We start from the raw sequence: 56,171 nt of genomic DNA on the forward strand, positions 1-56,171 counted from the left end.
CCTGGGCGGGCGAGGCGCACGATCCCCGCCGCCGGGCCCGGGTCGCGGCGCGGCAGGCGTTCGTGTTCGCGAGCGCCGCGGCCGAGGGGCCCATCGGGCCCTGGGGCCTGGTGGCACGGGACGGCTGGGCTTGGTTCGGGGCCCGCGGTCGCCGCGACGACGGCCTCTATGCGGCGAGCCTCACGACGGCCGGCGAGGTCGCCGATCCCCAGCCCTACCTCTACGAGCACGCCTTCATTCTTCTGGCGCTGGCGGCCCTGGGCGATGCGGAAGAGGCGCGGTCGATCCTGGCCGCGCTCCAGGCGCTGAGGCATCCGGCGGGCGGGTTCCGGGAAGCGGGCGACCGGCCGTTCCAGGCCAATGCGCACATGCACCTGTTCGAGGCGGCGCTCGCCTGGGAGGCCGCCGGCGGCGGCGCGGCCTGGACGGCGTTGGCGGACGAGATCGCGGCCCTGGCGCTGGACCGGTTCATCGACCCGGCCAGCGGGGCGCTCCGGGAGTTCTTCGACGCCGGGTGGATGGCGCTCGGCGGCGACGACGCGGTGGTCGAGCCGGGGCATCAGTTCGAGTGGGCGTGGCTGCTGGAACAGTGGGGCGTGGCGCGGCGGCGGCCCGATGCGCGGGCGGCGGCGCGTCGGCTGTTCGACGTGGGGCGCGGTGCGTTCGATGCCGGGCGGGGCGTGGTCTGCAACGCACTTCGGCGCGACCTCAGCGTCCGCGACGCCGGCGCGCGGCTCTGGCCTCAGACCGAGCACCTGAAGGCGGCGCTGATCCTGGGCGAGACCGCGGCGGCGCTGGAGGCCGCCAACGGCCTCGTCGCCTACCTCGAGACGCCGCAGGCGGGCGCCTGGCGCGAGCGGATGGGAGCGGACGGGCGCTTCCTCGAGGAGCCGTCGCCGGCGACCTCGCTCTACCACCTCTACCTGGCGATCCGCGAACTGGCCCAGGTCTCCCGTTCCGACTTCGCGGGCAAACCGTGATAGAGCGCCGCCGATGGTGCTGAATCCCTTCACCGAGACGCCGGCGAAGATCGCCGTGATCGGCCTGGGCTATGTGGGCCTGCCGCTGGCCGTGGCGTTCGCGGCGGAGCACGATGTCGTGGGCTTCGACCTGTCGGCCGCGCGCGTGAGCGAGCTCGCGGCGGGTTCGGACCGCACGCTGGAAGTCGCGCCCGAGGTGCTGAAGGCGGCGAGCCGGCTGACCTTCACGGCGGATCCCGCGGGCCTCGCCGGGTGCAACGTCTTCATCGTCACCGTGCCCACGCCGATCGACGACCACAAGCGGCCCGACCTCACGGCCCTGATGGCGGCCAGCCGCACGGTCGGCGGGGCGATCGGGAAGGGCGGGGTGGTGATCTACGAGTCCACCGTCTATCCCGGCGCGACGGAGGAGGACTGCGTGCCGGTGGTGGCGCAGGTCTCGGGGCTCGCGTTCAACCGCGACTTCCACGCCGGCTACAGCCCCGAGCGGGCCAATCCGGGCGACGCCAACCACCGCCTGGCCGACATCGTGAAGGTGACGTCGGGCTCGACGCCCGAGGCGGCGGACTTCGTGGACGCGCTCTACGCTTCGGTGGTGACGGCCGGCACGCACCGCGCCAGCTCGATCAAGGTGGCCGAGGCGGCGAAGGTGATCGAGAACACCCAGCGCGACCTGAACATCGCGCTCGTCAACGAGTTCGCCCTGATCTTCCACCGGCTGGGGATCGACACCCAGGAGGTGCTGGCGGCGGCGGCCACCAAGTGGAACTTCCTGAACTTCCGGCCCGGCCTGGTCGGCGGCCACTGCATCGGGGTCGACCCCTACTACCTGACCCACAAGGCCGAGGCGCTGGGCTATCGCCCCGAGGTGATCCTGGCCGGCCGGCGCATCAACGACGGCATGGGCGGCTATGTGGCGCGCGAGCTGGTGAAGGCGATGATCCGGCGCGGCGTGCTGGTGAAGGGCGCCCGCGTGCTGGTGATGGGGCTGGCGTTCAAGGAGAACACGCCCGACCTGCGCAACACCCGCGTCATCGACATCGTGCGCGAGCTGGAAGACTACGGCGCCGCCGTCGACGTCTGGGACCCGTGGATCGCGCCCGAGGCGGCCCGCGAGGAGTACGGCCTGGAGCTCATCGCCGCGCCGGCGGCCGGGGCCTACGACGGGGTCGTGCTGGCCGTGGCGCACCGGGAGTTCGCGGCGCTCGGGCCGGACAGGATCCGCGCGCTCGGAACGTCGGGCGCGGTGATGTTCGACGTGAAGGCGCTGCTGCCGAAGACGGCCGCCGACCTGCGGCTCTAAGCCGTCACCTTCCGGAAGAGGCTGCGGAGCGCCTCGCGGTAGACCTCAAGGTAGTCGTCCACCTTCTGCATGGCGCCTTGCGCGTCGGCCGCGAGCTCGGCGCGGCGGTCGAAGGCGTCGAGGATGTAGGCGAGCGCGGCCTCGGTGGTCCGGCCCTGCACCTCGATCCGCCACGGGTAGCCGATGAGGTCGAAGAGGCCGCGGAACTTGCGGCTGTAGGCGATCGGCGCCACCGGCGTGCCGCTGGAGAGCGAGCCGATACAGGCGTGCATGCGCGCCGAGACCACGAAATCCAGGCTGGACAGGAACGACTTGGCCTCCATCGGTCCCGGGAAGTCCGGCACGCGCTCGGCCCAGGGGTGACGTTCGGCGAACTGGTCGGCGGCGCGGCCGTCGTCGTCGTCGGCCGAGAAGCCACGGGCGTGGGTGAACAGGCAGACCTGCGCGCCCTTGGCGCGGAGGCCTTCCATGACGCCGTGGCTGAGGGCGGCGTAGTCGACCTCCAGACCGAACCGATTCGTGCCGGCGGTGGCTTCATGCAGCAGCAGGCCCGAGACGTTGACCCCGACGCGAGGGGTCCGGCCGCCACGCTCGGCGCTGCGGTCCTGAAACGGCACCGCGAAGGCCACGTCGGTGGCCATGGCGCAACGCGCCCTGGGCGCCAGCTTGGCCGTGGCTTCGACCGACGGCAGGTCGCGGGTGATGACCGCCTCGGCGCGGTTCATCGCCCAGCCGGCCATCATGGACTGCGGCTGGCGGCTGAACGGCCCGATGGTCTGCGGCGAGAGCAGGAGCGGTGTCCCGCCCAGGATGGTCAGCATCTTCGTCGACCACAGGAAGGCGAAGCGTTTGGGGCCGTATATGTCGGTGAAGCTGTCGCCGCTGCCGATGTCGAGCACGCAGTCCTGCGCGTTCAGCGTGCGGAAGGCGCGGCGCGGGTCGACCACCGCGCGGGTGTCGACGACGAACTGCGGCGCTTCCTCCGCCGGCACATAGCGGTCCATGCCGTCGCGCATGCCGATGATCGTGAAACGGGGCGTCAGGCCCAGTTCGGCGCAGACGCCGCGCACGATGGCCATGTTGCCGAGGGTGAGCGCGCCGACGCCCAGGTTGCCGGCGCTGGCGGAGTGCCAGAGCAGGCCGATCTTGATATCCTTGCCCGTCATCAGCGCCTCTGCGCGCCGAGTCGAACGCCGACGCGGCTCAGCGGATATCCCGCCGCCGAGCCCCGGTAAAGCGTGGCCTCAGGCCGTGTAGCCGAGCTTGCCATGGTCGTCGCCGCTGATCCCGAAGGCGGCGCGTTCGGCGCAGAGGACCCTAGGCCGGATCGCGTCGCGCGTGTCACAGTCCATGGCGGAAGGCCGCGCCGCGCGGCCCGCCGCCTGAAGCCAGCCTGGGGGAACCGTCCATGCGTCACCTGCTCCTGTCCGCCGCCGTCCTGGCGGGCGTCGCCTTCGCGGGCGCGGCCAGCGCCGAGAACGTCCACGTCAATCCGCAGAACAGCTTCATCTCCAGCGCCGTGAAGGTCCCGGCGGGATCCGAGACGCTCTACGTCAGCGGCATCACGCCCGACGTGGTGGCGGGCGCGCCGGCCGATCGCGCGTTCGGCGACACCAAGACCCAGACGGCGAGCGTGCTCGGCAGGATCGGCGCGATCCTGCAGGGCCAGGGCTACGGCTGGGAGGACGTGGTGATGATGCGCGTGCTGCTGGTCGGCGATCCCGCCAAGGGCGGCGGCATGGACTTCGCCGGCATGATGGAGAGCTACAACGCCGTCTACGGCCCGCTGAAGAAGAAGCCGGCCCGGATCACCTCGCAGGTCGCGGGCCTGGTGCGGCCGGGCATGATGGTCGAGATCGAGGTGCAGGCGGCGAAGAAGCCCTGACTTGAGCGCGGGCCGGAGTCGCGCGAGCGTGCCGGCCATGGATCGACGCCAGTTCTTCGCCCTGGGCGCGGCGGCCGCCGCCGCGCCGGCCATCGGATGGGGCGCGGCGATCCCCGGCCTCCGGGAACTGGGGCCGGCACCGCCGCCCATCGGCCGGCCCGAGCGCGAGGCGCGGATCGCCAGGGCGCAGCGGCTGATGCGCGAGCTGGGCGTCTCGGCCCTGCTGGTCGAACCGGGCTCCAGCCTCACCTACTTCACCGGCGTGCGCTGGGGCCGCAGCGAGCGGCTCACCTGCGCGCTGATCCCGGCGGACGGCGAGGTGACGATCGTCACGCCCTTCTTCGAGGAGCCGTCGGTCCGCGAGAGCCTGGGCGTCGCCGCCAGCGTGCGCACCTGGCAGGAGCACGAGGATCCTCTGGCCCTGGTCGCCGGGTGGCTGAAGGACCGCAAGCTGGCGTCCGGCGTCGTCGGCGTCGAGGAGACCAGCCGCTACTTCATCGTCGACGGCCTGAAGCGGAACCTGCCGACGGTCCAGCTCAGGAACGGCGCGCCGGTGGTCCGCGGCTGCCGGATGATCAAGACCGCGCCCGAGATCGCGCTGATGCAGCGCGCGTCGGACATCACCATGGCGGCCTACCGCTACACGATCCCGCGCATCGGGGCCGGCATGCGGCCCTCCGACATCGGGGCGATCATGGACCGCGCCACGGCGCAGCTCGGCGGCGAGCCCGAGTTCTCGCTGATCCTGCTGGGCGAGGCCTCGGCCTATCCGCACGGGTCGGGCAAGCCCCAGGCGGTGAAGCCCGGCGAGGTGGTGCTGATGGACTGCGGCTGCGTCTTCGAGGGCTACCAGTCCGACATCTCGCGCACGCTGGTGTTCGGCGAGGCCACGGCCAGGCAACGCAAGGTGTGGAACGAGGTGAAGCGCGGGCAGGACCTCGCCTTCGCCGCGGCGAGGCTGGGCGCGACCTGCGGCAGCGTCGACGACGCGGCGCGCGGCTACTACGCCAGCCTGGGCTACGGCCCCGACTACAGGCTGCCGGGCCTGTCGCACCGCACCGGCCACGGCATCGGCATGGACGGCCACGAGCCGGTGAACCTGGTCCGCGGGGAGGCGACGACGCTGGCGCCCGGCATGTGCTTCTCGGACGAGCCCGGCCTCTACATCCCCGGCGAGTTCGGCATCCGCCTGGAGGACTGCTTCCACATGACGGAGCAGGGCCCGAAGTGGTTCTCGCAGCCCTCGAAGTCGCTGGACGAGCCGGTCTAGGTCCAGGAGAGCTGGTTCCTGGGTAGCCGGCCCGAGGGGTCGTGCGCCTGCACCCGATGCGGCAGGTCGGGTCCCCATCGCCAGAGGATCAGGTTCGTGTCGCCGGAGGCTGCGCCGTGCGCATAGCTGGGCGCCAGCATGCCCGCGGCGTTCCGGTCGAGGAGGCGCTTCACGACCTCATGCGAAGCCGGGCGCCGCCCGGCCGCGCGGTCTTCGGCCCACGCGCAGGCAAGGTCGTCGGGCTGTACCGCCTGCACCGCGCAAGCCGCCGGCGTCCGAAGGTCGACCACGTCGTCGCAGTCGATCGTGTACGCGCAGAGGAGCAGAGGTTCGAGCCGATGAAGGAAGCCGCCCGCAGCCTCCCGCACCGCCGTCATCGGTGAGAGCGAGAGGTAGAGCGCTTCGAGGCCCGGCCAGTTGAACCGGCCGCCTCGCAACGCCGCACCGCGCCCCGAGAGCGGTGTCCAGGACCAGCGGGGATCGTGGGCTCGGAACGCCTCGCCCACGAACCTCAAGCGTAGCCGCCGGTGGCGACGTGATCGAGGTAGTCACGGACGGCGGCGGCGTCGCCGGACTTCACGAGGGACTCGGCCGTCCGCTGGCCGAAGGCGGGAATGGGCTCGGCGCGGTACCAGGCCATGGCCTGGGCGGGGCCGCCGGCCCAGTCTTCGATCCGGCGCAGGATTTCCAGCATCTCGCGCAGGCGGCTCTGGGTCTTCGGCGCGTTGCGCCGTTCGACCTTCTGCAACGTCTCGCGGGCCAGACCGGCTGTATCGGCCAATTGCGCGTTGGTCATGCCGAACAGCGTGGCCGCGCCGAGCAGGTCGACGCCGCTGGGGCCGAGCACGTCGGCCGCAGAGCGAAGGGGGGGCTGGCGAAGGGCTGCGCTGCGAGCGGTCATGGCCATGCCTGTCAATCTGTCCCAGTATCAGGACATAACATAGGGCATTGGTTCCTTGAGTTCAAATTCCGCGCCGCCTCACACCCCGTAGTACTCGCGGTACCAGTCGACGAAGCGGCCGACGCCGACGTCGATGGAGGTCGAGGGGGCGTAGTCGAGGACGGCCTGGGTCTCGGCGGTGTCGGCCTCGGTGGCGGAGACGTCGCCGGGCTGCATGGGCAGGAAGTTGATCTCGGCCTTCCTGCCGAGCTTCTCCTCCAGCACCTCGATGTAGCGCATCAGCTCGACGCGGCGGCTGGCGCCGAGGTTCAGGATGCGCCAGGGCGCGGCGCTGGTGGCGGGGTCGGGCCTAGTGGCGTCCCAGGCGGGGTTCGGCGCGGGCGGGCGCTCGATGGCGGCGACCAGGCCATCCACGATGTCGTCGACGTAGGTGAAGTCGCGCTGCATCCGGCCCTCGCCGTACACGTCGATGGGCTGGCCCTTCAGGATCGCGTCGGTGAACTTGAAGAGCGCCATGTCGGGCCGGCCCCAGGGGCCGTAGACGGTGAAGAACCGGAAGCCGGTGGCGGGGATGCCGAAGAGGTGGGCGTAGGCGTGGGCCATCGCCTCGTTGGCCGCCTTGCTGGCCGAGTAGAGCGTGATCGGATGGGTGGCGGCGTCGTGGACGCTGAACGGCAGGTTCGCGTGGTTGCCGTAGATCGAGCTGGTCGAGGCGTAGACCAGGTGGCGCGGCGGGTGCGCGCGGCAACCCTCCAGGATGTTCAGGAAGCCCACGACGTTGGAGTCCACGTAGGTCTCGGGGCTCTCCAGGCTGTAGCGGACGCCGGCCTGGGCGGCGAGGTTGACCACCGCGGCGGGCTTCGTCTCGGCGAACACCTGCGGCATGCGTTCACGGTCGGCGAGATCGACGGCCGCGTGGCGGTAGCCCGCGTAGCCTTCGAGGATCGCGAGGCGGGCCGCCTTCAGCCTGGGATCGTAGTAGGCGTTGAGGATGTCGAGGCCGACCACCGCCCGGCCCGCCTCGAGCAGGCGGCGCGAGAGGTGGAAGCCGATGAAGCCGGCCGAGCCGGTGACCAGGATCGTCAAGCGAGCGCCTCAGGACACGCGCGGGATCGCGCTCCGCCTGAGGTAAAGGGCGTCGGCCGCGAAGGCTAGCGTCCGAGGCCGACCACGTTGCGCGGAGGCACGGCGCGGGTCTCCTCGGCGGCGACGGCGGCCTTGCGGGCCTCGATCACCTCGACGGCGCGCATCTGGCTGAGCACCGGGAACATCGCCGAGAGGCCGGCGACCAGGAAGCCCAGGCGGCCTTCGCGGAAGCCGCCGCGGACCACGTAGCCGGTCAGGAAGGTCGCCGCGGCCGCCAGCAGGCTGGAGGTCAGCCCCCTGGCGCGGCCGTCGTCGGCCAGATCCTCGGCGGCGAGGCCGGTCAGCCGGTTGAGGCGTTCCATCAGGCCGCCGACGTCCCGGCCCACCACGCGGCGGATCGCGCCCTTGAGCGCGCCACCGGGCGCGCCGGCGAGCACGTAGGGGGCGTTGAGGCGACGCGGCTCCCAGGCCTTCAGGCCACGCTTGAAGAGCCGGGCCCCCCGGCGGGCGCCGAGCGCGCCGGCCCAGCCGTTGCGCACGAGGGTCTCGCCCACGTAGTTGTCGATCGGCAGGTCGTACCAGTCGCCGACGGGGCGCATCTGGATGGCGGCGCGGATCTCCCAGGCGACGGCGGCGTCGACCAGCTCGTCGGGCTCGACCTCCAGGATCCACTGCGAGGAGGCGGCTTCGACGCCGGCCAGCTTGCGCTGGCTCTCCAGCGGGAAGATGCCGTCGATCACGACCGCGCCGTGCCGGCGCGCGATCTCCTGGCTGCGATCGGTGCAGCGGTCGGCGACCACCACGACCTCGTCGCAGAAGCTGAGCTTCCTCAGGCATGCGTCCAGGAGCGCCTCCTGGTTCTGCACGCAAACGATCGCCGTGAGCTTCGCCACGTTTCCCCGCTCCCGTCCCACCATGGGATTAGACGCCGCGGGCGAAGACGGCCCCCCAGCGGCCGTCCGGCTTTATGTTCAGAATGCGGCGGCGAGTCGCAGGCCGAAGGTGCGGGGGCGCTGCGGGGTAGCCTGGCGGACGGCTTCGATCACGTCGGTCGTGGTCGGATCGTCGGCGAAACTGAAGGGATTGCCGTACGAGAAGGTGTCGCCGTCGTCGTTCAGCGGATTGGTGACGAAGGCGGTCAGGCGCCAGTGGTTGCCGGACACTTCCGCGGAGAGCTCGGTGCGCAGGTATTGGTCGGTCCGGGGCGGCTGGTCGAACGAAAGTCCGGAGCGGCCCACGTAGCTGGCCTCGCCCACGAGCCTCAGGGTCAGCGCGTCGTTCAGGGGCCGCCGGTAGACCGCGAGCAGCCCCGCCGAGAGGTCGGGCACGCCGGGCAGCTTGTCGGCGATGCGTGTGGTCGGCGTGGTCGGGAAGTCGGGATTGATGTTGCGGACCTTGGAGTCCGAGACGAGGCCGTTGGCCTGCAGCGACAGGCCGAAGGGGAAGTCGTAGCTCACCTCGGCTTCGACGCCGAGGATGCGTGCATCGCCCACGTTGGCCGTGTAGGCGAGGCCTGACTGCCGGTACTGGTCCGTCTGGATGTTGGCCCAGTCGTCATAGTAGGCGGCCGTGCGGACGATGAGCCGGTTGTCGAGCCGTCGGAATTTCGCGCCGAGCTCGAAGTTGCGTAGCCGATCGGGGCGGAACGTCGTGCGCGCCGCGCGGATCGGCAGGAAGCCCGAGGAGTTGAAACCGCCGGGCCTGTAGCCTTCCGTGACGAGGGCGTAGACGAGGTCGCCGTTCGTGAACTCGCGCTGCAGCGAGATCTTGGGCGAGAAGCCGTCGAAGCCGCGCTTCTGATCGAAGAAGCGCGACGCGAAGGGGGCCCTGATCCGCAGGTCGGCGGTGGTGCGCACCCGGCTCTCGAACGTGCGGCCGCCCAGCGACGCGGTCCAGCCGTCGCCCAGGTCGTAGGTCGCCTCGCCATAGAGCGCGTACTCGGAGAGCCGATCCTTCCGGTTCTCCATATAGGCCGTCTGGACCACGCCGGGGGCCAGGAACGCCAGCGACGACGGCGTGCGCGCCACGGTGCGGGCGGCATAGACGCCGATCAGCCAGTCCAGCCTGCCGGAGTTCTCCGATCGGGCCACGAGATCCTGCACGAACATGTTGGAACGGGTCGTCTCGCCATAGACGCCGAGCTCCGCGAGGTCCGCCGCGAAGAGCCCGCGGGTGGCGGTCGCGTCGTACTGGCTCGAGAAGACGTGGTGGATGAAGTTCGTCGACGAGGTGACGCTGCCCCAGCCGTACTCGCCGTTCAGCGTGGCGCCGGCGGAGGAGAAGTCGTTGTTGTGCGTCTCGCGGATGCGGTTGCCGCGCCCGTCGGGCGCGCCGACGGCTCCATCGCCGGCCTCCTGCGGCATGCCGGGCATGCGGCGCGTCACCGCGGTCATCGGCGAGATGACGTACTGGGTGTCGTTCGAGCGCAGGTGCTGGGTGGCGGCGAGCGCATCCAGGCGCCAGTGGTCGTCGAACTGGACGCGCACGCTGAGGCGGCCCCCGTCGCGGCGCGTCTGATCCACATTGGTGCTGCGCAGCACGAGGTCGTCGAGGTAGCCGCCCTGGACCTCGCGATAGGCGGCGAGCCGGACCCCGATCCTGTCGTGTACGATCGGGACGCTCAGGTAGCCGTCGATGTCGTGGCTGGTTCCGCCGCCCTTGGTGGTGGCGATCGAAGCCGAGGCGCCGGCCTCCATGTGCGCGAGGTCGGGCTTGGCCGTGACGATCTTGTAGATGCCGGCGATCGAGCCCGAGCCGTAGAGCGCCCCTTGTGGCCCCCGCACCACCTCGATCCGCTCGACGTCGACCAGCCGAAGGTCGGGATCGGGGGCGTTGAAGTTGATCGGGGCGTCGTCGAGATAGGTCGAGACCGTGGTCCGCGTGCGCCCCGTGAAGGCGCCGTCCGAAAGGCCGCGGATGAGAAGCTTGTCGCGGCCGGGGCCGAGGTTGGTCGAAAGCACCCCGGCGAGCTGTCCGATGGTCTGGCCGACGTCGTTGGCGCGGGTGCTGGCGATCTGGTCGCGGGAGATGGCGCTGACGCCGGCGGGCAGGCGATTCGGCGCGGCCGGGCGTTTGGTGGCGGTGACCATCACCTCCGCCACGACGGTCTGCGTGTGCGGCGGGTCGCGGGTCGGCGGCAGCTCGATGAGCGGCGGCGCGGCCGTGATCCGTACGGTCCGCGCGTCGACGATCCGATAGCGGCAGGGCGCGCCGGCCAGGATGCGGCCGAGCGCTTCTTCCAGCGTGTAGCGGCCCGAAACCTCGACGCGGCCGCCGGAACCGCAGCTGGCGGTGCCCAGGATGGAGACGTTGGCCTGCAGGCCGAGGTCGATCAGGGCGTCGGCGTAGGTGCGCGGCGGGATCTGGACGCGCAGGCGCGATTCGGCGGCGTCGGCCGTTCGCCCCGCCGCGCAGGCGAGGGCGACACCGCCCAACAGGACACCCTGCAGAGACAGGCTCCGCCGTCGAATGGCTCCACGCGCCCCGGTTGACAGGCCCTACGCAGGATCGCGCTTGAGGACCAGACCTGGGCCGGAACGTACCGCGCTGACGGGAACGAGCAAGGCGAGGCGACGGATTACCGCATCCTGGCTGTCCAGGACGAGGACGCCGGAGATGGGCGTCGCCGCAAGAGCCGCGTCCTCGATGTGGATCTGGGTTGAAAACTGCTGGTTGAGGTCGGCGACAACCTCGCTCAGAGGCTGTCCGCGATAGACGAGACGGCCGGTGCGCCAGCCGAGCACTTCCGCGGGTTCGGCGGTGGCGACCTGGGCGGTCGGCGCGCCTTCCTGATGGTCGAGGCGCTGGCCCGGGTGCAGCCGGTAGGCCTTGCCGGCGGCCCCCGCGGCGGGCCGGACCTCCACGGCGCCGCGGGCGACCGTGACCGAGACCTTGCCGGCCAGGCGGCGGACGTCGAACTGGGTGCCGACCACGCGCACCGTGCGGTCGCCGGCGGCCACGTAGAAGGGACGGCGTGCGGCATGGGCCACGTCGAAGACGGCCTGGCCTTCGCTCAGCGTCACATAGCGCCCGTCGCGCGCCAGGGTCACCGACAGCCGCGTCCCGCCGTTGAGGTCGATGGTCGAGCCGTCGGCGAGCTCGACCGTGCGGCGCTCGCCCTTGGCGGTGGCGTAGGTCTCGGTGGCGGGGCCGGTGAGTCCCGGCGCGATCACGACCGCAAGGGCGGCCGCCGCCGCGGCGGCGCCGAAACCCACGATCGCGCGGCGGCGCAGCTCGTGCCGAAGCGGAACGGCGCGGCGCTGCGACAGCCGCCGCGCCACCGCCGGACCGGCGTCGTCGTAGGCCTGGGAGACCGAAAGCGCGGCGTCGAACGCCGAGGTGTTCTCGGGCGACGCCGAGAGCCAGGCGTCGAAGGCCACAGCCTCGGGTTCACCGAGGTCTCCGGCTTCGAGCCGGACGACCCAGGCCGCCGCGTCGTCGCGCCGGGCCTCGTCGCCGTATCGCCAACTGAGGTTCATCCGCCCTTTCCGGCCCGCCACCCGCGACGGCCCGTCGCACCCTTAGACGTCACCGACAGCCCCGACCCCCCGGTCGAAAAATGCAATTCCTGGTAGAAAATCATCGGCCCAGTCTCGCGGTCAGCGCCTTCAGTGCGGCCGAGACATGCTTTTCGACTGATTTGACCGAGATGCCCATGGCCTGGGCGGTCTCGGCATGGCTCCTTCCTTCCAGTTTGTGCATTCGGAAGGCGCGTTGCTGTTGTGGGGGCAGATCGCCGGCGGCCTCGACCAGTTGGCGCAGGCGCTGTCGCGACGCGACGGCCTCGTCGGCCGGGACGAGTTCGGCCACGTCCTCGTCGCCGACCGTGGCGTGCGCGATGCGACGCCAGGCGGCGTCGCGGGCGGTCGCTCGGGCCTCGCCGCGGGCGCGGTCCAGCATGACGTTGTTGGCGATGCGGTAGATGAGCGCCACCGGATTCTCGGCGGTCACGCCCAGGTCGCGGGTGGCGATCTTGACGTAGAGTTCCTGCGCGAGGTCCTCGGCGACGCTCGCCGAGCCGGAGCGGGCGGCGAAGTAGCGGACGAGGTTGCCCCGCCGCTCGAGGTAGATCTCGAGCAAGGGGTCGGTGGGCCGCTGGGCCCCGGTGTCCGCCAACAGGCTCATGCCGCCCCCAGCAATGCCCGAATCCATCTGCGCCGCCAACGTCGCACGCGTCACAGGAGCGGTCGGCGGTGTCGCAGGCTGGGGGGGCGGGCGCGTTCGGCGGCGTCTCAAGCTTCGACGCCTCTATGGTTCGCGGCGCCCGGATGGGCCGCCGTCCTTGGGGAATGGCGTCGTGGCGTGCGGGTCGCGGGGGAGCGGCCCGCACGTCCAGCCCCTCTGTCGACCCCGCGCAAAATGATTCGACCTTCCGTAGGGGGAGTTGCGCGAGAACGCATCCGGCGGCGCCGTCCGGCCGAACATTTCCTCGATCCGTCCACACGATAGCGCGATGTTGAGGGGGTTCGGACTGGCCCGCGGTATGCAGAGCGGCGCGGAGCCACTATGACGATTGTCCACGGTGAGACAGCGCACGGCCACGCCCGATGCGCTCAAATGGGGTTCGAGGAGTAGCTGACCTATGAGCTTTAGGACCGTGCCGGGTCTCGAACCCGCGCCGACCAGACACGCCAAGCTCGTACAGTGGGTGCGTGACATCGCCGCGATGACCGAACCGGACCGCGTGGTCTGGTGCGACGGATCGGACGAGGAGTGGGACCGCCTGACCGCCGAGCTGGTCGCCGCGGGCACGCTGAAGCCGCTGAACCCGCAGAAGCGCCCGAACTCGTTCTACGCGGCGTCGGACCCGCGGGACGTGGCGCGCGTCGAGAGCCGCACGTTCATCTGCTCGGAAAGGCCCGAGGACGCCGGCCCGACCAACAACTGGCTCGACCCCGCCGAGATGCGGTCGGACCTGAAGGACCTGTTCAAGGGCGTGATGCGCGGGCGGACCATGTATGTGGTGCCGTTCTGCATGGGCCCGCTGGGCTCGAAGATCAGCCAGCTCGGCGTCGAGATCACCGACAGCGCCTATGTGGCCGTGTCGATGCGGATCATGACCCGGATGGGCAAGGGCGCGCTGGACATGCTGGGCGACGACGGCTTCTTCGTGCCGGCCGTCCACTCGGTGGGCCTGCCGCTCGTGGACGGGGCCAAGGACGTCCCGTGGCCCTGCAACGAGATCAAGTACATCGTCCATTTCCCCGAGAGCCGGGAGATCTGGTCCTACGGCTCGGGCTACGGCGGCAACGCCCTGCTGGGCAAGAAGTGCTTCGCGCTGCGCATCGCCTCGGTCATGGCCCGCGACGAGGGCTGGTTCGCCGAGCACATGCTGATCCTGAAGCTGACGTCGCCGGAAGGGCAGGCGAAGTACGTCGCGGCCGCCTTCCCGAGCGCCTGCGGCAAGACCAACATGGCCATGCTGCAGCCGACGCTGAAGGGCTGGAAGGCCGAGACGATCGGCGACGACATCTGCTGGATGCGCTTCGGCGACGACGGCCGCCTCTATGCGATCAACCCGGAAGCGGGCTTCTTCGGCGTCGCGCCCGGCACCGGCGAGGTGACCAACAAGAACGCGATCGACTCCCTGTGGGGCAATTCGATCTTCACCAACGTGGCGCTGACCGACGACGGCGACGTCTGGTGGGAAGGCCTGACGGAAGAGGCGCCGGCGCACCTGATCGACTGGAAGGGCCGCGACTGGACGCCCGACAGCGACGAGCCGGCCGCGCACCCGAACGCGCGCTTCACCGTGCCCGCCTCGCAGTGCCCGGTGGCCGCGGCCGAGTGGGAGGACCCCGCCGGCGTGCCGATCTCGGCCATCCTGTTCGGCGGGCGCCGCGCCTCGGCGGTGCCGCTGGTGACGGAAGCCCGCGACTGGACGCACGGCGTCTTCATGGCCTCGAACGTCGCCTCGGAAGGCACCGCGGCGGCCGAGAACGCCATCGGCGAGCTGCGCCGCGACCCGTTCGCGATGCTGCCCTTCTGCGGCTACAACATGGGCGACTACTTCGGCCACTGGCTGAAGATGGGCGAGACGGCGCCGGACGCCTCGAAGCTGCCCCGCATCTTCTTCGTGAACTGGTTCCGCAAGGACGAGCGCGGGAAGTTCGTGTGGCCCGGCTACGGCGAGAACAGCCGCGTGCTGAAGTGGATCGCCGAACGCCTGGACGGCAAGGCCGACGCCGTCGACACGCCGATCGGCCGCCTGCCCACGAAGGCCAGCCTGGACACCTCGGGGCTCACGCTCACCGACGCGCAACTGGACCTGCTGCTGAGCGTCGACCCGGCGATCTGGCGCAAGGAGGCCGCCCTGATCCCGGCCTTCTACGACCGCTTCGGCGAGGCCACGCCCAAGGCCCTGTGGGGCGAGTACGAGGCCCTGGTGGCCCGTCTCGAAGCCGCGGAGACGCCCGAGCGGGTGGTCGCGGCCGAGTAGGCTTGTTAGGGGGCGCAGAGATTCCATATAGTCAGCTGACTAGATGGAGGGCCGCATGAACGCATGGAAGTTGGAGTCGGCGAAGGCGCGTCTCAGCGAAGTCGTGCGGCAGGCTAGGGACGAGGGGCCGCAAACGATCACGGTGCGTGGCCGCGAGGCTGCGGTGGTAGTGTCGACGGAAGAGTATCGGCGGCTCAAGGGCGGCGATGGCAAGCATTGGGTCGATCGTCTGAGGGCGATCGGTCCCATCGACTTCGAGTTCGAGCGCGACCCTGACACCGGCCGAGATATCGACCTTTGAGAGGGTGGTTGCTCGACACGAACGTCGTGTCCGAACCCCTACGCGCCAAGCCTGATCCCCGCGTGGTTCGCTGGCTGTACGAGCAACCCGTCGAGCGCACATTTGTGAGCGTGCTGACGCTGGCCGAAATAGACCAGGGTATCGAGCACCTGCCTCTCGCGGATCCGCGACAACGGAAATACGAGAGTTTTCGCGATAGCCTCGAGGCTGATTTCGCGGGTCGCGTCCTGCCGCTTGAGAGCGATGTCGTGCGCCTCTGGGGCACTCTGGCCGGACGCTATCAGCGGACGTTCGGCGGCCGGCCTCCCGTTGTCGATGCCCTCCTGACAGCGACCGCGCAGCATCGCCGGCTGTATGTGGCGACGCGAAACTTAAAGGATGTGCGGAACCTGGGTTGGAGCGCCTTCAATCCCTGGACGGACGATCCTGCCGACTTTCCGATCGTCGCCTGAGGGCTCAGCCGCCGGTAACGACGCGCAGGCTGGGCGGCGCGGCGGGCTTCTCGCCGCGGACCTGGGCGACCAGGTCGAAGAGGGCGCGCCGGACGGCCTCGACGTCGCCGTCGCGGGCGACCTGGGCCAGTTCCTCCAGATGGCCGGGCGTCATCCGCAGGGCCGAGTTGGTGATGACCTCCAGGACCTTGTGCGCGGCCGGCAGCGAGGTCTCGGTCTCGTCCAGCAGCGCCTCGGTCAGCTTCTCGCCCGGCCGCAGGCCGGTGATCTCGATCTCGATGTCCTTGCGCCCCGAGAGCGCGATCATCTGCTGCGCCAGCTCCAGGATCGAGACCGCGTCGCCCATCTCCAGCAGGAAGAGGCGGGAGTCGCGCCGGTCGTCCTCGTGGCAGGCGGCCGTGGCGTGCAGGACGAGCTGCGACGCCTCGGGGATGGTCATGAAGAAGCGCGTCATCTCCGGGTGCGTCACCGTCACCGGCCCGCCGCGCTCGATCTGCGACTTGAAGATCGGCACCACCGAGCCGGACGAGCCCAGGACGTTGCCGAAGCGGACGGCCGAGAAGCGCGTGACGCTGTCGTTGGTGGTCTGCTGGGCCTGGATCACCGCCTCGGCCAGGCGCTTGGTGGCGCCCATGGCGTTGGTGGGGTCGACGGCCTTGTCGGTGGAGATCAGCACCATCTGGCCGGCGCCGGCGGCCTTGGCGGCCTCGCAGACGTTCCAGGTGCCGATGACGTTGGTGAGCAGCCCCTCGGCCGGATGCCGCTCGACCATCGAGACATGCTTCAGCGCCGCGGCGTGGAAGACGAGGTCGGGGCGCTCGGCCACGAACACGCTGGCCAGCCGCCTGGCGTGGCGCACGTCGCAGAGCACGGCCTTGGTCGAGATGTGCGGGAAGGTCTCGCGCATCTCGCGCTCGATCTCGAAGAGCGCGGTCTCGGAGAAGTCGACGACGGTGAGGTGGCCGCAGCCGAAGCTGGCGACCTGGCGGCAGAGCTCCGCGCCGATGGAGCCGCCGGCGCCGGTGACCAGGATGCGGCGGCCCTGGATCAGGCGCCCGATGGCGCCGCGGTCGAGCTCGATCGGGTCGCGGGCCAGCAACTCCTCGATGTGGATGTCGCGCACCGGGACGAGCGTCAGCCCGTCGTGGTGGCTCAGCTCGACGATCGAGGGCAGGCGCAGCAGGCGGACGCCATCGGTCTTGAGGCGGCCCAGCAGGTCGGCGGTGAGGCCCTTCAGCTTGCCAGGCTCCTCCAGGAAGAGGATGGCGCGCGGATAGCGGTTCCAGCGGCGCAGGTCCGCCAGCGCCTCGTCGAGGCGGTCGATGGCGTCGAGGATGCAGACCCCGCGGACCTGGGCGCCCACGTCGCGGCGATCCGTGCCGATGATGCCGACGGGCGTATAGCTGTGGTCATGGCTGCGGGCCATGTCGCGCAGGTAGGTGTCGGCCAGCGACGGCGGGCCGATCAGCAGCAGCGACGGGGCCTGGGCCATGCGGTCGCTGATGGCCTTCAGCGGCGAGAAGGTCTCGAGGGCATGCTCGTGCAGGGCGCGGCGCAGGATGCGCACGCCCATGGCGCTGACCATCTGGAACAGCGGGGCCATCACCAGTGTCGAGCGCGGCAGGCCCTCGGCGCGGTCGAGGACGAAGCAGGCGAGCAGGAAGACCCCGACCGTCAGCAGCGCGCTGCGCGCCAGCACGAGGGCGTCGGGGATCGAGACATAGCGCCAGGGCGACATCTCGCCCCGGAAGAGGATGCTGAAGCCGCCCGCGATGGCGGCGTACAGGGCGGCGAGCTGGAAGAACGACATCGCGCCGGCCTGGCCGAAGCCGAGTTCGGGCTGGGTCGGGGTGACGAAGAAGGCGACCGCGAAGGCCAGCGCCGCGAGCAGCACGTCGAACACGACGGTCTGGGCCCGGACGGCCATCCGCTCCATGCGCCGAACTCCGCTCACGTCGTGTCGATTCCCAACCATAGGCGCGTCGAGTGGGACCGCCAGCGAAAACAGGACTTTGCGGAGGTTCTTCCGCGAAGGGGCGCGCCTGCGGAGCAGGCGGGCCGGCGAGCGCCGGGAACTTAGGTAGCGGGGCGCCGCGAGGCAACGAAAAAGCCGCCGCCCCGGGGGCGACGGCTCTCGTAGGCTTCAGCATCCCGACCTGGGGCTACCAGGCGAGCTTGATGCCCCCCACGACGCGGGCGTCGCCGTAGCCCGACGGGTCGGCCGCCTTGGAGACGTTGGTGTCCCAGTAGCGGACGTCGAAGCTGACGTGGTCGTTGAGCGCGAAGCCGACGCCGACGTTCCAGGTGGTGTAGTCGCCCGGGCCGTCCAGTTGCTGGCGCCCGATCGCGCCGCTGATCGAGAACTTGCTGTCCGGGATATCCACCGAGGCGTTCGCTTCGTAGTAGAGGGCGTCGTCGACGGCGCCGAAGAAGTTCGGCGAGTAGTAGGCGGCGACGCCGAGGGTGGCCGGGCCGGCGGGCACGGAGGCGGTCGCCTTGAACTCCCAGTAGTCGTAGTTGGACGCGCCCTTGTCGATGTAGCCGTAGTAGATCACGCCCAGGTCGAGGCTGACGGCCCCGATCGTCGGCGTCACGCCCGCGTAGATGTCGAACTCGGCGTCGGTCGAATCCAGGAAGTCGACGTTCGACACCCAGATGCCCGCGTAGCCGATGCCCACGGTGGCGTCGACGCCGCCGTACACCTGCGGATCCTTGTCGGTCTGGCTGAAGCCGCGGAACAGGTAGTCCGAGGATGCGCCGAGGTTGAAGGAGAAGGACGGACCGGAGTCGTCCTCGGCGGCGGCGGCGCCGGCGAAGCAGAGCGAGGCGGCCGCAGCCACCAGCGCGAGTTTGAGCGTTCTCATGATTATCCCCTCTCATGTGTCCACCCGGCCGTAGCCGGCGGGCGGGGCCATGGTCGTCGGCGGGGGGCTCAGATCAACGCGACGGGGCGGTGACAGCTACGCCGCGGGGCCGCTGACGCAGGAATGATCACGCGACGAAGCCGGCGCCTCGAATTTGGGCGCCGGCGATGGCCGGGGGGCGGACCGAGGGCCGTGAACGCGGCAGGGTCAGCGCGCGACGAGGGGCGCGAATCCCAGGTGCGAGCCCGCGTCCACCAACAGGGTCTCGCCGGTGACGTGTCGCGAGTGCGGCGAGGCCAGGAAGACCGCCGAGACGGCGATGTCCTCGGCGGTGGAGGCGGCCTTCAGCGGCGTGCCGGCCGCGGCGTTCTCGCGGACCCGCGCGGCGGCGGCCTCGCCCACGCCCTTGCCGAACCAGGGCGTGTCGATGAAGCCCGGGCACACCGCATTGACCCGGATCTTCGGCGCGAGCGCGCGGGCCAGCGACAGCGTCATGGTGTTCAGCGCGCCCTTCGAGGCGGCATAGGGGATCGACGAGCCGATGCCGGTGACGCCCGCGATGGAGGCGGTCATCACCACGGCGCCCGGCTGCGGCGCGGCCTCCAGCAGGGCCCGGCAGGCGCGGACCATCTGGTACGACCCGATCACGTTCACCGCGTAGAGCTTCAGGAAGTCGTCGGCCGAGACGCCGTCGAGGTTGGCGTGGGCGTTGAACGTGGTCGTGCCGGCGTTGTTGAACAGCGCGTCCACGCGGCCGTAGGGCTCGGCGGCGGCGGCGATCGCGCGGCAGTCCTCGTCCCTGGCCACGTCGCCCTGGACCAGCACGGCCTCGGCGCCGTGGGCGCGGACCTGGGCGGCGGTCTCCTCGGCGTCGTCCTTGTTGCGGGCGTAGTTGACCACGACGGCCCTGGCCCCGCGGGAGGCCACTTCGACGGCGATGGCGCGGCCGAGGCCGGTCGAAGCGCCGGTCACCACGACCACGAAGTCCTGAAAGTCGCCCTGGGCCACGGCGCGGTCCCTCCTGTTGTTGTTCGACGCCCTGCTAGCCGCTAAAGCCGCCGCATGGAAGAGACCCGTCTCACCCAGCTCGGCCGCGAGGCGAGGGGCTTCGACAGCCCGGAGGCCGCGGTGCTGGAGCGCGTGCCCAACCCGCACGCGGGCGAGGCCTACCTCGTGCGGTTCACGGCCCCGGAGTTCACCTCGCTCTGCCCGGTGACCGGCCAGCCGGATTTCGCGCACCTGGTGATCGACTATGCGCCCGGCGACTGGCTGGTGGAGTCGAAGTCGCTGAAGCTCTACCTGGCCTCGTTCCGCAACCACGGCGCATTCCACGAGGACTGCACGGTGGCGATCGGCCGGCGGCTGGCGGGCGAGCTCTCACCGCAGTGGCTCAGGATCGGCGGATACTGGTACCCCCGCGGCGGCATCCCCATCGACGTGTTCTGGCAGACCGGCCCGGCGCCGCAGGGCCTGTGGCTGCCCGACCAGGGCGTCGCGCCCTATCGCGGCCGCGGCTGAGCAACCGACGCCCGCCAGGTCCTGCGAATACTGTAGGGCTTCAAGAAACGGGTTCCCGGAACGTCTGACGCCACACGAAGCTTGGCAATAGAGGAGGGGCGTCGCGACTCTGCGACCGGGGCGCGCCACCTTTGCGGATGCCTGGGAAGGCTTCCCAAAAGCTGATCGGAGGCCTATAGGTTGCGAGCCCAACTCTCCTCGGGCGTGTCACCTCAGGCCGGGCGACGCGACGCGTCGTCCGGCCGTCGTGCGACAGGCGCCGTCGTGCGACAGGTATCGTGTCCCCCGAAACTCCCCGCCTAAAATTCCGCTCATCCCCGCGCATGCGGGGACCCAGGCTTCCTTCCTCTCCACAGCACCTCCCGCGATATGCGGCACCGGACAACGGCCGACCACCCGGCGCGCCGCAGGCGTCCTGCTTTTCGAACCACGAACCACACGGACCACACGAACGCCTACGGGATGAACTCGCCGCCGGACGCACCCCCGGCCCGTTCGTGTGGTTCGTGTGGTTCGTGGTTGAATCCGTGCGGCGCCAACGCGCCCCGGCGCGCCCGCAGGTTCGCATCGCAGCCAGCCCCGAGCTTCAGGCTCCTGGGAAGTTCAGGGGATAGGCATCGTGTCCCCGGAACTCTCCGCGGTTCATGAAGCGGGCGGACGGGCCGCCCGCGAGCCATATGCGATTGTCCTGCGGAGCCTTTTCGGTTTGTGCTCCCGGAGGGCGACCAATGTGTCGGCCGAAGTCTGGGATCGGCCATGGACGACTTGAAACGCAGCATCGAGAAGAAGAAGGCGGAGCTCGACCGGCTCCGGCCGCTGCGTCCCGACGCCCTCAAGAACCTCGTCCGCTATTACGACGTCGAGCTGACCTACACGTCGAACGCGATCGAGGGGAATACGCTGACCCATCGCGAGACGGCGGAACTCATCGAGCACGGCATTACGGTCGGCGGCAAGCCGCTGCGCGATCATCTCGAAGCCGAGGACCATTATCAGGCCGTGCTCTGGATGCGCGAGCTCGCCGGCCGCGACACGCTGCTCGGCGAGGCCGTGGTGACGGAACTGCACCGGCGCATCGTTGCGCGCAGCAAGCCGGAGATCGCCGGCGTCTACAGCGACCACCCCCGCCGGATCTCGGGCTCGCCCGTGGTGTTCCCGAACCCGCTGAAAATCCCCGAGTTGATGGGCGGGTTCGGCCGCGACCTCGAAGCCGCGCCGCTTTCCCCCGAGTCGGCGTTCGATGCGCATTTCCGGCTGACCGCCATCCATCCGTTCAGCGACGGCAACGGCCGCACGGCGCGCCTGCTCATGAACCTCATGCTTCTGCGCGGCGGCTACGCGCCCGTGGCCGTCCGGCCCGAAGACCGCTCGCGCTATCTCGACGCCCTGGAGCGGGGGTCTCTCGCCGACGACCTGATCCCGTTCCAGACCCTCATGCACGAGCGCCTGGACGCGACCCTCGCGGAGTACCTGAACGCCTTCCACGAGGCGCTGCCGAGCCCTCGCCCCGACCGGATCTAGTTTCGGGACACGACCGCAGGTCGCGTCGCAGCCAGCCCCCAAGCTTCAGGCTCCTGGGAAGTTCAGGGGAGTAGGCATCGTGTCCCCGGAACCGCCGGGCGGTGACCCGGCGCGCCCCGGGGATAGGTATCATGTGTTCGGTCAGGTCGCCTGCGCGATCCTGCGACGGCGCAGCATGGCGCCAGCGGCGCCGAAGCCGCCGATCATCAGCGCCCAGGTTGCAGGCTCCGGAACGCCCGGGCCCGGATCGACAACGGTGTTCGGCGCGTAATCGATCTGGAAGGCCCAATCGACTTGGTTGCCTGCAAAATTGAAGCTGCCCAGCGGCAGGTTCATGGGGTTCACAATACCCCCGATGCCGTCTGCATAGTTGTTGAGGCCGTCAACAACCAAGGCAACACGCGTTGAGGCGGAGAAGGCGGACAAGGTATACACGCCTGCTTCAAGATTTGTACTGAAACCCGCATACAGTAGTTCAGCCATATCCAGCGTACCGCCGCCAAGGTCTTCGCTTGGCATCATGTAGGATGTTTCAAGCAGTTCGCCGTCGACACCTGTTCCTTTATACAAGGAAAGGCCGATAGCTTCATTCGCGCTTGTCGGGTTGGCAACGAGGCCATAGAAACCGCCGCCCGTGAAGGTGGAGTCCTGATCAAGGGTGAAGGATTGCCACATGGTGAAGAAATTAAGCGTGTAACTACCATTGCCGAATGGATTCGCGATGGTGTCGGCCTGGCTGGGCGCGGCCCCAGCCATGGCGATGGCGGCCCCGATGACCAGGGCCAGGCCGGTTCTCTTGTGCATTGGATTACCCCCATTTGAACGGCATGCGGGGAGGCCGTGCCTGCCCCTGCGAAGCGAGTGCGGAAGGCCGATGCCGGATCATCCGATATCGGCTTCCCGTTGGATGTCTTCAGGCGATCGTCCGGGCTGCGTTGCGGCGTCGGCGCAGAGCAGCGCCAGCCAGACCGAAGCCGCCGATCATCAGCGCCCAGGTCGCGGGTTCGGGAACAGCGTTCCCAGTGATCCGCATGCCGATATTCATATCCGCTTGATGGAGAACAATGCCGGCAGTGTTTGCGAAAGCATAGTCAGCGAGCGGCGAGACCGCCGTATCCGGCATGCCAACAGGGAGGGAGTTTGCGCTGAACTCGACCCAATAGTTTGCACCTTTGTCGACGCTGATGCTCAAACCAAATGCCCCGGCCCATCCAGTGAACAAGCTCGCCACATCAAAGGTCGCGCTACCAAGCACATCCCCGAGATCGACTTGTCCCGCATCGTCTCCATAGACGGTCGCGGTCACCGGGCGCTGCGTGTAGTTGTTTCTGAAGAAGCCCTCGATGCTCGTGATCGTGTCCACGTTGGCGGTAAACATACCGAATAGCGATTGGCTGAACGGTCCCGGGTTTCCCACAGTATAATCGACAGTTTCCGGGGTCGGCGCGGCTGCGCCTGTATCGACTACGGTGATGGCGTGCGCCGCCGTTGCTGACAGAGTCATTGTCGATACAATCATCGCGGCAACAATGACGCCGCTCAACCGCCTTCCAAGGGCCGCCCGCCCCGTGAACTCTCTCGTCATCGTTGAACCCCCGTATGTGTTGTCAGGCAGCAGCAGGGCTACCCTCGCATTGCGCGCCGCGCTGACACGGACCGCATCGACGGCATCAAAAGCATAGATGCATACCGGAGCAACAAGATTCCCGCGCTACGGGAAGTCACTCCATGTAACAATATTGCTCATATTGTTGCATGATCCGCGTTTATCTGGAATCTGACATGATCATATGGTTAGTATTACTTAAATCATCGCCAATGAATGTCGCAAATGACTGAATTTTCTCCTCAAACGGGAGCGCAACAATATGAGCAATAACGATGCACGTGAGGGCGCGCAGCGCGCGGCGTTCTACGGTCAAGCTTGTGGCCTCTACAGCCGCGACGGGCGGCGCAAGTACCTCAATCTCGGCGAACGGCGCCGTCTGCTTGCGGCCGGCGCCGCGCACGGTCCTTCGAAGGCGCTGTTCGCCGAAACGATGGCATGGACCGGCGCCCGTGTGAGCGAGGTGCTGGCGCTCACGCCCGCAGCGTTCCAGATCGAGCAGGGCGTCGTCGCCATCGTCACCCTGAAGCGCCGCGGGTTCGTCGTGCGGGAGATCCCGTTGCCGCCCGAACTGATGCGGCGGCTCGACGCGCATTTCGGGCTCTCCATGCGCCAGCGTGACGCCGAACTCGCGACGCAGCGGCTCTGGCCCTGGCACCGCGTCACCGCCTGGCGCTTCCTCAAGACACTCGCGCAGGATGCCGCCGTCACCGGTGCCCCGGCCTGTCCGCGCGGGCTGCGCCATGGCTTCGGCGTCGGCGCCCTCCAGGCCGGCGTGCCGCTCAATCTCGTGCAGCGCTGGCTGGGCCACGCCCGCATGAGCACCACCGCCATCTATGGGGACGCCTGCGGCAGGGAGGAACGCGTCATCGCCAGCCGCTTCTGGGGAATGTGACGCTGTGGTCTCGGGGATGCGATACCTATCCCCGCCGCTTCAGGCTCCTGGGAGGCGACGGGGCAGTCCGGCATCATGTCCCCGAAGAACACCGACCGCGCGATGCGGGCCTTCGGGCGCGGCGGGGGCGCGTCGGCGCCGCATGGATTCAACCACGAACCACACGAACGACACGAACGGGCCGGGGGTGCGTCCGGCGGCGGGTTCATCCCGGAGGCGTTCGTGTTTTTCGTGTTGGTTCGTGGTTCGAAAATGAGGACGCCTGCGGCGTGCCGGGCGGTCGGCCGTCAATACCGCTCGCCCCGGAGATTCCGGGGACACGACGTGTCGCCGAAATCCCCGCGATTCACCGGAATCCCCAGATCGACACCACCACCTAGAGTTCGCCGGCGTCGACCAGTTGCTTCACCTTGGCGGCCAGGCGCGACTGCCAGCCGCGGCCGCCGGCGCGCAGGCGCTCCAGGACGGCGGTGTCCAGGCGCAGCGAGATCGCCGACTTGGGCGCCTCGCCCTCGGCCGGACGGCCGGGCTTGCGGGTCACCTTCTCCATGAAGGCGGCGCCTTTCTCGCGGGCCGGGCGGGCCTTCGCCCAGAACGCCTCGGTCAGCGGCGGGTTGTCGTCGAACCCCTCAGGCGGGGAGGGCTTCTTGGGCATGGCGGTGTCGCTCATGGGGTTCTGCCTTCCTGAGGCTGATGGCGCGGAGCCGGTGTCGGTCTCGACGTAGACCAGCACGAACAGGCGCTCCGCGATGAAGCCGATGGCGATCTCGCGGACTTCGCCGTAGTCGAAGCGCTCGTCGATCGAGAACACCGCCGTCCGGAGTCGAAGTCGGCCGCGGCGGCGAGGCCCACGCCGTGCTTGGCGATGTTGGCGTGGTCCTTGTCCGGGTCGAATTCGACGTCCACGAATTGTGTATATACAGAATGGCGCGGCCCTGCAAGCGTTTTGTATATACGAAACTTGAGCGGCGTGCAGATCGCGTGCAGGGGCGGTCCGCATGCGTCGCACGGCCGCCGCATTACCGGGAATTATGTTGGCCCGGGCCGCGGCGCGGGACAGATATCCCGCGGGACGGCCGGACCCGTGGGGAGCTGAGCGCAGACCTTGATCGCACTTGCCGCCGCCATGCAGCTCTCGATCTCGGGACTGGAGCTTCCGCGCCTGCCGCCGGTCCAGCGCGAGCCGCAGGTCACCTACCTGGACCGTTCCGGCGACGTGATCGGCGTCCGCGGCGGCCGGTACGCCCCGCCGCTCGACGTCGCCAAGCTGCCGAGGCATGTGCCGGGCGCGGTGGTGGCCATCGAGGACCGGCGCTTCTACGAACACACCGGCTTCGATCCGCGCGGGATGGCGAGCGCCGTGGTGGGCGCGCTGGACGGCGGCCGCATGCGCGGCGCCTCGACGATCACCCAGCAGACCGCGCGCCTGCTGTTCCTGAACCAGGACCGCACCATCGAGCGCAAGGCGGTCGAGATCGCCTACGCCGTGCAACTGGAGCGCACCTACACCAAGGCCCAGATCCTCGGCCTGTACATGAGCCGCGCCTACTACGGCGCCGGCGCCTACGGCTATGAGGCCGCCGCCCAGCGCTACTTCGACAAGACGGCCGCGAAGCTGTCGCTGAAGGAAGCGGCCATGCTGGCGGGCGTCCTGAAGTCGCCCACCAACTACAGCCCGATCGACCACCCGGAGGCGTGCCTGCAACGCGCCAACCTGGTGCTGGACGTCATGGTCGAGACGGGCGCGATCACGGCGGCGCAGGCCGCCAAGGCCAAGGCGCAGACGCCGAAGGTCTGGAAGACCCCGCCGGACGGCGCGTCGCAGTATTTCGTCGACTGGGTCGATGGCCAGGTCCGCCAGATGGTCCCGAAGCTGACCCGCGACCTCACCGTCGAGACCACGCTGGACCCGGCGATGGAGCGCGCCGCGGGCGATGCGGCCAAGGCGACGGTGGCGGCCCACAAGGCCCAGGCGACGGACCAGGCGGCGCTGGTCGCCATGGACGGGCAGGGGCGGGTGCGGGCCCTGGTCGGCGGGACCGACCATGCGAGCGCCCCCTACAACCGCGCCGTCAACGCGCGGCGGCAGGCCGGCTCGGCCTGGAAGCCCTTCGTCTACCTGACGGCGCTGGAGCAAGGACGCACGCCGGACACGCCGGTGGTGGACGAGCCGGTGACCATCGCCGGCTGGTCGCCCAGCAACTACGAGAGCGGGACCTTCATGGGCCCGATCACGCTGGAGGTCGCGCTCGCCAAGTCGGTGAACACGGTGGCCGCGCGGCTCGCCGACGAGGTGGGGCGGCCCGCCGTGGCGACCACCGCGCACCGCGTGGGCATCGTCTCGCAGGTGAACACCGACCCGGCCATGGCGCTCGGCACCACGCTGGTGTCGCCGCTGGAGATGACCCAGGCCTACGCGACGTTCGCGAACGGCGGCGACCGCGTGCAGGCCTACGGCATCGAGCGCATCCGCCAGGGCGGCCAGGTGATCTACCAGAAGCGGGCGGCCGCGCCGGTCCCGGCGGTGGCGAACCCGGCGCTGAGCGAGCTCAACCGGATGCTGCGGACCGTGATGACGGCGGGCACCGGCGGCCGTGCGGCCGTGCCGGGCTACGACCTCGCCGGCAAGACGGGCACGACGTCCGACTACAAGGACGCCTGGTTCTGCGGCTACACGGCCAACTTCGCGAGCTGCGCCTGGATGGGCCGCGACGACGCCAAACCCATGGCCCGCATCAGCGGCGCGACGGCGCCGTCGGAACTGTGGCGCAGCTTCATGACCGTGGCGCTGAAGCGCACGCCCAGGGCCCCGATCCCGTTCGGGCCGCCGCCGCCGCCGGCTCCTGCGCCCGAGGTGGAGGTCGCGGTTCAGGCGCCGCCCGCGCCTGTCCCCTCCGAGCCGCACCGCCTCGTTCCGGAACCGCCTACGTGAGCAGAGGCGCCGGCGCTAACGCACGACCTCGAAGTCCATCACCAGCGGCAGGTGGTCGGAGGCCACGCGGCAGGGGGGATCGAAGGGGGCGAACACGTCCTCCACCTCGATCCCGGGGCTCACGAAATGGTGGTCGATGCGCAGCACCGGCAGCGGCGAGGGGAAGGTCGACGAGGGCTGCTTGCGCCGCGCCAGGTTGCGGGCCGGGCGGAGCTGCCGGGTCAGCGTGCGGTAGACCACCGAACTCGCCGTCGCGTTGAAGTCGCCCAGCAGGATCGCCGGCCACCGGCAGTCGGGATGCTCCAGCCACGCCGGCCCCGCCAGGTGCGCCGCCTGGATCTGCTGCTCGCGCGGCACCAGGCCCAGGTGGGTGTTGATGATCTGCAGCGGCCGCCCGTCGACCTCGACCTCGATCCACAGCGCCCCGCGCGGCTCCAGGGCGCGCATGCGCTCGTAGCCCGGAAGGGTCGCCGCCTTCACCAGCCGCTCGGGCAGGCGGGTCAGGATCGCGTCGCCGTAGCGCTCCTCCTCGACCTGCATGGCGGGGTGGAAGTGGTGCGCCATGTCCAGCCGCTGCGCGATCTCGTGCGCCTGGTCGACGCCGCCCGTGCGCCGGCGGCCCACGTCCAGCTCCTGCAACGCCACGATGTCGGGGTCGAGCGACGCCAGCACGTCGGCGATGCGGCCCACGTCGAGGCGACGGTCGTTTCCGACGCAGCGGTGGACGTTGTAGGTCACGATGCGGGGCATGGAGGCGGGGGTTGTGGCGGCTCGGCGCCGCGGAGGCAAGGTTGCCAACTCCCATCCTCAGGGTTCAGTTTCCCGACCGCTGTTTTCTCACGTGGGGGAGAAAGATGAGCGCAGCCCTTCTCGCCGCCCTGTTCCTGCAAGGCGCGGCCGCGGCGGATCGCCCGGCGCCGTCCACCGCGGACCTGCCGCCCTGGAGCCGGACGCCCACCGCCGAGGACATGGCCAGGGCCTATCCGCCCGAGGCGCTGGCCGCCAACTTCGCCGGATCGGCCACCGTCGAGTGTACGGTGGGCGCCACGGGCGCGCTCGGCGACTGCGTGACGATCGGCGAGACGGCCCCGGGGTTCGGCGCGGCGGGGCTTGCGGTGGCCGACAAGTTCCAGCTCCCGCTCAGGAGCCCGTCGGGCGCCAGCACGGTGGGCCGCAACGTGCGTTTCCCCATCCGCTGGCTGAACCCGACCAGGGCCAAGCTGGAGACGGCGGTGATGTACGACGACGAAGGCCGCGTCGGGAACGTCGCCTTCAACTGCCGCGTCCGCGACGACCACGGCCTCGACAACTGCGTGGTGGTCGACGCGCGCCCCGCCGGCACGAACCTGTTCGCGGCGGCCGGCCCGGTCGCGCTCCGCGCCAAGGCCCCCGCCAACATCAAGGCCGGCACGCGCGTGCTGATGGTCGTGGAGCTGCGCGCCAACCGGTAGCGACGTTCACGCGGCGAAATGCTGCACCTGATCGCCCTGGCCGCCGCGGCCCTGGAGTTGGCGCCGCTGTTCAGGATGGCCGCGCGGGCTCCCGACGGCAGCGCCGTCGCCGGCCGATGCATCCGCACCCCGATCCTGTTCCAGCTCGTGACGAACGAGGATTGAGCCCGCGGCGCCTTCCACCCTAAGGTTCTGCTCGGGGAGGCGCGACGATGACTGTAATGATCGTGGCGGTGATGCTGCAGGCCAGTGCGCCTGCGCCGCTGCCCGCCCCGCCGGTGACCGACCCGAATTGGACTCGTAGACCCAACGGCTTGGACATGGCCAAGGCCTATCCGAGAGCGGCGATGGACGCCTTGCTGTTCGCGCGCGCCGTCCTTTATTGCCGCGTCACGGAGAAGGGGACGCTCACTGATTGCACGACCCCGGCGGAAGAGCCCGCCGGTGCCGGCGCCGCGGCGATCGAGCTCAGCCGGCTTTTCAGGATGCAGCCTCGGGCGCGGGATGGCAGTGCGGTCGCGGGCCGTTCGATCCGCATCCCCGTCCGGTTCACGCTGCCCGTCGATATGGCCGCAGCCCCGTCGACGGTCCGTAACGAGGCGTTTGTGGGTGTGACCGTCGAACTGAACTGCCGTTACCGCGACGTGCGTCTCGACGACTGCCATGACGCGCAGGCCCGGACCTACAGCGAGGCCGCGTTCCAGGCTGCCGTCGAGTTCGCGCAGGGGACCACGCTCCCGTCCACACCGCGCCCGGCCGGGCGCATCCTGCTGCCGGTCAAGTTCATCGGCGACGGACCTCCCATTGTCACCCCGACGACGGTGACGCCGCCGATGTGGCTTCGCAGGCCGACCAGCTCGGATGTCGCGCAGGTCATCCCCGAAAAGACGGCGCGTGAGGGCGTCAGCGGCGAGGCGATCATATCCTGCGTCGTCGCGAAGGACGGGCGCCTGGCCGACTGCGTCGTCGTGAGCGAGACGCCGGTCGACGCGGGCTTCGGGGCGGCGGCCCTCAAGCTGGCGGGACGCTTCCAGATGCAGCCGACGACCGCGCAGAGCCAGTCCGTCGAAGGCGGCACAGTGCGCATCCCGATCCGCTTCGTTGCGCCGAACTGAGCGCTGAACCGACGTTACGCTTACCTTGACGCAAGCGTCATCTTTTCCGTCGGCGCGTCCCCGCGTATAGGCTCGCAGCGATACGGCGTAAGCTCGCGCGCCTGGCACGGAGGACGGCCATGAACCTCGATTTCACCCCGGAGGAGAACGCCTTCCGCGAAGAGGTCCGGACCTTCATCGCGGAGAACTACCCGGCCGCGCTGCGCAAGGCGCAGGACGAGGGGCGTCCGCTGACCAAGGACGAGTACCTGATGTGGCACAAGGTGCTGGCCAGGAAGGGCTGGGTCGCGCCGGGCTGGCCGAAGGAGCTGGGCGGCACGGGCTGGACGCCCACGCAGAAGTACATCTGGTCGGAGGAGACCGCGCGCGCCGACTGCCTGCCGATCCTGCCGTTCGGCATGTCGATGCTGGCGCCGGTGGTCTACACCTTCGGCACCGACGAGCAGAAGCAGCGCTTCCTGCCGGGCATCTACAACGGCGACGTCTGGTGGTGCCAGGGCTACTCCGAGCCGGGCGCCGGGTCGGACCTGGCCAGCCTCAAGACCAAGGCCGAGCGCATCACCGGCGACGACGGCAAGGAATACTACCTCGTCAACGGCCAGAAGACGTGGACGACGCTGGGCCAGTACGCCGACTGGGGCTTCTTCCTGGTCCGCACCGACCCCGACGCCAAGCCGCAGTCGGGCATCTCGTTCCTGCTGGTCGACATGAAGACGCCCGGCATCACCGTGCGCCCGATCATCACCCTGGAGGGCGGGCACGAGGTCAACGACGTCTTCCTCGACAACGTGAAGGTGCCGGTCGAGAACCGCATCTTCCACGAGAACCAGGGGTGGACCTGCGCCAAGGCGCTGCTGGCGCACGAGCGCAGCGGGATCGCCGGCGTGGCGCGCTCCAAGCGCAACCTGGAGAAGCTGAGGACGATCGCGAACACCGAGCGCAGCGACACGGGCTCCGCCCTGCTGGCCGACGGCTTCTTCCGCCGCAAGGTGGCGGAGCTGGAGATCGACCTGACGGCGCTGGAGTTCACCGAACTGCGCACCCTGGCCGGCGAGTCGAGCGGCAAGGGCCCGGGGCCGGAAAGCTCGATCCTCAAGATCAAGGGCACCGAGATCCAGCAGCGCCTGCAGGAACTGGCCCTGGAGGCCGTGGGCCACTACGGCGCGCCGTTCCTGCGCGACCTGTCGGGCTCGAACGCCACCGTGGGCCCCGACTACGCCGACGGCCTGGCGGGCGAGATGTTCAACGGCCGCAAGACCTCGATCTACGGCGGTTCCAACGAGATCCAGCGCAACATCATCGCCAAGGCGGTGCTGGGGCTATAACTCCCTCTCCCCCTTGCGGGGAGAGGGTCGGGGAGTGGGGGTGTATACGGTGAGGTGGGATCAGCACCCCCATCCCCGGCCCCTCCCCGCAAGGGGGATGGGAGCATTGGACCGAGCGCCAGGCGCGATCTTGAAATCCGACCGCGCGGCCGGCGCCGCCCGGCGGATGCGGCGCGCGCCGACCTACGCCGAGCGCGACCTGTGGAAGGTTCTGCGCAAGACCGATCTGCACTTCCGCCGCCAAGTCCCGTTCGGCCCGTACGTGGTGGACTTCGCCTGCCATCGGCATCGGCTCGTCGTCGAGGTCGAGGGCGGCATTCACGACCTTCCATCCGTCGCCGCGCGTGACCTTGACCGTGAGGCATGGCTGACAGCCCGCGGTTACCGGGTTATGCGGTTCCGGAACAACGACCATCCCGAAGACATCGTCCGCGTCATCCTCGAGCGGGTCAGCGCGGACACCCCCACCCCCGGCCCCTCCCCGCAAGGGGGAGGGGAGCAGAAGGAGTAGACCGCCGTGGATTTCAGCTTCACCGAAGAACAGTCGATGCTGCGCGACACGGTGGCGGCGTACCTCGCCGACCACTACGATTTCGACAAGCGCCGCGCCGTGGTGACCAAGGAGCCCGGCTGGCGGCCCGAGGTGTGGAAGGCCTTCGCCGAGGAGCTGGGCATCCTGGGCGCGCCGTTCCCGGAGGAGCTGGGCGGCCTGGGCGGCGGCCCGATCGAGAACATGGTCGTGATGGAGGAGTTCGGTAAGGCGCTGGTCGTCGAGCCCTACCTCGGCACGGTGGTGATCGGCGGCGGCTTCCTGAAGCATTCGGGCCACGCCGGCGCGGCCGACCTGATCGGCGGGATCATCGAGGGCAGGAACATCTTCGCCTTCGCCTACGCCGAGCCCAAGGGCCGCTACAACCTGGCCGCCCTGGAAACGACGGCGAAGAAGGACGGCGCGGGCTGGGTCCTGAACGGTCACAAGGCCGTGGTGCTCGGCGCCCCGTTCGCGACCCACCTGATCGTGACCGCCCGCACTGCCGGCGGGCCGCGCGATGCGCAGGGGATCTCGGTGTTCATCGTCGAGAAGGGCGCGAAGGGCGTCACCACCCGCGACTACCCGACCGTCGACGGCAATCGCGCCTCGGAGGTCTACTTCGAGAACGTGAGCCTGGGCGCCGATGCGCTGATCGGCCCGGCCGACAACGGCCTGCCGCTGGTCGAGAAGGTGGTGGACGAGGCGATCGCCGCCACCTGCGCCGAGGCCTGCGGCGTGCTGCGCAAGCTGCACGAGGGCACGCTGGAGTACACCAAGCAGCGCAAGCAGTTCGGCGTGCCGATCAGCTCGTTCCAGGTGCTGCAGCACCGCATGGTCGACATGTTCATCAACGTCGAGCAGGCCGTGTCGATGACCTACATGGCCAACATCAAGGTCACCGACGACGCCGAGCGCGCGAAGGCCGTCTCGGCCGCCAAGGTGCAGATCGGCAAGGCCTGCCGCTTCGTGGGCCAGAACGCGATCCAGCTCCATGGCGGCATGGGCATGACCGACGAGATGGCCATCGGCCACTACTTCAAGCGCGCCACCATGATCGAGACGGCCTTCGGCTCCGTGGATCACCACCTGGCGCGGTACGAGTTCCTGAGCCTGGGGCAGGCGGCGTAGGCTTCCAACGCGTTGTCATCCCGGTTTTGGCGAAGCCAAAGACCGGGACCCAACCGTCCGGTGCTCTGAGCTGGCCAGCATGGCCCGACCGCTGGGGCCGCCCCTAACATCGACGCACCGGACGGTTGGGTCCCGGTCTTCGCCTGCGGCGAAACCGGGATGACAGGGGTTTGTGGACGCGGCACACCTTCGCCATGGGCAAGGACGCACAGGTCGTGGCGCGGTTCGCCGACGGGGCCGACGAGGGCCGGTTGCAGTACGAGGCTCCGAAGCTGGTGTTCCGGGGCGCGCGGCGGCGCGTCTGGGACGGCGAGGGGCTGAAGGGCGTCCGCGCGGAAGGCGGCGAACTGGTGCTGGCCGACGGCTCGCGGTTCACGCTCGGCGAGAAGCCGGCCGCGAGTTGGGCCGATGCGATCGCCAACCCCAAAGGCCGGCTCGACAAGATCGGCGTGAAGGCCGGCATGCGCGTCGCCGTCCTGGGCGTCGCGGACGACGCCTTCGCGGGCGAGCTGGCCGCGCGTGAGGCGCTGCTGGTCGACGATCCCAAAGGCCTCGACCTCCTGTTCTACGCCGCCGACAGCGCCGAGGAACTCGCGCGCATCGGCGGCCTCGTCCCGGCCCTGGCCGAGAAGGGCGCGCTCTGGGTCGTCTCTCGCAAGGGCAAGGCCGCCACGGTGAAGGACGTCGAGGTCATGGCCGCCGCCAGGGCCTGCGGCCTGGTCGACAACAAGGTCGTCGGGTTCTCGGACACGCTGACGGCGCTGCGCTTCACGCGCCGGCGCTGACCGTCGCGCGGGGCGGCGGCGGCCACACCGTGGTTGCCGCCCGGCGCGGCGCGCCCTAACCGGGGCGGCGATGGCCTTCCGCGACTTCGCCCTGCTCATGGCCATGTGCCTGGTCTGGGCGGTGAACAACATCGTCTCGAAGTATGTGGTGAGCACGCTCGACGTGCCGCCGCTGTTCTATGCGGCGTGCCGGTTCCTGATCGTGGCGGCCTGCCTGGTCCCGTTCCTGCGGCCGGCGCCGAAGCCCACGTGGCGGCTGATCCTCACCGCCTTCCTGATGGGCGGCGGCAACTTCGGCCTGATGTTCGTGGGCCTGAAGTATGCGACGCCGTCGGCCGCGGCCGTCGTGCTGCAGCTCGGCATGCCGATGACGCTGATCCTGTCGATGATGTTCCTGGGCGAACGCGTGCGCTGGCGCCGCGCGCTGGGGATCGCACTCACCTTCGCCGGCGTGCTGACGGTGATGTACGACCCGCACGGCCTTGCGCTCTCGACCGGGCTGATGCTGATCGCCGGCGCCACGCTGATGTCGTCGGTGGGGGTGATCCTGACGAAGCAGATGGAGGGCATGCGGCCGATCACCTTCCAGGCTTGGGTGGGGCTCGTGTCCCTCGTGCCGTTGGCGGCGCTCTCGGCGATCTTCGAGCCGGGGCAGGTGCGGATCGCGCTGGATGCGGGCTGGCCGTTCCTGGCGGCGGTGCTGTTCTCGGCCTTCATCGTCTCGGTGGGCGCCCACACGCTCTACGTGACCCTGCTGCAGAAGTACGAGGCCAACCTGATCGCGGCGCTGATCCTGGTGACCCCGCTGGAGACGATCGCGCTCGGCGTGCTGCTGCTGCACGACCCGTTCGGCCCGCGCCACATCGTCGGCAGCGCGCTGGCGCTGGCCGGCGTCTTGATCATCTCGCTCAGGGGCAGTCAGGTCATGGCCCGGCTGCTCGCGCTCAGGAACCGGAACTGATGGACGTGATCGCGGCCCCTTCGCCGAACTTCGACGCCCGCACCGCGCCGCCGTCCATTCTCGTGCTGCACTACACCGGCATGAAGTCGGGCGAAGAGGCCATCGCCCGCCTGCGCGACCCCGACGCGCGGGTCAGTGCGCACTATGTCGTCGAGGAGGATGGCCGCACCTTCAGCCTGGTGGCCGAGGAACGGCGAGCCTGGCACGCCGGCGTCTCGTTCTGGCGGGGCCGGCGCAACGTGAACGGCGACTCCATCGGCATCGAGATCGTGAATCCGGGCCACGAGTGGGGCTACCGCGCCTTTCCCGAGGCCCAGGTCGCCGCCGTGACCGAGCTGGTCGCCGACATCCGCACCCGCTGGGCCATCGAGGACCGCGACATCGTCGGCCACGCCGACGTCGCGCCCGCCCGCAAGGAGGACCCCGGCGAGCTCTTCCCGTGGAAGCGCCTCGCCGAAGCGGGCCATGGCCTCTGGGCCGAAGCGCCATCCGCCCCTGGCGCGCCGATCGGCGAGGGCGAGGCGGGCGCCGCCGTCTTCGCCCTGCAGGCCGGATTCACCCGCCTGGGCTACGACCTGCCGCCCTCGGGCGAGTTCGACGCCGACACCGCCGCGGTGGTGAGGGCGTTCCAGCGGCATTGGCGCCCGGAGCGGGTGGACGGGATGGCCGACGGCGAGACCCGCGCGCGCCTGATCGCGCTGCTGCGGCTCGCGGGGTGAAAAAGAGGGACACACACCATTTTTCGCATCCATCGCGCGCGGAAAAGCCCAGTTGTCGCCGCGAAAAATGGTGTGTGTCCCTCTTTTTCACTACATATGCCCCCGGATCAGACGGCCGGGCGGTCGCGGCGCTCTCGGGCGTCGAGGAAAGTCCGGGCTCCACGACGACATGGCGGTGGGTAACGCCCACCGGGGGTGACCCCAGGGATAGCGCCACAGAGAGCAGACCGCCTTCGCTCCGGCGAAGGGAAGGGTGAAAGGGTGGGGTAAGAGCCCACCGGGCCGCTGGTGACAGGGGCCGCATGGCAAGCCCCGCCAGGAGCAAGACCGAATAGGGATCCCGCGCCCTCCTTAGCCTCGGCGAAGGAGGGTAGGAGCGTCGCCGCTCCGAGGGGTCCGGGTAGGTCGCGAGAACCGGCCGGCAACGGCCGGTCCAGAGGAATGACCGTCACGCCCGCTCTTCGCGGAGGGGGCGGACAGAACCCGGCTTACAGGCCGTCTGATCCACGCTCCCCGACCGCACCTCCCCCGCTGCGCAGGGGAGGTAGGTTCCAAGTATGTTCTGTGGATAACCCTTGCGGATTAACCATGCGACCGTTGGACACCTCTGTTTTGGCTCAAATAGTCAGTTAGTGTCATTGAAACCCACTCAGTCCCATGTTAACCCAATTGCAATTCGTCGGTCGGAACGCGGGGTCGGGCGCGGGTTCCAGATAGCCGGGGAATGGCAGGGGGCTGGTTCAGAGAGATGTTTCTCTCGACGTTCGAGAAGCAGCTGGACGCGAAGCGGCGCATCGTCGTGCCGCAGGAGTACCGCGCCGCGCTCTCGTCGGACGGCGTCTTCGTCTTCCCGTCCATCCGTTCGGACTGCATCGAAGGCGGCGGCCAGGCCCTGTTCGACCGTTACGGCGCGGTCGCCGACGAGCTGGAGTTCGGCGACGAGCTGCGGGACTCCATCGAGCGCAACGTCTTCGGCGAGATGCAGAAGCTCTCCTTCGACACCGCCGGCCGCATCACCCTGCCCGAGGGGCTCTGCGAGCCGTACGGCATCACCGACTGGGTCGCCGTCGTCGGCCTGCGCGACCGCTTCGAGATCTGGGAGCGCGACGCCTACCGCGCCCAGCGCGCCGCCGACCGCGAGCGCGCCCGCACCGGCCTCGCCGACATGCGCGTGCGTCAGCGCGCCGCGCGGCTCGGGGGCGGCGCATGAGCGCCCCCGGCAAACCTCACATTTCCGTCCTCCTCGACGAAACCGTCGAGAACCTCGCCGCCAAGACCGGCGACGTGATCGTGGACGGCACCTTCGGCGCGGGCGGCTACGCTCGCGCGATCCTGGCGACAGGCGCGAAGGTCGTGGCCTTTGACCGCGACCCTACGGTCCGTCGCTTCGCCGCGGGATTTCCGGAAGACCGCTTCAGACTGGTGGAAGCGAGATTCTCGGAGATGGACGCGGTCCTCGGCGAGGGCCATGCCGATGGCGTGGCCCTCGACCTCGGGGTCTCTTCGATGCAGATCGACGAGGCGGCGCGCGGCTTCTCGTTCATGGCCGACGGGCCGCTCGACATGCGGATGGGCGGCGACGGCCCGACCGCGGCCGACCTCGTCAACACGGCCGAACAGGACGAACTGGCCCGCATCATCTTCGTCTACGGCGAGGAGCGGGAGAGCCGCCGCATCGCCCGCGCGATCGTGAAGCGCCGCGCCGAGCAGCCCTTCAGCCGCACGCTGGAGCTGGCCGCGTTCGTCGAGCAGGCGCTGGGCGGCCGCCGCGGCGCCAGGATCCATCCCGCCACCCGCACCTTCCAGGGCCTGCGCATCGCGGTGAACGACGAACTGGGCGAGCTGGAGGCCGGCCTTTCCGCCGCCGAACGCGTCCTGAAGGCGGGCGGGCGGCTCTGCGTCGTCACGTTCCATTCGCTCGAGGACAGAATCGTGAAGACGTTCCTGGGCGAGCGGGCGGGGCGGACGCCTTCGGGTTCGCGTCATGCGCCGCCGGCGGCGCAGGGACCCGCGCCCAGCTTCCGCCTGCTCTTCAACGGCGCCCGCGGCCCGTCCGAAGCGGAGGTGGCGGCCAACCCCCGCGCCCGCTCGGCGAAGCTGAGGGCGGCGGTGCGCACCGACGCCCCGGCCTGGACCCTGCTTCGCCAGGGCCACGCGGGGCAGGGGGCGGCGCCTGGCCTTCGTGGCTCCGGAAGGGGCGTAGGAGGATGAGCGTGTTCACGAAGAAGGTGCGGGGCTTCCGGCTGCTCGACCTGATCGGCATCGGCTTCCTGATCGCCCTGATCCTGGGCGTCTACCTGGCCAAGACCATGGCGGGCCGCGAGCGCGCCGAGATCGCCAGCGTCGAGCGCGAGATCAAGGCCGAGACGTCGCGCATCCGCCTGCTGCAGGCCGAGGTCGCCCACCTGGAGCAGCCCGGCCGCATCGAGCGGCTGGCGGTGACCTACCTGAAGATGGAGGCGGTGCCGGCCAACCGCGAGGCGAGCCCCGCCCAATTGCCGCGGATGGCCGTGGGCGGCCTGCCGCCGAAGGCGAAGGCGCCGTCGCCCGTCGCCGCACTGTTCAACGCCTCGAACCAGACGCCCGGCGTGCCGCCGCCCGGGCCGCATGAAGCCGCCCCGGTGCGCGTGGCCGAGGCCCAGCCGGCGGCGGCGCCGGCCCCGACGGGAGCGCCGCAATGAGCCTGGGCCAGCACGCCTTCGGCCGCGCCGGCCTGCCGCGCTGGCTCGCGGAGCGGATCTGGGGCCTGGAGCACGCCTTCGAACGCGCCCGCGCCTCGGGCCGCGCCGAGGACGACACCCGCCTGCGCATCTTCTTCGTGCTGGTGCTGTTCAGCCTGGGCTTCCTCGCCCTGGCCTACGGCGCCACGCGCGCCGCCCTGTTCTCGGACGCGGCGAAGGCGAGCGGCATCGTCTCGCCCCTGGGCGCCTCGCGCGCCGACCTCGTCGACCGCAACGGCCGGCTCCTGGCCCGCGACCTGACGCACTACGGCCTCTACATCGACCCGCGCGAGATCTGGGACCAGAACGAGACCCGCCGCGCCCTGCTGTCGATCCTGCCCAACCTCGAAGCCGACCGGCTGGAGCGGGCGCTGCGCGGCAAGCGGCGCATCTTCGTCCTGGGCGCGCTGACCCCCGCCGAACGCAACCGGGTGCATGAGCTGGGCCTGCCCGGCGTGACGTTCGAGCCCGAGCAGCGGCGCGTCTATCCGCTGGGGCCCAGCGCGGCGCACATCATCGGCTTCTCCGACGCCGGCGGCGAGGGCCTGTCGGGCGCGGAGGCGGCGTTCAACGACGAGATCCGCGAGGCGGCCACGGGCAGCGGCACGGTCCCGCTCTCCATCGACCTGCGCGTGCAGGGCGCGCTGGAGGACGAGCTCTGGAAGTCGGTCGCCGAGTTCCAGCCGAAGGGCGCGGTCGGGCTCGTCACCGACGTCCACACGGGCGAGATCCTGGGCCTGGCGAGCTGGCCCGTGTTCGACCCGAACAAGCCGGGCCGGGCGGGCGTCTACGCCCAGACCAACCGCGCCGCGGCGACGATCTTCGAGATGGGCTCGACCTTCAAGGCGTTCACGGTGGCGATCGGCCTGGACACCGGCGTGGCCACGCCTTCGACCCGGTTCGACGCCACCCACCCGTTCCAGATCGGCTACCGCACGATCAAGGACTACCACGCGACCCACGCCGTCCTGAACCTGGTCGAGGTGTTCCAGCACTCGTCCAACATCGGCACGGCGCGCCTGGCCATGGGCGTCGGCCCGGCGCGGATGGAGCAGTACTACAAGGCCCTCGGCCTCACGACGCCGGCGAAGGTGGAGCTGATCGAGAGCGCGCGGCCGCTGACGCCGAAGACGTGGGACCAGGACGCGATCGCCTCGACCTCGTTCGGCTTCGGCCTGAACGTGAGCCCGCTGGCCCTGGCCCGCGCCTACGAGCCGCTGCTGAACGGCGGCCGGCTGGTGCCGCTGACCATCCGCAGGCTGGAACCCGGCGCCAAGGTCGATGGTCCCCGGGTCATGTCGGAGAAGACCTCGCTCGAGATGCTGTCGATCATGCGCGCCAACGTCACGGGCGGCAGCGGCAAGTCGGCGAACATCGAAGGCCTCTACGTCGGCGGCAAGACCGGCACCGGCAACAAGTACGACCCCGCCACGCGCCGCTACAGCAACGTCAAGCAAGTCTCCTCGTTCGCCGCGGTCTTCCCGACCACGGGCGGCGTGAAGGACAAGCGCTACTTCGTGCTGATCCTGATGGACGAGCCGGGCCGCGGCCGCCTGGGCATCGACCCCACCGGCGGCATCGCCGCCGCCCCGGTCGCCGGCCGGGTGATCGAGCGCATCGCCCCGTTCCTCGGCGTGAAGCGCCAGGGTGCGAACGTTCCCCAGGCCGTCCCGGTCGAGCAACCCGTCTCCGCGGAGGCGAGCGACGGCCAATGACCCGCCTTCGCCAAGGCTTCGGAGGGCTTCGGCCCAAATCCCTCGAAGCTCCTGCAAGGAGCGAAGCCGGATGACCGCGCGGCTCTCCAAGATCGTGAAGCGCGACCTGGGCGTCGATCCGGAGATCACCGGCGTCACCGCCGACAGCCGCAAGGTCAAGCCGGGCTTCCTGTTCGCGGCCCTGCCGGGCTCGAAGGCCGACGGCGCGACCTTCGCCGCCAAGGCGGTCGAGGCGGGCGCCGCGGCGGTCATCGCCGACCAGGATCTGAACCTGTCGGTTCCCACGGTCGTGTGCCGCGACCCGCGCCGCGGCTATGCGCTGGCCGCCGCCAACTTCTGGGGCCGCCAGCCGCAGACCTGCGTCGCCGTCACCGGCACCAACGGCAAGACCTCGGTCGCCAACTTCTGCCGCCAGATCTTCGCGCGCGCCGGCCACGCCTCGGCCAGCATGGGCACGCTGGGCCTGACGGTCTCGCGGCCCGACGGGGCGGTCGAGCAACTCACCCCGCCCGGCCTCACCACGCCCGACGCCGGCGACGTGGCCGAGCTCCTGGCCCGCATCAGCCAGCTCGGCGTGACCCACTTCGCGATGGAGGCCTCGTCGCACGGCATCGACCAGCGCCGGCTGGACGGCGTGCGGCTGGACGCGGCCGGGTTCCTGAACCTGACCCAGGACCACCTCGACTACCACGTCACCATGGACGCCTACCTGAAGGCCAAGCTGCGCCTGTTCGAGCAACTGATGCCGCGGGGGGCGACCGCGGTGCTGAACGCCGACAACGAGGCCTTCCCGTTCTTCGCCGCCGCCTCGGTGGTGTCGGGCCAGCGGGTGATGAGCGTGGGCGAGACGGGCCAGGCGCTGAAGCTGCTGTCGCGTGAACTGCTGCCGGACGGCCAGCGCCTGTCGATCCGCGCCGAGGGCCGGGTGTTCGACGTGCGCCTGCCGCTGGCGGGCGACTTCCAGGCGTCGAACGCGCTGGTGGCGGCCGGCCTCTGCAAGGCGGCGGGCCTCACCTACGAGGAGGCGTTCGCGGGCCTCGAAAAGCTGACGGGCGTCGCCGGGCGGCTCCAGCGCGTCGGGGCCGGCGGCCGTGGCGGCGAGGCCTACGTCGACTACGCCCACACGCCGGACGGCCTGGAGACCGTGCTGAAGGCGCTGCGCCCGCACGTCCGCGGCAAGCTGGTGGTGGTGTTCGGCGCCGGCGGCGACCGCGACAAGGGCAAGCGCCCCCTGATGGGCCAGATCGCCGCGAAGTTCGCCGACGTCGCCATCGTCACCGACGACAATCCCCGCACTGAAGTCGCCGCCACGATCCGGGCAGAAATCCTCGCTGGGGCTAAGGGCGCCAGGGAGATCGGCGACCGCCGTGAGGCGATCCGCGCCGCCGCCGCCATGCTGCAGGACGGCGACATCCTGGTCGTGGCCGGCAAGGGCCACGAGCAGGGCCAGATCGTGGGCGACGTGGTCCACCCGTTCGACGACGTCGCCGAGACCGCCCGGGCGCTGGAGCTGGTCCATGGCTGACCCGCTCTGGACGTCGAAGGCGATAGCGGCGGCGACGGGCGGGGACGAGGCGGGCGGGTTCGCGGCCACCGGCGTCTCCATCGACACCCGCACCCTGGAGCCCGGCGACCTCTTCGTGGCCCTGGCCGGCGTGCGCGACGGCCATGAGTTCGTCGCCCAGGCGATGGCGAAGGGCGCGGCCGGCGCGCTCGTGAGCCAGGACGTCGACGCGCCCGCCGTGAAGGTCTCCGGGGACGTCCTCGCGGCGCTGGAGAAGCTGGGCGTCGCCGCGCGCGAGCGGGCCCCGCGGGCCAGGCGGGGCGCCGTCACGGGCTCGGTCGGCAAGACCTCGGTGACCCAGGCGGTGATGGCGGGCCTGAGCCTCGCCGGCCCGGCGCATTCGTCGGTGAAGAGCTACAACAACCACATCGGCGTGCCCCTGACGCTCGCCCGCATGCCGGCGGGGACCGAGCGCGCGGTCTTCGAGATCGGCATGAACCACGCGGGCGAGATCGGGCCGCTCTCGCGGTTCGTCCGCCCGCACGCCGCGCTCGTCACCACGGTCGGCCCGGTCCACACCGAGAACTTCCCCGACGGCGAGGAAGGCGTGGCCCGCGCCAAGGCCGAGATCTTCGAGGGGCTGGAGCCCGGCGGCGTGGCGGTCCTGAACGCCGACAACCGCTGGTTCGACCTGCTGGCCGACGCGGCGAAGGCGGCCGGCGCCACGATCCGCACCTTCGGGACCGGCGCGCGCTGCGACGCCCGCCTGATCGACTTCCAGGTTCCGGCGCACCACGCGGTGGTCCAGGCCCGCCTCGACGGCAAGGCCCTGGACTTCCCGATCCTGCAGACCGGCCTGCACTGGGGCCTGAACGCGATGGCCGTGCTGCTGATGCTCCAGGCCCTCGACGTCGACCTCGACAAGAGCCTGGCGGCCCTGGGCGCGTTCGAGCCGCTGGCCGGCCGGGGGGCCGAGGCGGACGTGCCCGTCGCCGGCGGCGCCTTCACCCTCATCGACGAGAGCTACAACGCCAACCCGATCTCGATGGCCTCGGCGATCGCCACCCTGGGCGCCCGCGCCGCCGCCGGCCGCCGGATCGTGGCCCTGACCGACATGCTGGAGCTGGGCCCCGGGGAACGCGCCTTCCACGCCGGCCTGGCCGAACCGCTGGCGTCTGCACGGGTCGACCTCGTCTTCTGCGCCGGTCCCCTGATGAAATCGCTCTGGGACGCCCTTCCGCCGACTCGGCGCGGCGGCTACGCCGAAACGGCGGCCGACCTTGCGCCGCGCGTCGCCGAGGCCGTGAGCGCGGGCGACGTCGTGATGGTGAAGGGGTCGAACGGGTCGAAGGCCGGGCAGGTGGCCCAGGCGCTGGCCGCGCTCGGTTCTTCCGCCGACGCCCGGTCCGGGGAGGCGCGCTGATGTTCTACTGGCTCTGGCAGACGCTCGCGGCCCACGACTACGTCCCGGTCCTGAACCTGCTGAAGTACCAGACCTTCCGCACCGTGCTGGCCATCGCGACGGCCCAACTGGTGGTGGTCGCGATGGGCTCGCGCTTCATCCGCTGGATGAAGGCCAGGCAGGGCCGCGGCCAGCCCATCCGCGCCGAGGGCATCGAGCGCCATGTGCTCGAGAAGTCCGGCACGCCCACCATGGGCGGGGTGATGATCCTGGCGGGCCTGTTCTCCGGCGTGCTGCTGTGGGGCGACCTCGCCAACGTCTACGTCTGGGCGGTGCTGCTGGTCACCGCCGGCTACGGCCTGCTGGGTTTCATGGACGACTACGCCAAGGTCACCAAGCAGACGACCGCCGGGGTCTCGGGGCGCATGCGCCTGGCGATGGAGGCCGGGATCGCCATGGCCGCGGTCGCCCTCATCATCGTCTTCGCCGCCAAGCCGCCCGAGACGCCCGAGCTGCTGACCTCGGTCGCCTTCCCGGTGTTCAAGCAGTGGCTGGTGGACCTCAGATGGTTCTACCTCGCCTTCGGCGCCTTCGTGATCGTCGGCGCCGCCAACGCCGTGAACTTCACCGACGGCCTGGACGGGCTGGCGACCGTGCCGGTGATGATCGCCTCGGCCGCCTACGGCCTGATCGCCTACCTCGTCGGCAACTACGTCTTCGCCAACTACCTGCAGCTCCACTTCGTCCCGGGCGTGGGCGAACTCGCCATCATCTGCGGGGCGCTGGTGGGCTCGGGCCTGGGCTTCCTCTGGTACAACGCCCCGCCGGCCAAGATCTTCATGGGCGACACCGGCTCGCTGGCCCTGGGCGGCACGGTCGGCGCCATCGCGGTCGCCACCCGCCACGAGATCGTGCTGGCCATCATCGGCGGCCTGTTCGTGGCCGAGCTGCTCAGCGTCGTGATCCAGGTGGCCTGGTTCAAGCGCACCGGCCGGCGCATCTTCCTGATGGCCCCGATCCACCACCACTTCGAGAAGCTGGGCTGGTCGGAATCCACCGTGGTGATCCGCTTCTGGATCGTCTCGATCATGCTGGCCCTGGTGGGCCTCGCCACCCTCAAGCTGCGGTAGGGGAGGGCCGGCGCGACGCCATGATCCCGGTCCGCGGATTCGAGGGGAAGACCGTCGCCGTGTTCGGCCTGGCCCGCACGGGCCTGGCGGCCGCGCGCGCCCTCGAAGCCGGCCACGCCAGGGTCGCGCTCTGGGACGACAACCCCAGGACCCGCGCCGCCGTCGAGACCGAAGGCTTCAGGCTCACCGACCTGACGAGCGCCGACTGGTCCGGCTTCGCCGCGCTCATGCTGTCGCCGGGCGTCCCGCTCACGCATCCGAAGCCGCACTGGACGGTGGCGAAGGCCAGGGACAGCGGCGTCGAGATCCTGGGCGACATCGAGCTCTTCGCTCGAACCGTGAACGCGGCGCCGGAACACAAGCGGCCGAAGGTCGTCGCCATCACCGGCACCAACGGCAAGTCCACGACCACGGCGCTCATCGGCCATGTCTGCGCCGAGGCCGGCCGCGACGTCCGCGTCGGCGGCAACATCGGCGCCGGCGTCCTCGGCCTGGAGGACATGCACGGCGGCGCGGTCTATGTGCTGGAGCTGTCGTCCTACCAGCTCGACCTGACGTCTTCGCTGAAGGCCGACGTCACCGTCATCCTCAACATCTCGCCCGACCACCTGGAGCGGCACGGCGACATGGAGGGCTATGTCGCGGCCAAGAAGCGGATCCTCGCCAACCAGGGCAAGGGCGACACCGCCGTCATCGGCGTGGACGACGCCTGGGGCCAGCAGATCTGCACCGAGATCACCGCCGCCAACCGCCGCACCATCGTGCCGGTCAGCGCCAGCAAGGCCATGAGCCGCGGCGTCTACGTGCTGGACGGCCTGCTCTACGACGCCTCGGGCGAGCGCACGGTGGAGGTCGCCGACCTGAAGCGGGCCCGCTCGCTGCCCGGCCGCCACAACTGGCAGAACGCCGCCGCCGCCTTCGCCGCCGCCAAGGGCCTGGGCGTGGACCCGGGCGTGGCCGCCCGCGCGCTCATGACCTTCCCGGGCCTCGCGCACCGGATGGAGACCGTGGGCGTGGTGGGCAAGGTCCGCTTCGTCAACGACAGCAAGGCCACCAACGCCGACGCCGCGCGCCAGGCGCTGTCGTCCTATCCGCAGGTCTACTGGATCGCCGGCGGCCAGCCGAAGTCGGGCGGCATCGACGACCTCGCCGACCTCTTCCCGCGGGTGATCAAGGCCTACCTGGTGGGCGAGGCCGCGCCGGCCTTCGAGCAGACGCTGAAGGGCAAGGCCGCCACCGTCCAGTGCGGCACGATCCCGGCCGCCGCCGAGGCGGCCTTCCGGGACGCCGACGCCAGCGGCAAGGACGCGATCGTCCTGCTCTCGCCGGCCTGCGCCTCGTTCGACCAGTTCGCCGACTTCGAGCAGCGGGGCGAGGCCTTCCGCGCCGCCGTCGCACGGCGCTGCCCGAGTTCAGGATCGCGCCATGACCACCACGACGCCGAACAGCCACAGCCACGCCCACGCCTTCCCGCGCTCCGACCGCTCGCCGCTGGGCGTCTGGTGGTGGACGGTCGACCGCTGGATGCTGGGGGTCGTCGCGATCCTGATCGGCGTCGGCGTGGTGATCTCGTTCGCCGCCAGCCCGGCGGCGGCCATGCGCATGAACATCGGCGACCCGTTCCACTTCGCGGTCCGCCAGTGCGTCTTCGCCGCCGGCGCCATCGCCATCCTGATCAGCGTCTCGATGCTGGACGTGAAGGGCATCCGCCGGGCCGCCTTCTTCATCTGGATCGCCGCCATCGCGGTGATGATCGCGCTGCCGTTCATTGGTCACAACGCCAAGGGCGCGACCCGCTGGATCGAGTTCGGCGGCTTCACCTTCCAGCCGTCGGAATACATGAAGCCGGCGCTGGTGATCCTGGTCGCCTGGATGTTCGCCGAGGGGCAGAAGGGGCAGGGCGTGCCCGGCGTCTCCATCGCCTTCGGCCTGTTCGCCGTCTCGGTGGGCCTCTTGCTGATCCAGCCCGACGTGGGCCAGACCGTGCTGATCACCGTGGCCTTCGGCGCGGCCTTCTGGATGGCGGGCGTGCCGATCTCCTGGGTGATGGGGCTGGGCGCCGTCGCCGTCGCGGGGCTCAGTTCCACCTACTTCCTGTTCCCCCACGTGCAGAGCCGGGTGGACCGGTTCTTCTCGCCCGAGAAGGCCGACACCCACCAGGTCGACGCCGCCGCCGTGGCCCAGGCGGCCGGGGGCCTCTTCGGCCGCGGCCCCGGCGAGGGCGTCATGAAGCGCAAGGTGCCCGACCTGCACACCGACTTCGCCTATTCGGTGGGGGCTGAGGAGTTCGGCCTGCTGTTCTCCATCGTCATCGTCTCGCTGTTCGCCTTCGTGGTGGTGCGCGGCCTCATGCGCGCCATGAAGCTGAACGATCCCTTCGAACAGGTGGCCGCCGCGGCGCTGTTCGTGCTCGTCGGCCAGCAGGCGATCATCAACCTGGCGGTGAACCTCAACATGATGCCGACCAAGGGCATGACGCTGCCCTTCATCAGCTACGGCGGCTCCTCGATGCTGGCGAGCGGCCTGACCATGGGCCTCGCCCTGGCCCTCACCCGTCGCCGGCCCGGCGCCTATGTCCCGACCGAGGGGCTGGCCAAGGCGGGGACGTTCAATTGAGGCGGGGACGCACATCCTGCTTCCCTCCCCGCAAGGGGGAGGGGCTCTGGCGGGCGATCGCCCATGCGTAGGATCGCCGTCGTCGCCGCCGGGGGCACCGGCGGGCACCTGTTCCCCGCCCAGGCGCTGGCCGAGGCCCTGATCGCGCGGGGCTGGGGCATCGTGCTGGCCTCCGACGAGCGGGTGGCGGGCCTGGCCCAGGACTTCCCGGCCGAGCGCCGCATCGGCCTCTCGGCGGCGACATTCCGGCGCGGCGACCCCATCGGCATGCTCCGCGCGGGCTTCGCCGTCTCCCGCGGCGTGCTGCAGGCGCGCGCCGTGTTCCGCGAGATCGGGCCGCAGGTGGTGGTGGGCTTCGGCGGCTATCCTTCGGCGCCGGCCCTGGTCGCTGCGATCCTCGACCGCCGCCCGACCGTGATCCACGAGCAGAACGCGGTCATGGGCCGCGCCAACCGCGTGCTGGCCCCGCACGTCCGCACCGTCGCCTGCGCCTTCCCGACGCTGAAGAAGGCCCCCGGGAAGGTGGCCGGCCGCGCCCAGGTGGTGGGCAACCCCGTGCGCCCGCCGATCCGCGCGCTCTTCGACCTGCCCTACATGCCGCCCGAGCCCAACGGCCCCGTCCGCCTGCTCGTCACCGGCGGCAGCCAGGGCGCGCGCCTGCTGTCGGAACTTGTCCCCGAGGCGATCAAGGCGCTGCCCGAAGACCTGCGCAAACGGCTGCAGATCGTCCAGCAGACCCGCGCCGAGAGCATGAACACGGCGCGGCGCGCCTACCGCGACGCCCTGGTCGACGCCGAGATCGCCCCCTTCTTCCGCGATATCGCCAGCCGCCTGCGCGACGCCCACCTGGTCATCGGCCGCTCGGGCGCCGGCACCGTCTGCGAGTTCGCCGTCGCGGGTAAGCCGGCCATCCTCGTCCCCCTCGCCATCGCGCTCGACGACGACCAGGGCCAGAACGCGAAGCTCCTCGCCGACGCCGGCGGCGCCGAGATCGCCCGCGAGGCCCAGCTCACCGTCGAGAGCCTCGCCTCGGCGCTGACGGTGCTGCTGAACAACCCCGCCCGCCTCGCCAGGATGGCCGCCGCCAGCCGCAGCGTCGCCATCCCCGACGCCGCCGAACGCCTAGCCGACGTGGTGGAGCGGACGGCGGCCGGGTAGCCGTCGCGATCAGCGCCACCTGATCCCGGCGATGGCGCAGTAGGTCAGGGACACCGGCAGAGTGAGCGCGGCGGCGAGCAGTGCGAACATCGGTCGATACATCCACTCGACGCCCATGAGCAGACCGAAGGGCGCTGCGCTCAACGCGAAGAGCAAGACGACGATGCCTGCGCGCAGAGGCGCCTTCGTCAGCAGGCGCAGCGCCGTAGCCAGCGCGCCCACGAGAGCCGAGGCCGCGTAGGCGTACAACGCCACGGTCGTAAGGAGGTCGGGGAAGTACTTTTCAAGGTGCCCGGGCGCCTGCAGATAGCCGGTGTGCCGGACCAGATCGAGCAGGACGAGCGTCGCGGGCGCCAGCAAGGCCGCCGCCAGGGTGCGGCCGGGACGTTCGCGGATCGGGCCGAGGTTGGCCGCAGGAACGCCGGCGACGAGACAGTAGGTTATCGAGACCGGCAGTGACGAGATCGCGAAGAGCAAGGCTCCGAACGATCGTTGCCCGGCGTTGCGCGCGGCGAGGATTCCCAGGGCCGCCGCGCTGAGCGCCAGGAGCAGAACGACGACTTCCGCGCGGTGCGGCGGCTTGAGCACCCGCGCCGCCGCCCAGGACAGCCCTCCGGCTGCCGCCGACCCGCCATACGCAAGCAAGACGAGTACGAACAGGCGAGGGAAAGAACCCCTCGAGATGGGCGGGGATGTCGCGATCGCGTCACCCACGGCACAGATCATGACGAGCGCGGCGGGGGCCACCAGCAGGCCGGCGACCCGACGACGAACCTGAGTGGTCTCGCTCACGTCCGTCATTCGCGCGATCCCCGACCAGCACGGAACTGCACCACGGAAGACCTGCCGGACGCAAGAACGAACCGCCAACTCATCGCCGTGCCGGTCCCATGGTCGAACGCCACACCGTCACTGGCCCTTCCGTTCCTTGAAAGCCCCAATCGTTGTGTACGACTCCGCCGTCCTGCCCACCATTTCGCGACCGGGGAGATGCCGCAGACACTGTGCCGGGACGACCATTCGGGAGTGGTGAATAGATGCCGACGTGATGACCGTTCGAGATGACATCCCCAGGCTGGGGAGGGTCGTTGACCGCCATGTAACCCGGAATCTTTGACGACGGATTTCCCCAGTCTTTCGCCACTGGAATTCCGCCTCCGGTCATTCGTCCAGCAGGGGAGCCACCTGCGCCCAGAGCGTCCCATACGAACTGATTGCACTTGAATTCGCCGATACCCCTGCCGCTTCGCGGCAACTGGTCCGTCAACCGCCCGCGGGCTTCGGGGGCGGGGTCAATCCATCCATATCCCCCTCGACCAACTCGACCTTCCGCCCATCGCGCCACCGGATTCGTCGATCTCGGCGTCTCGGGAGGTTGGCCACCGAACGCGCTGTAGTGCAGACCTTCGACGGCTCTGCCGGCGTCGGCGATCTGGCGGTCGATCTCAGATTGCACCTCCGCCTGGAGGCGGCGGACGGCTTCGCCGCCCTCCTGCATCATCCTGCGTGACGCTTCCTGAGCCGGCGTCAGCCCTCGTGTGGCCGCGGTCTCGCGATCGTTGACGGTCTGCCTCGCTTGGCGGCGGATCTCTTCAAGCTCTTCGGGCGTCATGCGCATGCGGGCGGCCCAATACGGATCGCGGTCGCGCGTCTCCTGCGGCATCTCGTTCTCCTGGAAAGGACGACCACGCGCGGGGCGCGCAGCCGTGCAATGCGGCAGAGCCGCAAAAGGATCGGGGGTTGATCAGGTGTCCTCGCGAGCGCGAGACCTTCAGCATGCAGACCATCTCACGGGCCGAGTCTGAAGTCAAGAACAAAAAGTGAACATAAACTCTGGACCGGCGCCCGGTTGATCCCTGCGCGAAGCGGGCGAGTTCCGATGCGCCTGCCTCGCGGCAAGAGGGACGATGCCAGGGACTGCGCGCGCCTGGAGCCGGCGAGCCGCCCGCCCCTCCGATCCGCGCTGGCGCCGGGCCGGTATTCCGCGAATTCCACGGTCGCTCCTTTGGAGGACGCCGCTTCGCGGCCTCCACTTCCGCTCGCCGGGGAAGCGTCCTAGGACTCCGCGGATGACGACCCGCCGCCCTGTCCCCTTCGAAATCGGTCCCGTGCATTTCATCGGCATCGGGGGCATCGGCATGAGCGGGATCGCCGAGATCATGATGCGCACCGGCTACACGGTGCAGGGCTCGGACGCGAAGGCCAGCGCCAACACCGAGCGGCTGGAGAAGCTGGGCGCGAAGATCTTCGTGGGCCACGACCCGGCGAACGTCGAAGGCGCCTACGCCGTCGTCTATTCCACCGCCGTGAAGGCCGACAATCCCGAGATGGTGGCCGCGCGCGAGAAGCGGTTGCCGCTGGTGCGCCGCGCCGAGATGCTGGCCGAGCTGATGCGGCTCCAGTTCTCGGTGGCGGTCGGCGGCACGCACGGCAAGACCACCACCACCTCGATGATCGCCTCGCTGCTGGACGCCGGCGGCCTGGACCCCACGGTGGTCAACGGCGGCATCATCAACACCTACGGCGCCAACGCCAAGGTGGGGACCGGCGACTGGATCGTGGTCGAGGCCGACGAGAGCGACGGCACGTTCCTCAAGCTGAAGTCCACTTGCGCCGTGGTCACCAACATCGATCCCGAGCACCTGGACCACTACGGCGACTTCGAAGCGGTGAAGAAGGCCTTCCGCGACTTCGTGGAGAACATCCCCTTCTACGGCTTCGCGGCGGTCTGCACCGACCACGCCGAGGTCCAGGCCATGGCCGCGCGCGTCGAGAACCGCCGCCTGGTGACCTACGGCGTGAACCCCCAGGCCGAGGTGCGCGCCGAGAACATCACCATGGGCCCCGACGGCGCTCACTACGACGTGGTGATCCGACCCCACGACGGCGAGCCGGTCAGCTTCGCCGACCTGCACCTGCCCATGCCGGGCCACCACAACGTGCTGAACTCGCTGGCGGCCGTGGCCGTGGCGCGCGAGCTGGGCCTGGACGAGGCCGCCGTCCGCAAGGGCCTGAAGGAGTTCGGCGGCGTGCGGCGGCGCTTCACCACCACCGGCGTGGCGAACGGGGTCCGCGTGGTCGACGACTACGGCCACCATCCGGTGGAGATCGCCTCGGTGCTGAAGGCCGCCCGGGCGGTGACCGAGGGCAAGGTGATCGCGGTGGTCCAGCCGCACCGCTACACCCGCCTGCGCGACCTGTTCGAGGACTTCTGCGCCTGCTTCGCCGACGCCGACACGGTGATCGTGGCCGACGTCTACCCGGCCGGCGAGGCGCCGATCGAGGGCGCCAGCAAGGACGGCCTCGTCACGGGCCTGCGCCGCTTCGGCCACCGCCGCGTCCTGCCGCTGGGCTCGCCCGCCGAGCTGGCGGGGCTGGTGCATGAGGAGGCGAAGGCAGGCGACCTCGTCGTCCTGCTCGGCGCGGGCGACATCACCGCCTGGGCCTACGCACTGCCCGGCGAGCTGGAAGCGCTGGGGGCGGCGGAATGAGAGCGGGGGCCCTGCGCTCCCCTCCCCCTTGCGGGGAGGGGCCGGGGGTGGGGGTGCGTCCCTTGCGCGCCGGCGGCGACACCCCCACCCCAACCCCTCCCCGCAAGGGGGAGGGGCTCCTATGAGCGACTGGCGCGACGATCTCCCCGCCGTGTGCGGCAAGCTGCTGAGGGACGAGCCGCTCGGGCCGTTCACATGGTTCCGCGTGGGCGGGGCGGCCGAACTGCTGTTCCTGCCCGCCGACGCCGACGACCTCGCCGCGTTCCTGAGGGGCCTGCCCGCCGAGGTTCCGGTCACCGTCCTGGGCGTCGGCTCCAACGTCATCGTCCGCGACGGCGGCGTGCCCGGCGCGGTGATCCGCCTCGCGGGCCGCGCCTTCGCCCAGGTCGCCGTCGAGGGCGACACGATCACCGCCGGCTCGGCCGCCCTCGACGCCGCGGTCGCCCGCGCCGCCGCCAAGGCCGGCCTCGCGGGGCTGGAGTTCTACGCCGGCATCCCGGGCACGATCGGCGGCGCCCTGACCATGAACGCCGGCTGCTATGGCGCCGAGACCAAGGACGTCCTCGTCTCCGCCTGGGGCTACGACCGCGCCGGACGGCGCCGCGAACTGCGGCTCGCCGACTTCGGCTACGCCTACCGCCACTCCGAGGCGCCGGCCGACATCGTCTGGGTCGAGGCCGCCTACCGCGGCCGCCCCGACGACCCCGCCGCCGTCCAGGCCCGCATCGACGAGATCACCGCGCGCCGCGAAATCACGCAGCCGATCCGCGAGAAGACCGGCGGCTCCACGTTCAAGAACCCGCCGGGCCATTCGTCCTGGAAACTTGTTGATGAGGCGGGATGGCGTGGAAAGCTGTACGGTGGCGCCATGTTCTCGCCGCTGCACGCGAACTTCATGATCAACACCGGGACGGCGACCGCCGCCGACCTGGAGGGCCTGGGCGAGGCCGTGCGGGCCGACGTGAAGGCGAAGACGGGCGTCGATCTCCACTGGGAGATCAAGCGGATCGGGAGGACCTGAGGTGGCCGGGGCGGCGCTCATCCTGGTGCGGCACGGCCGGCCGGCGATCGACCCCGCCACGCCGTCGACGACCTGGCCGCTGTGCCCCGAGGGCCGCGAAGGCTGCACGAAGCTGGCCGAGCGCGTCGCCGCCTATGCGCCCACCGCCGTCATCTCCAGCCCCGAACCCAAGGCGTTGCAGACGGCGCGGATCATCGGCGACCGCGTGGGCCTCGCGGTCGAGACCGACGCCGGTCTGCACGAGCACAAGCGCCAGCAGCTCTCGTTCGGTTCGGAACAGGCCTTCCGCGAACGCATCGCGGCGGTGTTCGACAAGCCGTCCGAGCCGGTGGGCGGCGTCGAGACCGCCCATGCCGCCGCCGAGCGCCTCGCCGCCACGCTGGCCCGCCACGAAGGCGCCCCGCTGGTCGCCGTCACCCACGGCACCATCCTCAGCGTCTACCTGGGCGAGAAGCTGAACTGCGACGCCCACGACCTCTGGCGTAGCCTCCACATGCCCGACGCCTTCGTCCTGGATGCGGATGGGCGTTTGATCGAGCGGATCAGCTAGTTCCTTCAATTTGAACGTCATCCCGCGGCTTGTCCGCGGGACCCATACGCGCCGACGGTGCAGAAGAGGCGCTGCGGCGACGCTGCTGGCCACCACGCTCTCACGTGTTCATGGGTCCCGCGGACAAGCCGCGGGATGACGCTCGGGGAGAAGGCGAAACGTTAAGCTGCCGTCCCCAGCGCCTTCTCCGTCGGCACCAGGCGCGCGCTGGCTGTGGCCCGCGCCACCACCACGCCCGACAGGTCCGTCAGCTTGCCCTCCAGGAAGGCGATGCTCTTGCCGGCGTGGATCACCTGGCCCTCGCCGTAGAGCGCGCCGGGCCGCGCAGGCGCCAGGTAGCTCACGTGCATGTCGATGGTCGGCGTGAAGACCCGGCCCTCCCCGTAGATGAACATCGCCGGGCCCATGGTGTCGTCCAGCATGGCCGCCAGGAAGCCGCCCTGGATGAACCCCGCCGGGTTGGTGAACTCGGGCCGGGCCTCGAAGCGGATGCGGATCCAGCCGTCGGTGGGCCGCGCCTCCACGATCTCCCAGCCCAGCAGCTCGGCGCAGGGCGGGCGGGGCAATCCATCGAGGGCGTGCGGGACGGGCATGGGAGCTCCATTTCGTCTCCACATCCTGCCGACATCCTGCTGACAGCATGGCGGCAGCAGCGGGGTTGACGCGACTCTCCGCCGGTGGGACCGCGGAGGCATGCGCATTCTCCCCTCGATAGCTCTCGCCGCGGCGCTGGCCGCCGCCGTTCCGGCCGCCGCCGCGCCCTCGTCGGATATGGGCGACCTCTCCGCGGGGGCCGCCGCCGTGCGCGACAAGGCGCTGACCGACTCCACCGCGTGGGACGTGACCGAGTCGCTGACCTCCGAGGTGGGCGCCCGGATGGTCGGGTCTCCGGCCATGACGCGGGCCAGGGACTGGGGCGTCGCCAAGCTGAAGGCGCTCGGCTTCGAGAACATCAGGGTCGAGCCCTTCGCCACGCCCGCCTGGTCGCGGGGGCCTGAGTCCGCCGAGGTGGTCGACCCGTGGCCGCAGAAGCTGGCGATCCTCGGCCTGGGCGGCTCGTCGCCCACGCCGGCCGGCGGCATCACCGCGCCGATCGCCGTGTTCCGCAGCTACCAGGCGATGCTGGACCAGCCGCCGGGCGCGCTCGCCGGCAAGATCGCCGTCGTCACCCAGGCCATGGGCCGCACCCAGGACGGCTCCAGCTACGGCGCCGTTGGCGTCCAGCGCCGCAGCGGCGCGGCCGAGGCGGCCCGGCGCGGCGCCATCGGCTACCTCGTCCGCTCGCTCTCCACCGACGACACCCGCCTGCCGCACACCGGCGCCGGGACGCCGGGCGGCATCCCGGCCGCGGCGCTGTCGCCGCCCGACGCCGAGTTGCTGGAGCGCCTCGCCGCCCGTGGCCAGCCGGTGACCGTGAAGCTCGACATGCAGTCGTCGGTGAACCCCGCCGCCCAGGCCTGGAACATCTCGGGCGAGATCCGCGGCGGGGAGAAGCCCGACGAGATCCTGATCGTCGGCGGCCACCTCGATAGCTGGGATCCCGGCACGGGCGCCATCGACGACGCGGCCGGCATCGCCATCGCCACAGCCTCGGCCAGGCTGGTGGCCCAGCAGGGCCGGCCGAAGCGCACCATCCGCGTCGTCATGTGGGGTTCGGAAGAGCAGGGCGGCTCGTCGGGCGCCTACCTCGCCGCCCACCGCGACGAGCTCGGCAAGATGGTCGTCGCCGGCGAGAGCGACGGCGGCGCCGGCCGCATCTGGAGCCTGAGCCTGCCGCGGATCGGGGCCGACCATCCGGCGATGACGGCGTTCAAGGCGTCCCTGCCCAGGCTGAACGTCACCGTCAGCCGCGCCGCGCCGTCCGGCGGCGGCGCGGACATCTCGGGGCTCATCGCCAACGGCGTCCCGTTCGTCGACTTCAACCAGGACATGAGCCGCTACTTCGACCTGCACCACTCGGCCGACGACACCCTCGACAAGATCGACCCGGCGGCGCTGGCCCAGAACGTGGCGGTCTGGGCGGCCTTCCTCTACACGGTCGCCAATTCCGACATCGACTTCCGGGCCAGGCCCGCGACGGAGGCCAAATGAGCCAGCCGCTTTCAGGACATCACGTCGCCTGCCTGATGGGCGGCCTCTCCTCCGAGCGTGAGGTCAGCCTCGTCTCCGGCCGCGCGTGCGCCGACGCGCTGGAGCGCCTGGGCGCCCGGGTCAGCCGCGTCGACGCCGGCCGCGACCTGGCCCAGGTGCTGGCCAAGCTCCAGCCCGACGTCTGCTTCAACGCGCTGCACGGCGCCTGGGGCGAAGACGGCTGCGTCCAGGGCGTGCTGGAGACCCTGGGCGTGCCCTACACCCACTGCGGCGTGCTGGCCTCGGCGCTGGCCATGGACAAGGCCAAGGCCAAGGCGGTGCTGGCCGCGGCCGGGGTGGAAGTGCCTGGCGGCGGGCTCTTCGATCGCCACGCGGCGGCCCGCGACCACGTCATGCCGCCGCCCTATGTGGTGAAGCCGAACGCGGAGGGCTCCTCGGTCGGCGTCTTCCTCGTCTTCGACGGCGCGAATCGCCCGCCGCAGGAGATCGTCGCCCCCGGCTGGACCTTCGGCGAGGAGGTGATGATCGAGCCCTACATCCGCGGCCTGGAGCTCGCCGTCGGCGTCATGGACGGCAAGGCCATGACCGTGACCGAAATCGTGCCGCGCACGGGCTTTTATGACTACGAGGCCAAGTACGGCGAGGGCGGCTCCGAGCACGTCGTGCCGGCGAGAATTCCGCCACACGCCATTGAGAAGGCGAAGAAACTCTCCGAGATGGCCCACGCCGCGCTGGGTTGCCGGGGCGTTACCAGGTCGGACCTTCGTTATGACGACATTAACGATGTTCTGGTCCTTCTGGAGGTCAACACCCAGCCGGGGATGACGCCCACCTCGCTCGTACCCGAGCAGGCCGCGGCGGGCGGGGTGGAGTTCGACCGGCTGGTGCTGTGGATCGTGGAGGACGCTTATGCCCGCGGCGGTGCGGGGGGGATCGCGAGTCGCGAGCCGGGGTAAGAGCCCCGCAGCTCCCGCCAAGGCCCAGGCCCGGGCAAGGGGCGGGAAGCGGGCGGAGGCCAACGGGACGGCAAGGGTTTCTCCGAAGCAGATCCTGCTCATCGCCGCCGGCGTTCTCACCGCCGCGCTGGCCGCCACCCTGGCCACCGGCGGCCGCGGCCAGATGCTGGCGAGCGCGGTCGGGATGGGCGTCGACGGCAAGTTCGGCGAGGCGGGCTTCCGCCTGAAGACGGTCCACGTCCAGGGCGCGTCTGCGCTCGCCACCGCCGACATCGTCAAGGCCGCCGCGGTCTACAGGGACCAGCCGTTGCTGGGCCTGAACCTCGACGACCTCAAGGCCCGCGTCGAGCACGTCGGCTGGGTGAAGGAGGCCCGCGTCGTACGCCTCCTGCCCGACACCCTGATGATCGCGGTCAAGGAGCGCCGCCAGCTCGCCGTCTGGCAGCACGGCGGGCGCAGCGTCGTCATCGACGAGCAGGGCGAGGTGATCCGCGAGGCCGATCCGGCGCGCTTCGCCAGCCTGCCGCTGGTGGTCGGCGCCGGCGGCGCCCGGCACGCGGGCGAGATCCTGCCCGTCATCGCCCAGCGGCCGAAGCTGATGGGCCGCCTGGAAGCCCTGGTCCGCGTCGACGACCGCCGCTGGGACCTGCGCCTCAAGGACGGCTCGCTGATCCAGCTCCCCGCCGTCGAGGAGGAGGCTGCGCTCCTCCAGCTCGAACAACTCGACCTGCGCTCGCGCATCCTCGAGCTCGGGTTCGAGCGCATCGACCTGCGCAATCCCGACATGGTGGCGGTGCGGCCTCGCGCCGTCGTCCCCGCCGCGCCCGGCGTCCCCGTCGCCGAGGGCGT

53 protein-coding genes, 1 other RNA gene and 1 pseudogene (1 of these 55 running past the window's edge) are annotated in these 56,171 nt (G+C 70.4%); 37 read left to right on the plus strand and 18 right to left on the minus strand.

What is annotated here, in order from left to right:
- Both KF737_RS06425 and KF737_RS06430 read left to right on the plus strand, forming a co-directional pair.
- A partial coding sequence (locus KF737_RS06425) for an AGE family epimerase/isomerase (protein WP_296451747.1) occupies positions 1 to 980 on the plus strand: 980 nt, incomplete at its 5' end.
- A 13-nt stretch (positions 981 to 993) separates the two neighbouring features.
- Entirely contained in the window at positions 994 to 2,283 is a 1,290-nt protein-coding gene (locus KF737_RS06430; protein ID WP_296451751.1) for a nucleotide sugar dehydrogenase, read from the plus strand.
- Here the strand turns inward: KF737_RS06430 and KF737_RS06435 are convergent.
- Complete coding sequence (locus tag KF737_RS06435; protein WP_296451754.1) at positions 2,280 to 3,449, minus strand: polysaccharide pyruvyl transferase family protein; 1,170 nt, start codon at positions 3,447 to 3,449, stop codon at positions 2,280 to 2,282. The genes KF737_RS06430 and KF737_RS06435 overlap by 4 nt on opposite strands.
- A gap of 242 nt (positions 3,450 to 3,691) precedes the next feature.
- Between KF737_RS06435 and KF737_RS06440 the strand changes: the two genes are divergently transcribed.
- The gene (locus tag KF737_RS06440; RefSeq protein ID WP_296451757.1) at positions 3,692 to 4,168 is read left to right on the plus strand and encodes a Rid family hydrolase; all 477 of its coding nucleotides are present in this window, start codon (positions 3,692 to 3,694) and stop codon (positions 4,166 to 4,168) included.
- Positions 4,169 to 4,205: 37 nt separating this feature from the next.
- Positions 4,206 to 5,438 (plus strand): Xaa-Pro peptidase family protein, encoded by a 1,233-nt coding sequence (locus KF737_RS06445; protein ID WP_296451759.1) that lies wholly within the window; start codon positions 4,206 to 4,208, stop codon positions 5,436 to 5,438.
- Here KF737_RS06445 and KF737_RS06450 read toward each other — a convergent pair.
- From KF737_RS06450 to KF737_RS06480, 7 genes are all read right to left on the minus strand, one after another.
- Positions 5,435 to 5,944 (minus strand): RES domain-containing protein, encoded by a 510-nt coding sequence (locus KF737_RS06450; protein ID WP_296452161.1) that lies wholly within the window; start codon positions 5,942 to 5,944, stop codon positions 5,435 to 5,437. The genes KF737_RS06445 and KF737_RS06450 overlap by 4 nt on opposite strands.
- 5 nt (positions 5,945 to 5,949) lie before the next feature.
- Positions 5,950 to 6,345, minus strand: a complete 396-nt coding sequence (locus KF737_RS06455) for an MbcA/ParS/Xre antitoxin family protein (RefSeq protein WP_296451762.1) — start codon at positions 6,343 to 6,345, stop codon at positions 5,950 to 5,952.
- A gap of 72 nt (positions 6,346 to 6,417) precedes the next feature.
- Positions 6,418 to 7,425: an NAD-dependent epimerase gene (locus KF737_RS06460; protein ID WP_296451765.1), complete on the minus strand. Its 1,008-nt coding sequence runs from the start codon at positions 7,423 to 7,425 to the stop codon at positions 6,418 to 6,420.
- A gap of 65 nt (positions 7,426 to 7,490) precedes the next feature.
- A complete protein-coding gene (locus KF737_RS06465) occupies positions 7,491 to 8,318 on the minus strand; it encodes a glycosyltransferase family 2 protein (protein ID WP_296451768.1) in 828 nt (275 codons plus the stop codon).
- A gap of 78 nt (positions 8,319 to 8,396) precedes the next feature.
- Positions 8,397 to 10,859, minus strand: coding sequence for a TonB-dependent receptor (locus tag KF737_RS06470; protein WP_296451771.1), 2,463 nt, complete (start codon positions 10,857 to 10,859; stop codon positions 8,397 to 8,399).
- Positions 10,860 to 10,922: 63 nt separating this feature from the next.
- Complete coding sequence (locus tag KF737_RS06475; RefSeq protein ID WP_296451773.1) at positions 10,923 to 11,903, minus strand: FecR domain-containing protein; 981 nt, start codon at positions 11,901 to 11,903, stop codon at positions 10,923 to 10,925.
- A gap of 100 nt (positions 11,904 to 12,003) precedes the next feature.
- Positions 12,004 to 12,549 (minus strand): RNA polymerase sigma factor, encoded by a 546-nt coding sequence (locus KF737_RS06480; RefSeq protein WP_296451776.1) that lies wholly within the window; start codon positions 12,547 to 12,549, stop codon positions 12,004 to 12,006.
- A 457-nt stretch (positions 12,550 to 13,006) separates the two neighbouring features.
- Here KF737_RS06480 and KF737_RS06485 point away from each other — a divergent pair, with 457 nt between their 5' ends.
- Genes KF737_RS06485 through KF737_RS06495 form a run of 3 tightly spaced genes read left to right on the plus strand, consistent with a single transcriptional unit; the run spans position 13,007 to position 15,616 of the window.
- Entirely contained in the window at positions 13,007 to 14,863 is a 1,857-nt protein-coding gene (locus KF737_RS06485; protein ID WP_296451779.1) for a phosphoenolpyruvate carboxykinase (GTP), read from the plus strand.
- Positions 14,864 to 14,918: 55 nt separating this feature from the next.
- Positions 14,919 to 15,164, plus strand: a complete 246-nt coding sequence (locus tag KF737_RS06490; protein WP_296451781.1) for a type II toxin-antitoxin system Phd/YefM family antitoxin — start codon at positions 14,919 to 14,921, stop codon at positions 15,162 to 15,164.
- Positions 15,165 to 15,172: 8 nt separating this feature from the next.
- Complete coding sequence (locus KF737_RS06495) at positions 15,173 to 15,616, plus strand: type II toxin-antitoxin system VapC family toxin (protein WP_296451784.1); 444 nt, start codon at positions 15,173 to 15,175, stop codon at positions 15,614 to 15,616.
- Between the two features lie 4 nt (positions 15,617 to 15,620).
- Here KF737_RS06495 and KF737_RS06500 read toward each other — a convergent pair whose 3' ends face one another.
- From KF737_RS06500 to KF737_RS06510, 3 genes are all read right to left on the minus strand, one after another.
- Complete coding sequence (locus KF737_RS06500) at positions 15,621 to 17,543, minus strand: nucleoside-diphosphate sugar epimerase/dehydratase (RefSeq protein WP_296451786.1); 1,923 nt, start codon at positions 17,541 to 17,543, stop codon at positions 15,621 to 15,623.
- A gap of 235 nt (positions 17,544 to 17,778) precedes the next feature.
- Positions 17,779 to 18,480 (minus strand): TorF family putative porin, encoded by a 702-nt coding sequence (locus tag KF737_RS06505; protein WP_296451789.1) that lies wholly within the window; start codon positions 18,478 to 18,480, stop codon positions 17,779 to 17,781.
- Between the two features lie 207 nt (positions 18,481 to 18,687).
- A complete protein-coding gene (locus tag KF737_RS06510) occupies positions 18,688 to 19,488 on the minus strand; it encodes an SDR family NAD(P)-dependent oxidoreductase (protein ID WP_296451793.1) in 801 nt (266 codons plus the stop codon).
- A gap of 54 nt (positions 19,489 to 19,542) precedes the next feature.
- On the opposite strand from KF737_RS06510, the gene queF reads away from it, so the two are divergent.
- Together queF and KF737_RS06520 are read left to right on the plus strand one after the other, a co-directional pair.
- Positions 19,543 to 19,998 carry a preQ(1) synthase gene (gene queF / locus KF737_RS06515; RefSeq protein ID WP_296451796.1) on the plus strand — a complete coding sequence of 152 codons (456 nt, stop codon included), beginning with the start codon at positions 19,543 to 19,545 and terminating at the stop codon, positions 19,996 to 19,998.
- Positions 19,999 to 20,754: 756 nt separating this feature from the next.
- Positions 20,755 to 21,519, plus strand: coding sequence for a Fic family protein (locus KF737_RS06520; protein ID WP_296451799.1), 765 nt, complete (start codon positions 20,755 to 20,757; stop codon positions 21,517 to 21,519).
- Between the two features lie 141 nt (positions 21,520 to 21,660).
- Here the strand turns inward: KF737_RS06520 and KF737_RS06525 are convergent, their stop codons facing one another.
- Both KF737_RS06525 and KF737_RS06530 read right to left on the minus strand, forming a co-directional pair.
- Positions 21,661 to 22,323 carry a PEPxxWA-CTERM sorting domain-containing protein gene (locus KF737_RS06525; RefSeq protein WP_296451803.1) on the minus strand — a complete coding sequence of 221 codons (663 nt, stop codon included), beginning with the start codon at positions 22,321 to 22,323 and terminating at the stop codon, positions 21,661 to 21,663.
- 109 nt (positions 22,324 to 22,432) lie between these two features.
- Entirely contained in the window at positions 22,433 to 23,062 is a 630-nt protein-coding gene (locus KF737_RS06530) for a PEPxxWA-CTERM sorting domain-containing protein (RefSeq protein WP_296451806.1), read from the minus strand.
- A 325-nt stretch (positions 23,063 to 23,387) separates the two neighbouring features.
- Between KF737_RS06530 and KF737_RS06535 the strand changes: the two genes are divergently transcribed.
- Positions 23,388 to 24,020 carry a site-specific integrase gene (locus KF737_RS06535; RefSeq protein WP_296451809.1) on the plus strand — a complete coding sequence of 211 codons (633 nt, stop codon included), beginning with the start codon at positions 23,388 to 23,390 and terminating at the stop codon, positions 24,018 to 24,020.
- A gap of 376 nt (positions 24,021 to 24,396) precedes the next feature.
- Here the strand turns inward: KF737_RS06535 and KF737_RS06540 are convergent, their stop codons facing one another.
- Complete coding sequence (locus tag KF737_RS06540; protein WP_296451812.1) at positions 24,397 to 24,831, minus strand: BrnA antitoxin family protein; 435 nt, start codon at positions 24,829 to 24,831, stop codon at positions 24,397 to 24,399.
- Positions 24,832 to 25,125: 294 nt separating this feature from the next.
- Between KF737_RS06540 and KF737_RS06545 the strand changes: the two genes are divergently transcribed.
- A complete protein-coding gene (locus tag KF737_RS06545) occupies positions 25,126 to 26,952 on the plus strand; it encodes a transglycosylase domain-containing protein (RefSeq protein WP_296451814.1) in 1,827 nt (608 codons plus the stop codon).
- Between the two features lie 15 nt (positions 26,953 to 26,967).
- Here KF737_RS06545 and KF737_RS06550 read toward each other — a convergent pair whose 3' ends face one another.
- A complete protein-coding gene (locus KF737_RS06550; RefSeq protein ID WP_296451818.1) occupies positions 26,968 to 27,702 on the minus strand; it encodes an endonuclease/exonuclease/phosphatase family protein in 735 nt (244 codons plus the stop codon).
- A gap of 104 nt (positions 27,703 to 27,806) precedes the next feature.
- On the opposite strand from KF737_RS06550, the gene KF737_RS06555 reads away from it, so the two are divergent.
- The 20 genes and pseudogenes from KF737_RS06555 (at position 27,807) to murG (ending at position 47,213) form a co-directional block, all read left to right on the plus strand.
- Entirely contained in the window at positions 27,807 to 28,403 is a 597-nt protein-coding gene (locus KF737_RS06555; protein ID WP_296451823.1) for a hypothetical protein, read from the plus strand.
- An 18-nt stretch (positions 28,404 to 28,421) separates the two neighbouring features.
- A complete protein-coding gene (locus KF737_RS06560) occupies positions 28,422 to 28,568 on the plus strand; it encodes a hypothetical protein (protein WP_296451826.1) in 147 nt (48 codons plus the stop codon).
- A gap of 155 nt (positions 28,569 to 28,723) precedes the next feature.
- Positions 28,724 to 29,518, plus strand: coding sequence for a TonB family protein (locus KF737_RS06565; RefSeq protein ID WP_296451829.1), 795 nt, complete (start codon positions 28,724 to 28,726; stop codon positions 29,516 to 29,518).
- Positions 29,519 to 29,637: 119 nt separating this feature from the next.
- Positions 29,638 to 30,843 (plus strand): acyl-CoA dehydrogenase family protein, encoded by a 1,206-nt coding sequence (locus KF737_RS06570; RefSeq protein ID WP_296451832.1) that lies wholly within the window; start codon positions 29,638 to 29,640, stop codon positions 30,841 to 30,843.
- 130 nt (positions 30,844 to 30,973) lie between these two features.
- Positions 30,974 to 31,354 carry an endonuclease domain-containing protein gene (locus KF737_RS06575; protein WP_296451835.1) on the plus strand — a complete coding sequence of 127 codons (381 nt, stop codon included), beginning with the start codon at positions 30,974 to 30,976 and terminating at the stop codon, positions 31,352 to 31,354.
- 6 nt (positions 31,355 to 31,360) lie between these two features.
- Positions 31,361 to 32,503, plus strand: a complete 1,143-nt coding sequence (locus KF737_RS06580) for an acyl-CoA dehydrogenase family protein (RefSeq protein WP_296451839.1) — start codon at positions 31,361 to 31,363, stop codon at positions 32,501 to 32,503.
- A 194-nt stretch (positions 32,504 to 32,697) separates the two neighbouring features.
- Positions 32,698 to 33,288, plus strand: a complete 591-nt coding sequence (locus tag KF737_RS06585; protein WP_296451842.1) for a DUF3052 domain-containing protein — start codon at positions 32,698 to 32,700, stop codon at positions 33,286 to 33,288.
- A gap of 70 nt (positions 33,289 to 33,358) precedes the next feature.
- Positions 33,359 to 34,249 carry a DMT family transporter gene (locus tag KF737_RS06590; RefSeq protein ID WP_296451846.1) on the plus strand — a complete coding sequence of 297 codons (891 nt, stop codon included), beginning with the start codon at positions 33,359 to 33,361 and terminating at the stop codon, positions 34,247 to 34,249.
- Complete coding sequence (locus KF737_RS06595; protein WP_296451848.1) at positions 34,249 to 34,968, plus strand: N-acetylmuramoyl-L-alanine amidase; 720 nt, start codon at positions 34,249 to 34,251, stop codon at positions 34,966 to 34,968. Before KF737_RS06590 ends, KF737_RS06595 begins: the two co-directional genes overlap by 1 nt.
- 107 nt (positions 34,969 to 35,075) lie before the next feature.
- An RNA gene (gene rnpB / locus KF737_RS06600) (RNase P RNA component class A) lies at positions 35,076 to 35,475 on the plus strand.
- A gap of 241 nt (positions 35,476 to 35,716) precedes the next feature.
- The gene (locus KF737_RS06605) at positions 35,717 to 36,178 is read left to right on the plus strand and encodes a division/cell wall cluster transcriptional repressor MraZ (RefSeq protein WP_296451851.1); all 462 of its coding nucleotides are present in this window, start codon (positions 35,717 to 35,719) and stop codon (positions 36,176 to 36,178) included.
- Positions 36,175 to 37,179 carry a 16S rRNA (cytosine(1402)-N(4))-methyltransferase RsmH gene (rsmH, locus tag KF737_RS06610; protein ID WP_296451854.1) on the plus strand — a complete coding sequence of 335 codons (1,005 nt, stop codon included), beginning with the start codon at positions 36,175 to 36,177 and terminating at the stop codon, positions 37,177 to 37,179. Before KF737_RS06605 ends, rsmH begins: the two co-directional genes overlap by 4 nt.
- Positions 37,176 to 37,649 carry a cell division protein gene (locus KF737_RS06615; RefSeq protein WP_296451856.1) on the plus strand — a complete coding sequence of 158 codons (474 nt, stop codon included), beginning with the start codon at positions 37,176 to 37,178 and terminating at the stop codon, positions 37,647 to 37,649. The genes rsmH and KF737_RS06615 overlap by 4 nt, the downstream gene beginning before the upstream one ends.
- Positions 37,646 to 39,403, plus strand: coding sequence for a penicillin-binding protein 2 (locus KF737_RS06620; RefSeq protein ID WP_296451859.1), 1,758 nt, complete (start codon positions 37,646 to 37,648; stop codon positions 39,401 to 39,403). The genes KF737_RS06615 and KF737_RS06620 overlap by 4 nt, the downstream gene beginning before the upstream one ends.
- Positions 39,404 to 39,473: 70 nt before the next feature.
- Positions 39,474 to 40,928 carry a UDP-N-acetylmuramoyl-L-alanyl-D-glutamate--2,6-diaminopimelate ligase gene (locus tag KF737_RS06625; protein ID WP_296451861.1) on the plus strand — a complete coding sequence of 485 codons (1,455 nt, stop codon included), beginning with the start codon at positions 39,474 to 39,476 and terminating at the stop codon, positions 40,926 to 40,928.
- Positions 40,921 to 42,330, plus strand: coding sequence for a UDP-N-acetylmuramoyl-tripeptide--D-alanyl-D-alanine ligase (gene murF, locus KF737_RS06630; RefSeq protein WP_296451865.1), 1,410 nt, complete (start codon positions 40,921 to 40,923; stop codon positions 42,328 to 42,330). Before KF737_RS06625 ends, murF begins: the two co-directional genes overlap by 8 nt.
- Positions 42,330 to 43,439, plus strand: a complete 1,110-nt coding sequence (gene mraY, locus KF737_RS06635; protein WP_296451868.1) for a phospho-N-acetylmuramoyl-pentapeptide-transferase — start codon at positions 42,330 to 42,332, stop codon at positions 43,437 to 43,439. Before murF ends, mraY begins: the two co-directional genes overlap by 1 nt.
- A 20-nt stretch (positions 43,440 to 43,459) precedes the next feature.
- Positions 43,460 to 44,833, plus strand: a pseudogene (murD, locus tag KF737_RS06640) (UDP-N-acetylmuramoyl-L-alanine--D-glutamate ligase); the annotation flags it as partial.
- 31 nt (positions 44,834 to 44,864) lie between these two features.
- Positions 44,865 to 46,055 carry a putative peptidoglycan glycosyltransferase FtsW gene (locus KF737_RS06645; protein ID WP_296451871.1) on the plus strand — a complete coding sequence of 397 codons (1,191 nt, stop codon included), beginning with the start codon at positions 44,865 to 44,867 and terminating at the stop codon, positions 46,053 to 46,055.
- A 63-nt stretch (positions 46,056 to 46,118) separates the two neighbouring features.
- Positions 46,119 to 47,213, plus strand: a complete 1,095-nt coding sequence (gene murG / locus KF737_RS06650) for an undecaprenyldiphospho-muramoylpentapeptide beta-N-acetylglucosaminyltransferase (protein WP_296451874.1) — start codon at positions 46,119 to 46,121, stop codon at positions 47,211 to 47,213.
- Positions 47,214 to 47,222: 9 nt separating this feature from the next.
- On the opposite strand, the gene KF737_RS06655 is transcribed toward murG, so the two are convergent.
- Positions 47,223 to 48,014: a hypothetical protein gene (locus KF737_RS06655; protein WP_296451879.1), complete on the minus strand. Its 792-nt coding sequence runs from the start codon at positions 48,012 to 48,014 to the stop codon at positions 47,223 to 47,225.
- A 70-nt stretch (positions 48,015 to 48,084) separates the two neighbouring features.
- Entirely contained in the window at positions 48,085 to 48,876 is a 792-nt protein-coding gene (locus tag KF737_RS06660) for a hypothetical protein (RefSeq protein WP_296451882.1), read from the minus strand.
- 406 nt (positions 48,877 to 49,282) lie between these two features.
- On the opposite strand from KF737_RS06660, the gene murC reads away from it, so the two are divergent.
- The 3 genes from murC to KF737_RS06675 all read left to right on the plus strand — a co-directional run bounded on the left by murC (position 49,283) and on the right by KF737_RS06675 (position 52,275).
- A complete protein-coding gene (gene murC / locus KF737_RS06665) occupies positions 49,283 to 50,704 on the plus strand; it encodes a UDP-N-acetylmuramate--L-alanine ligase (RefSeq protein WP_296451885.1) in 1,422 nt (473 codons plus the stop codon).
- Positions 50,705 to 50,825: 121 nt separating this feature from the next.
- Positions 50,826 to 51,725: a UDP-N-acetylmuramate dehydrogenase gene (gene murB, locus KF737_RS06670; protein WP_296451889.1), complete on the plus strand. Its 900-nt coding sequence runs from the start codon at positions 50,826 to 50,828 to the stop codon at positions 51,723 to 51,725.
- Position 51,726: 1 nt separating this feature from the next.
- Positions 51,727 to 52,275, plus strand: coding sequence for a histidine phosphatase family protein (locus KF737_RS06675; RefSeq protein ID WP_296451892.1), 549 nt, complete (start codon positions 51,727 to 51,729; stop codon positions 52,273 to 52,275).
- A gap of 161 nt (positions 52,276 to 52,436) precedes the next feature.
- Here the strand turns inward: KF737_RS06675 and KF737_RS06680 are convergent, their stop codons facing one another.
- Entirely contained in the window at positions 52,437 to 52,868 is a 432-nt protein-coding gene (locus KF737_RS06680) for a PaaI family thioesterase (RefSeq protein WP_296451895.1), read from the minus strand.
- Positions 52,869 to 52,968: 100 nt separating this feature from the next.
- Between KF737_RS06680 and KF737_RS06685 the strand changes: the two genes are divergently transcribed.
- The 3 genes in view from KF737_RS06685 to KF737_RS06695 are tightly spaced (each overlapping or abutting the next) and all read left to right on the plus strand, a layout consistent with a single transcriptional unit that may run on beyond the window.
- Positions 52,969 to 54,366, plus strand: coding sequence for a M20/M25/M40 family metallo-hydrolase (locus tag KF737_RS06685; protein WP_296451898.1), 1,398 nt, complete (start codon positions 52,969 to 52,971; stop codon positions 54,364 to 54,366).
- Positions 54,363 to 55,322: a D-alanine--D-alanine ligase gene (locus KF737_RS06690; RefSeq protein ID WP_296451901.1), complete on the plus strand. Its 960-nt coding sequence runs from the start codon at positions 54,363 to 54,365 to the stop codon at positions 55,320 to 55,322. The genes KF737_RS06685 and KF737_RS06690 overlap by 4 nt, the downstream gene beginning before the upstream one ends.
- Positions 55,276 to 56,171, plus strand: partial view of a cell division protein FtsQ/DivIB gene (locus KF737_RS06695; RefSeq protein WP_296451904.1) — the 5' portion only. 4 nt of this gene lie beyond the right edge of the window; the window shows 896 of its 900 coding nt (coding positions 1-896); the start codon lies at positions 55,276 to 55,278; its stop codon lies beyond the right edge, outside the window. The genes KF737_RS06690 and KF737_RS06695 overlap by 47 nt, the downstream gene beginning before the upstream one ends.

It is taken from the genome of Phenylobacterium sp., from assembly GCF_019636135.1.
Classification (GTDB): Bacteria; Pseudomonadota; Alphaproteobacteria; order Caulobacterales; family Caulobacteraceae; genus Phenylobacterium.

Bases quoted from the DNA above. Each gene is read 5' to 3' on its own strand.
- KF737_RS06430 (WP_296451751.1), top strand. From the start codon at position 994: ATGGTGCTGAATCCCTTCACCGAGACGCCGGCGAAGATCGCCGTGATC.
- KF737_RS06435 (WP_296451754.1), bottom strand. From the start codon at position 3,449: ATGACGGGCAAGGATATCAAGATCGGCCTGCTCTGGCACTCCGCCAGC.
- KF737_RS06440 (WP_296451757.1), top strand. From the start codon at position 3,692: ATGCGTCACCTGCTCCTGTCCGCCGCCGTCCTGGCGGGCGTCGCCTTC.
- KF737_RS06445 (WP_296451759.1), top strand. From the start codon at position 4,206: ATGGATCGACGCCAGTTCTTCGCCCTGGGCGCGGCGGCCGCCGCCGCG.
- KF737_RS06455 (WP_296451762.1), bottom strand. From the start codon at position 6,345: ATGGCCATGACCGCTCGCAGCGCAGCCCTTCGCCAGCCCCCCCTTCGC.
- KF737_RS06475 (WP_296451773.1), bottom strand. From the start codon at position 11,903: ATGAACCTCAGTTGGCGATACGGCGACGAGGCCCGGCGCGACGACGCG.
- KF737_RS06480 (WP_296451776.1), bottom strand. From the start codon at position 12,549: ATGAGCCTGTTGGCGGACACCGGGGCCCAGCGGCCCACCGACCCCTTG.
- KF737_RS06485 (WP_296451779.1), top strand. From the start codon at position 13,007: ATGAGCTTTAGGACCGTGCCGGGTCTCGAACCCGCGCCGACCAGACAC.
- KF737_RS06490 (WP_296451781.1), top strand. From the start codon at position 14,919: ATGAACGCATGGAAGTTGGAGTCGGCGAAGGCGCGTCTCAGCGAAGTC.
- KF737_RS06500 (WP_296451786.1), bottom strand. From the start codon at position 17,543: ATGGCCGTCCGGGCCCAGACCGTCGTGTTCGACGTGCTGCTCGCGGCG.
- KF737_RS06505 (WP_296451789.1), bottom strand. From the start codon at position 18,480: ATGAGAACGCTCAAACTCGCGCTGGTGGCTGCGGCCGCCTCGCTCTGC.
- queF (WP_296451796.1), top strand. From the start codon at position 19,543: ATGGAAGAGACCCGTCTCACCCAGCTCGGCCGCGAGGCGAGGGGCTTC.
- KF737_RS06520 (WP_296451799.1), top strand. From the start codon at position 20,755: ATGGACGACTTGAAACGCAGCATCGAGAAGAAGAAGGCGGAGCTCGAC.
- KF737_RS06525 (WP_296451803.1), bottom strand. From the start codon at position 22,323: ATGCACAAGAGAACCGGCCTGGCCCTGGTCATCGGGGCCGCCATCGCC.
- KF737_RS06535 (WP_296451809.1), top strand. From the start codon at position 23,388: ATGAGCAATAACGATGCACGTGAGGGCGCGCAGCGCGCGGCGTTCTAC.
- KF737_RS06550 (WP_296451818.1), bottom strand. From the start codon at position 27,702: ATGCCCCGCATCGTGACCTACAACGTCCACCGCTGCGTCGGAAACGAC.
- KF737_RS06555 (WP_296451823.1), top strand. From the start codon at position 27,807: ATGAGCGCAGCCCTTCTCGCCGCCCTGTTCCTGCAAGGCGCGGCCGCG.
- KF737_RS06560 (WP_296451826.1), top strand. From the start codon at position 28,422: ATGCTGCACCTGATCGCCCTGGCCGCCGCGGCCCTGGAGTTGGCGCCG.
- KF737_RS06565 (WP_296451829.1), top strand. From the start codon at position 28,724: ATGGCCAAGGCCTATCCGAGAGCGGCGATGGACGCCTTGCTGTTCGCG.
- KF737_RS06570 (WP_296451832.1), top strand. From the start codon at position 29,638: ATGAACCTCGATTTCACCCCGGAGGAGAACGCCTTCCGCGAAGAGGTC.
- KF737_RS06585 (WP_296451842.1), top strand. From the start codon at position 32,698: ATGGGCAAGGACGCACAGGTCGTGGCGCGGTTCGCCGACGGGGCCGAC.
- KF737_RS06590 (WP_296451846.1), top strand. From the start codon at position 33,359: ATGGCCTTCCGCGACTTCGCCCTGCTCATGGCCATGTGCCTGGTCTGG.
- KF737_RS06595 (WP_296451848.1), top strand. From the start codon at position 34,249: ATGGACGTGATCGCGGCCCCTTCGCCGAACTTCGACGCCCGCACCGCG.
- KF737_RS06605 (WP_296451851.1), top strand. From the start codon at position 35,717: ATGTTTCTCTCGACGTTCGAGAAGCAGCTGGACGCGAAGCGGCGCATC.
- rsmH (WP_296451854.1), top strand. From the start codon at position 36,175: ATGAGCGCCCCCGGCAAACCTCACATTTCCGTCCTCCTCGACGAAACC.
- KF737_RS06615 (WP_296451856.1), top strand. From the start codon at position 37,176: ATGAGCGTGTTCACGAAGAAGGTGCGGGGCTTCCGGCTGCTCGACCTG.
- KF737_RS06620 (WP_296451859.1), top strand. From the start codon at position 37,646: ATGAGCCTGGGCCAGCACGCCTTCGGCCGCGCCGGCCTGCCGCGCTGG.
- KF737_RS06625 (WP_296451861.1), top strand. From the start codon at position 39,474: ATGACCGCGCGGCTCTCCAAGATCGTGAAGCGCGACCTGGGCGTCGAT.
- murF (WP_296451865.1), top strand. From the start codon at position 40,921: ATGGCTGACCCGCTCTGGACGTCGAAGGCGATAGCGGCGGCGACGGGC.
- mraY (WP_296451868.1), top strand. From the start codon at position 42,330: ATGTTCTACTGGCTCTGGCAGACGCTCGCGGCCCACGACTACGTCCCG.
- KF737_RS06645 (WP_296451871.1), top strand. From the start codon at position 44,865: ATGACCACCACGACGCCGAACAGCCACAGCCACGCCCACGCCTTCCCG.
- murG (WP_296451874.1), top strand. From the start codon at position 46,119: ATGCGTAGGATCGCCGTCGTCGCCGCCGGGGGCACCGGCGGGCACCTG.
- KF737_RS06655 (WP_296451879.1), bottom strand. From the start codon at position 48,014: ATGACGGACGTGAGCGAGACCACTCAGGTTCGTCGTCGGGTCGCCGGC.
- KF737_RS06660 (WP_296451882.1), bottom strand. From the start codon at position 48,876: ATGCCGCAGGAGACGCGCGACCGCGATCCGTATTGGGCCGCCCGCATG.
- murC (WP_296451885.1), top strand. From the start codon at position 49,283: ATGACGACCCGCCGCCCTGTCCCCTTCGAAATCGGTCCCGTGCATTTC.
- murB (WP_296451889.1), top strand. From the start codon at position 50,826: ATGAGCGACTGGCGCGACGATCTCCCCGCCGTGTGCGGCAAGCTGCTG.
- KF737_RS06680 (WP_296451895.1), bottom strand. From the start codon at position 52,868: ATGCCCGTCCCGCACGCCCTCGATGGATTGCCCCGCCCGCCCTGCGCC.
- KF737_RS06685 (WP_296451898.1), top strand. From the start codon at position 52,969: ATGCGCATTCTCCCCTCGATAGCTCTCGCCGCGGCGCTGGCCGCCGCC.
- KF737_RS06690 (WP_296451901.1), top strand. From the start codon at position 54,363: ATGAGCCAGCCGCTTTCAGGACATCACGTCGCCTGCCTGATGGGCGGC.